Genomic DNA, 57,205 nt, shown 5'->3' on the forward strand with positions numbered 1-57,205 from the left:
CTATAAAATTGTCGCTTGTGGATAAGTCTAACAGGATGGATTGGCGTCCAGCTTCAGCGCCTAGTGACTAGCAAACTTTCGGTTTCTTCCTACAATAAGTCAACATCAGTTCGCCTTCTAGGCTCACTGTGTTTCCTTTATCTCGTCAGAACCCTAAAAAGTTTGTACGTCACTGAACAGGCGCTTGCGCTTTTGTTCCAAGAATTAAATGAGCTGAAAAATAAGTATGTAGACGATTTCGAATGGTACGTTGATGCTGAGCCCATTGCTGAAATCATGAATTACTTAGAAACATTGGTCTTGGAAGAAGATGATTTAAACAAGGTTGAACAGCTTATATTTGATGGTGGTCATGAAATTTACCATATCCTCAAACCAGATTGGGATGGAGAGGATAATTTGTTTGAAGTTGCATCGATTGAAGGGTTTCAGCATTTGAAAAATTTAAAAACAATTGTTTATGTTTCAACGTGTAGTCCAGAGGTATTGAAGCCTTTTGAAAAAGCCGGGATTGAAATTCGTTAGTAGTGCGTGTTCAAAACGAGGAACTAAAGGCACTGACCTAAGCATCTGTAAAAAAACGGTTTACCAGCCAGTACAAAAAAATGGTGATCGTACTCACAATCAAAAATGAAATAATTTCTGAAAAAAAGCCACATTTCAATTAAAGAATGCGGCTTTTGACTGTAAAGAATATTTAATTACCGACGCTTAAATGGGACATTAGCTTGTGGGGAAATAAAATTATTGATAAGGAGCTTGATCTCATCGCATGTTTGTCGCTTACATATCGCTTTATACATACAAACACGCCTTAAATAGACTTGTGAACAATCTGTGTATACTCTAAAGCAAATTCGTGAGGAGTATATTGGTGTTTATATTGAAGCCAATTGTTCACCATGCTAACGATTGTGTTTGTTAGAAAGCACTTGAAAATTTTACTTGGTCCGCTATGTTCCAGACTAGCATAAGCAGAGTCGCCAAGATAGCTAATTACCGATTCCTCTATTAAGCGAGCAAATGATTTGGTGAATACTTTTGTATCATCATGTGCAAGGAGCAATTTGTAACTCGCGGCATTTTCATTTACATGAAGCAGTATGTGATAAAAACAAGGATCAACTTTTAGTGCTTCTTTTTCATTCATAAATGTAAATGGATGTTTATTTAAAACAGTGCTAAAAAGCTCAAGCTTTCCTTTAATCAACTGGTTGAACAGATCGAATTTGTCAACATAATGACTGTAAAATGTTGAGCGGTTAATCATGGCTAAATCACAAATTGCTCTTACTGTAATATTGTCAAAGGAGTTTTCTGCTAACAATGTTAACAGTGCGTCGTTGATAAAAGCTCTCGTCTTGAGTACTCTCCGATCAATATCATACGAATATTGTTGTTCTTCCAAAAAAATCACTCTCCCCTGCATTATCCTAAAACCCATTATTCATACCAGAATATAATGAAATGAGTAATAAGTAAATAGAAAAATAGAAAAAAATAATCAAATATTAAGAAAGTGTACTGTTAATCAACAATTATCGATTTTATGTTGTTTAAACAATTGATTTTAAAATAATGATGGTACAAATGATGATGACCCGATGATAGAATAGCAACATATCCGATGTAAATAGAGGGAATTAAGGTGCTAGACAGGAGGGGAACGATTGAATAACAAGACAGGGAATTTTGGAGAACTATTTACAGAAGCAGTTAAGCAAACACCAAATAAGATTGCGGTCATTGATTATGAAGCTCGTTTAACCTACAAAGAGTTGAATGCAAGATCAAACCAAGTGGCTTCATTTTTGCAGTCTTTAGGGGTAAAAAAAGGGGATCGGGTTTCCTTACTTCTTCCAAATGATTTTCGTTTTATCGAAATTGTATATGGAACGATGAAATTAGGCGCGATACCTGTACCCATCAATATAAAATTACCACCATCAATTATTTCCTATATTCTAGAGGATAGTGAAGCGACCATCTTGTTTTGTCATCATTCGTTACTTGACGTTTTACACAATTTGGATCTAGAAAGAAAAGTGAATGTTATTCAAATTGGAGGTACACAAAGAAAGGATATTTATTACTATGATTCACTTCTAGGCGAGTATTCTACCAATTTTGAAACAAAGCCGGTTAATGATCATGATACATGCCTTTTGCTGTACACATCAGGATCAACAGGAAAGCCCAAAGGTTGTCTTCTTACTCATGGTGGGCAGTATTGGAATGCTGAAGCTCTCCGCGAGGTGCGTGAATTAAATTCAAGTGAGCGATTGCTTATTTTTGCTCCGTTGTATCATGCGAATGCGCTAGTTAATATACAAAGTACGCTGTTTGCAGGTGGATCAGTCGTTATTTTACCGAAAGTGGATGCTACGACGATTTTTGAAGCAATTGAGCGTGAGCAAGTAACTTTTATGACTGCTGTGCCAGCTATTTATAAAATGCTCTTAAGTTATTATCGCGACAATAAGGGACATAACTTATCAAGTCTTCGATTCTTATTATGCGGTTCTTCAGAACTTGCACAAGAGGTTGTGATCGAACTTGAGAAACAATTTAATGTGAGTGTTTTAGAAAGCTATGGGCTGACAGAAGGTGGTCCGGTTGTTTTTTCTTCACGAAGAACGAGTCAAACCGGGCAACGCCCATTTTTAGAGGCATTACCTGGTGTTCAGGTCCAAATCGTTGATGACGAAAAACCCCTCGCAACAAATAAAATTGGTGAACTTTGGGTGAAAAGTCCAGGTGTTGCAAAAGGCTACTGGAAATTACCAAAAGTAACAGCCGAACGTTTTACGGATGAAGGCTGGCTGAAAACCGGTGATCTCGCAAGAATCGATGAAAACGGTCATGCCTATATTGCTGGAAGGAAAGACGATATGATTAGCGTTGGCGGCGAGAATACATATCCAAAAGAGGTTGAAAATGTTTTGCTCAAGCATTCAAGTGTCCGTGATGTGATTGTGACTGCGATTCCTCATCACCTAAAAGGCCAAGTGCCTATCGCTGTTGTTGAATGTCGAACAGGTCACTCGATCACTGAGAAGGAATTACAGGATCATTTCTTTGAGCATGGGCCAGTGTACGCTTATCCAAGACATATATTCTTTCTTGAATCATTGCCTCTAGCTGGTACAGGAAAAGTCGATAAAGTTTTATTAAAACAATACGTCGATGATCAATTAAAGAAAATAAAGGAGGACTAATGAAATGTCAGATTTGAAAGCAGAGATTCAACAAAGATTAAAACATGCTCCATTTAATAAATTTCTCAATATTGAAGTGCTAGAGGTTGACGACACTTATTTAAAGGCAAAGCTCCCTTTTCAAGAAATCTTCCAAGCTGGCTCTGAAGAAAGAGGTTGGTATATTCATGGGGGAGTCATTGCTTCATTCATAGATGTTATTGGTGATTATGTCTTTGTTCCAGCCTATGGACAGCCATTGCCTACAGTTGACTTAAGGATTGATTACCTGCGAGCAGCTAAAGCAGAGGATTTATATGCCGAGGCTACACTTGTAAAAGGGGGGCGTGCTTTAGGAGTAAGTGACATTAAAGTAACTAATGATAATCAACGTGAAATAGCTATTGGTCGAGGGGTTTATAGCACACAAGGTGCAACGAAGCGTGCTGAGAAGAAATAAGATGAACTATCAATTTGATCATATCATTCATTATGTAGCCAGCCCAGAAAAAACGTTGGAGACTGCAAAAGCATTTGGACTTCACGCGGTTGAAGGTGGCCGTCATGAAACAAGAGGAACATACAATGCACTTTGCTACTTTGATTTAAGTTACATTGAATGGATTGGTATTTTTAATCAACAGCTAGTAGACGAAAAACATGTGCCGCTAAGCGTCATCTCAAGTATTAAAGAATCTGATTATACAGAAGGTATTGTAAGGCTTGCGCTACGTACGACGCAAATTGAAAAAGATGCGCAATTGTTTAGAGAAAAGGGGCTTGAAGTCATTGGGCCTATTGATGCGAAAAGGCGTCGTCCAGATGGAGAATTGATTTATTGGAAGCAACTTTATATAAATGATCCTACTATAGAAGTGCGCCTGCCCTTCCTTATTGAGTGGCAAGAGCCTGATAGGGAAAGACGTGAATCTCTACAAAGACAATCTATTATTGCTGAACATAAGCTAGGCTCATTGAAATTGCAAGAAATCCGGATTCCGGTTTCTGATTTAACTTGTGCAAAACAATGGGGAGATATATTTCATTTAAAACAGGAAACAGAAAAAAGTGAGGTTCGTCTTCGATTGGATGGTGGAGATATCGTTTTTCATCGTTCAGAAAAAAAGGAAGATGAGTCATACGAAGTTTTGTTACAGAATGCAACGGTTGATGCTAGTACCACTATTTTTGGTGCCACATATAGAAGTTTACAAAAAAATGAGAGTAGAAAGAGGGATGAAAAATGAAAGCAGCACTTATTACTGAAAATGGAAGTCTTGATAAAGTCGTGATTGGAGAGCACCCTAAACCGGAAGTTGGAGCAGATGATGTCATTGTAAAAGTAAAAGCGGTTAGCTTAAACCACTTAGATATCTTTGTTCGTAGAGGGATGCCTGGTCAAAGAAAGAAACCACCATTTCCTCATATTTCTGGAGGAGATGTGGCTGGTTTCATTGATACAATTGGTGAAAATGTTGAAGGTCTTCAAGTTGGTGATCGTGTCCTGATTGATCCGAAAATTGCTGGCTACGGGGCACTAGGTGAAGATTTACAAGGTGGGTTAGCTGAGTTTGTTAAAGTCCCAGCAGTAAATATCATTCCACTGCCTGAGAATATTTCATTTGAGGATGCAGCAGCTCTTCCTATTGCCTATGGAACTGCTTGGAAAATGTTAATCAATCGAGGAGAGTTAAAAGCCAATGAAACGGTCCTTATTTTAGGGGCAAGTGGTGGTGTAGGAAATGCACTTGTTCAAATTGCAAAAATTGCTGGTGCGAATATCATTGCTGCTGCAGGTTCAGAAGAAAAACTAGAAAAATTAAAAGAATTAGGTGCGGATCATGTCATTAATTACAATGAAGAAGACTTCTCTCGGAAGACATGGCAAATTACGAAAAAACAAGGCGCTGATGTAGTAGTTGACTACACTGGAGAGGCGACCTGGCCAAAAAGCATTCTTGCTACTAAAAAAAGAGGGCGGATTTTGACTTGTGGGGCCACGACTGGTTTTAATGCTGTGACAGATTTACGCTATGTGTGGAAACGCGAAATCTCAATTATTGGCTCAACTAGTTGGGAGAGAAGAGATTTAGAGATTCTATTAGAGCTTGTTGAAAGTGGAAAGCTTAAACCAATCATTGATCGAATCCTTCCTTTAGAAGAGGCGAGAGAAGCTCATCGTTTAATGGAAGAACGTGAAATCTTCGGAAAACTTATTTTACAGCCTTAAAGCGAGACTGCTGTCAGTGGGAGTAGGCTACAAACTACGGGCTGTAGATCATGCAGACAAGGATATACAAATGTAGCGGATTAAGTCTGTATCTTCTTCCCCACTGATGGTTAGCGGGATTTATCGGGGCGTTAACTCCACTATCCCCCACACTTAGACTTTTTGGTATTTCATGTCTTGGGGGACTACGGACGGTGGCGCTGGGATAAATGCTTCGACCGGAAGGCGGTGACTCTGCCTTCCGGTTTGTTCTATTACTAATTTTGAATCTAGATGGAAGGAGAATGTCGGTGAATGGAAAAGTATGGGGTAATCGTTTAGCACAAATTATCTTTCTCCTCATCTTACTAGGAAGCTGTGAATGGGTTGTCCGCTCTGGTCTTATTAGTACACTTTATTTAGCAGCACCTACAGAGGTCATTCGTGTGTTTGTTTCTTACTTCACCACTGAGCCTATCTTTACGGATATTTATGTGACCCTTTCTGAGTACTTTGCTGGGTTTGCAATTGCGATTGTTATTGGAGTTGGTGGAGGCGTTTTTCTTGCGATTATTCCAAAACTAGAAAGATTTAGCTCTCCTTACTTGGCGGCATTAATGGCGATACCGAACGTAACACTGATTCCACTGCTTACGTTATGGCTTGGGATTGGGCTAACACAAAAAACAATGATTGTAATACTCTTTTGTGTCTTTCCAATATTGTTTAATACATTGGCTGGTGTTAAGGAGACGGAAGAAAATCATTTAAAGGTAGCGAGAGTCTTTGAAGCTTCAAAATGGCAAATTATTACAAAGGTATTGATACCTTCAGCCATTCCGACTATTTTTGCTAGTTTCCGTCTTGCGGCGGCAAGTGGGTTAGTCGGTGCGCTGTTTGGTGAAATGCTTGCATCACGAGCAGGGATTGGAAACTTACTTACAAAAGCAGTCTCGCTATATAATACGGCAGATGTGTTTGCTTTAATTACGCTGGTCACATTAATATCCGTGTTGAATATCGCGATTATTAACCTGATCGAGAAAAAACTGTTTTTGCGTGGAAGTCATTAAGAGGTCATGGGAGGTTAGGAAGATGACTTTGAAGCAGATAATTATAGCAATTGGACTTATTTTGTTGCTATCAGGATGTGTGGGAGAAAAATCAACGGGAGAAAACAAGGACGGATCTTTACAAACCGTACGCTTTGCGGGATTTGCTGGGATCAATGGATTACCCATTCACTACGGAATTGAAAAAGGTTTTTTTGAAGATGAAGGACTAAGTATTGAGTTTGTCGATACAGAGGATCAAATAGCTGCGCTTGCTAGTAACGAAGTTGATATTGCAGAAGCATCGACAACCAATGCAATTATTGGGGCGGGAAGAGAAGTCCCATTGAAAATTATATCGTCGATGTATCGCACAAAAGGCCCTTTTTATTTAATTAGTCAACCAAATATAGAAACAGTTGAAGACCTAAAAGGAAAAACAGTCGGTATTGCTCGAAACGGAATAGGAATGGAACTCTACACACGTGAGATCTTAAAGCAGCACGGAATAGGAGAAGATGATGTAACGTTACTTGCTAACGGACGTCATCAAGATGCGTATTCAAGCCTATTAAATAAACAAGTAGATGCCACGATTATCCATGAACCGTTTGCTTCTTTAGGGGAACTTTCAGGTGAAGCAAGGCTGCTTGCGAATGGTTGGGATTATTTACCGTCTTTTCATACAGGTGTTGTGACAGCACATGTTGATTTTATTGACTCTGATCCAGAGGTGATCACAAAGTTTTTGCGGGCATATTTTAAATCAAATGAATATGCAAAAGAAAACCTAGACGAATATTTAGAATATGTCGGTGAAAATGTCGATATTGAAGCAGATGTACTTCAAATGGTATTCGAACGAGAAGAGCCGATTTGGGAGAACGAACCGCAGCTTGATTTAGATGCACTACAATACACCCAAGAAATTCAGCTTGAATATGGCTTTCAAGACGAAATTTATGATGTTGAAAAATTCATCGATTCACGTTTTATATCTGATCTAGACGAAGAAAAGGAGGAGTAACCATGTCGGTTTTCTCTATTGAACATCTATCAAAGACATATCAATCAGGTGCGGAAACAACGACAACTTTAAGAGATATTAATTTAACAATCAACAGTAATGAATTTATTTGTATAATTGGTCCTAGTGGTTGCGGCAAAAGTACGCTCCTTGAGATACTTGGTGGATTACGAACGGTTTCAGCAGGTGAGGTTCATTTTCAAGGGAAACCATTAGAGAAACCATCGAAACGAATTGGTGTTATCTTTCAAGATGCATCCTTGTACCCTTGGAGAACAATCGAACAAAATGTTGGTATTGGTCTTGAAATGAGGGGAGTAAAGAAAAAGGATAGAAGAGAAGCTATTCATTCATATTTGGATATGGTTGGGCTAAATGGTTTTGCTACAAATTATCCACACCAATTATCAGGTGGAATGAAACAGCGAGCAGGTATCGCAAGAGCACTTGTGAACGATCCTGATGTCCTTTTAATGGATGAGCCATTTGGAGCTCTAGATCATTTAACAAGGCTTTCCATGCAGGATGACCTGCTGCAAATTTGGTCAAAGGAAAAAAAGACAGTTGTTTTTGTCACTCATGATGTAGCGGAAGCTGTTTTCCTAGCAGACCGTGTCGTACTTATGAGTCCTCGACCAGGAAAGGTCAAAGAAATTTTTTCGATTAAACAGCAACGACCAAGAAATCGTGATGATGAGCAATTACTTAAATTACAATCCAAAATTTATGAAAGTATAAATCGAGCAAAAGAAAAAATAATGCCTGAGTATTCAATTTGATCCATGTATCCCCGGAAGGGATGGAGAATCACTGGAGTATGTTAGGAGCACATCTTGAACTATCTCCTTTTGCTAGACAAAAAACAATGAAGTTTCGGACTGGATCCAGTATGGGTTTCGGTCTTTTTTTAAAAAGTAAACTAAAAGAAACTATAAAATTGTCGCTTGTGGATAAGTGTTTACCTTGCGGTTGGTGTCTAGCTCCAGGCGCCATCGGCTCGAGGTCAAATAACCTGAGCCAATGAAAGGCAAAGAACGCCTTTCTTTGTCTCAGAACATTTGCTTGTCGCCGATAGGCGGGCGCCTTGCGCTTTTCTTGTTTTTTTCTTCAACGATAAGAGGAAGATGAATGACGGTTCGCAAAGCCAAAGAGTTTGACTGTCGGAACTAACGTTCTATAATGTAATTAGATTTAGTTATGGAAGTATGAAAAGGATTTTGTTAAGGAGGAGCATATGAACTGTGCAGCTGCATTACATCAAATTGAGATAGCAGTGGAAACCATCATTCAAATCATCGGCACTTTAGCAGAAGAAGATGTACAGAAAAGACCTACAGCCGATAAGCATTCAATTGGAGAGTTATTAGAACATTTAGCTGTCATTTGTGAAGCTGATCGGCGGATAGCACAGGAAGTAACACAAGCAGAAATGGAAGAATTTTATACAGGCGTTTCTTATAAAACATTAACCTCTATTAAGGCAGGTTTGCTTACAAATTTTAAAGCATTAAAAAATGAGTATCTGAATTTATCTGAGGAAGAACTCAAGCAAGAAACAACTTCTTATTGGGGTGTGACGTACACTCGATATGAATGGCTGCTAGAGATATTAGCCCATATTTATCACCATCGAGGCCAATTACATGCCATGCTTGTTCACTGTTACCAACAAGATCCGAACATCATGCTGTTTGAATAAAGTAATTTATTTTAAAGTGAAAAATATTCACCTATCAAATGTAATCTCTTTTTTCCCTTCTTTCTTTGCTCTTGCATATAACGTTACGTCATACGTTATAGTAAAGTTGAAAGGAGGAGAAAAATGAAACGGAAAAAAACATGGATAACTTGTATTGGTATTCTAGTGATGTTGATCTTAGCCTTTTTTCTCTTTAAGGATGATGGTTCGATGAGTCATTTTGTTAGTATTGAGGGGCATAAAGAATTTGCTAAAGCTTATGATGAAGCAATGGAAGATCTGCCAGAACCAATCGAATCCAAAAAGATCAGTACTGACTTTGGTGAGGTACAGCTTTATAAATTTCAAGAAAATGACACAGGCGGTAAAACGCCAGTGATGCTACTCCCTGGAAAGGGCTCTTCTACACCAATGTGGGAACCAAATTTACGCTATTTTCTAGAATACCGTCCTGTTTACACGCTTGATTTACTTGGAGAACCAGGATTAAGCACAGAAACAAAACGCATAGAATCGGCAGAGGACCAAGCTATCTGGTTAAAACAAGTACTAGAGCAGTTGCCGGAATCAGACATCCACTTATTGGGTTTATCATTTGGTGGATGGAGTGCAACTAATGTAGCGCTCAAGTATCCAAATAAAATTCAGTCACTGATCTTAGTAGACCCCGTATATGTGTTTGGACCCATCCCGTTCAAAATGATCGTCGCATCTATCCCTGCCAGTGTGCCTCTTGTACCGAAACCGATTAGGGAGACTATGCTTAGCTATATCTCAGGTGGGGTAGATGTTGATCAGAGTGATCCGACTGCTAATTTAATTGAAACGGGTATGCGGACATACAAAAGTAAATTGCCAATGCCAGAAAAAATCAATCCGGAACAATTAGCAGAATTAGAGATGCCTGTACTCGGTATTTTGGCAGGAGAATCCACTATGCATCACAGTGAAAAATCGTATCAAAGGGGTGTCGATTCTTTAAAAGACCCTGACAGTGAGATGGTGGTATTTGCAGATGCCTCTCATGCGATTAATGGAGAATATCCTGTAGAATTGGTAAAAACAATTGAAAAATTTTTAGGGCAACTCAAATAAAAAGGATGAGTTTATGGGAAAGAAATATTCTGTTAAAGAAATGAGCGAACTGTCAGGCGTCACTCCTCGAACAATCCAGTATTATGATAATGAGGGGATTTTAAAAGCAAAAAGAAACGAACGAGGACATAGGGTCTATACTGAAAAACAACTCTATTTACTTGGACAGATTACATTTTTTAAAGCGATTGGTTTTTCTTTAAGTGAGATTAAAGAACAGTTGGTTACTGATGTAGAGGATAAAGATATAAAAGGGATTCTCGATTATCAGGAGTCAGTGCTTTACTCACAAAAAGAAAGGACTCAGGCCAAACTGGATGGAGTAGCGGTAGTAAAAGAATTAATAAATAAAGGATACGAAACACCATGGGAATTGTTAGCTTATTTGATGAGGTCTTTGAATGAAGTAGAGATGCTTACTTGGAAAAAATACAAATTTACGGAGGAGGAATCGAAGTTATTTCAACAAGTATTCTCATCTGAAAAAGTGATTTTAGATTTTTACAATACCTTTAGAAAATTATCATTGCAAGCAGCTGCTTATAAGGCCTCAAAGGTCCCAATTGAGTCGACTTTAGCCGAGTCATTAGCGAATGAATGGCAAGAAATGGTTCGAAAAGCGACAAATGATGATGAACAAATTCTCAATGCATTTCAATCTGTTGATCAAAATAGAGAACAATGGAATGCAGGGGAACGTCTTCTCATTAAGAAAGCAGAAGATTATTTAGAAGCAGTTTTAGAGTACTACCAGATTAATTAGCGGAAAAGAAAGATGAAGGAGGTATACTATTTGGATGCAAAATGTATTAAATTCTATGAATTTGGTAGACCTGAAGATGTGTTTAAAGTTGAATATCAAAGTATCGCACTCCCGAAAGATAATGAGGTTCGTGTACGTATGTTGTCAAGACCCATTAATCCCTCTGATTTAATTCCTATCACTGGAGCTTATTCTCACAGAATTGTTTTACCAAATATCCCTGGTTATGAAGGAATCGGAATTGTTGAAGCGGTAGGTTCTTTCGTTTCTAAAAGTTTGATTGGTCAACGTGTTTTACCCCTGCGTGGTGAAGGAACATGGCAAGAATTTGTGAAAACATCAGCCCAATTTGCTGTCCCCATTCCAGATTCAATTGATGATATAACAGCAGCCCAACTATATATTAATCCAGTCACTGCATGGGTGATTTGTAAGGAGGTTTTAAACCTAAGAACGAATGATTGTTTAGTGATGAACGCTGGTGGTTCTGCGATCGGGCGTATTTTCGCCCAATTAGCGAGGATTTCCGGTTTTCGATTTATCGCGGTTATGAGGAATGATACATATACAGAGGAATTACTTAAACTTGGTGCTTCTGATGTGATCGATACTGCGAAAATGCCACTCTATGAAACCATCATGGATTTAACCAATGGAATGGGAGCAACAGCTGCGATTGATTCGATCGGAGGGACGGCCGGGAATGATTTGGCCTTCTGCGTACGTCCGAATGGGAATTTTCTTACCATCGGTCTTTTATCCGGGATCCAAGTCAATTGGGGAGATATTGTCAACAAAGCAAAAGTGAATGCGAACATGTTTCATTTACGTCATTGGAATCATAAAGTTTCAGTTGATCAATGGCAAAGAACGTTGAGAAGTGTAATAAAACTAGTAGAAAATCAGCAATTACGCTTGATGAAGGCTGATGCACAGTATGATTTATTTGACGTGAAAAAAGCAGTTGAAGCTGTAAATAGTAGTAAAGGGAAAGTGTTTCTTTCGAGTCGTTTTTAGCAAGGAAATTAGAGCGATCTTTACTGAAGAAACTCATGGTGAAAGTAGATTTTTTAGTAACTATAAGATGTGAAGGAAAAGTCGTGTTCTGAAAATCATTATCAAAGCTATAGAGAATACGAAGTGGTTGGAGATGAGATAGTAAAGAAGAGCCCACTGATAGTAATCTTTATGTTACACTTGCATTGTCAGAATTTAATGAATGGTGATAGGAGGAGGACGAATGGGCTCAAGAATCATGCATTCGATTATTGGACATAAAATGGCGAGGGCTTTATCGATAGAAGATAAAACATCCTTTTTGCTTGGAAGTGTGGCGCCAGACGCTGTTTTTTCACACGAAGAAAAAAACGCCTCTCATTTTTTTATAGGGGATGTCAAAGATTATTCAAGACGTGTAGATGAACAAGGATTTTTACATAAGTATTGTTCACATGTGGAAAATAAAAATGATTATGTAATCGGGTATTATGCCCATTTAATTGCAGATGATATTTGGCTCAGAGGCTTTAATCTTTCGTGGTTAAAGAACAGAATGGAAGCCGATGAAGGGTTATATACATTATACCATAATGACTTTCGCTTACTAAATGGGAAATTATTAGAACACTATGGTTTTACCAGTGAATTGAAAGAAACGTTCAGTCATTTTCCAGCGATTATAGACTTGGAAGAGGTTCAGTCCGAAGATGTGGAGAGATTCATTCCTTTTGTATTGGGCGACATGGATTACAATCCGGGAGACATTCATAAAGATCTCAATGTCTTTACATTTGACCAGATCGTTGGCTATATAGAGACAGCAGTTGAAGTGGGGATAGTCAAAATAAAGCCTCTCCTAACTTAAGGAATTTTTCTTAGTCATATTCTTTATGTGTCGATAGAATGTGACAATCCAATATAAACGAGTGGAGGTCGTATCATGGAAAATACATTCAAAGCTTTAGTAATAGAGCAAGAAAATGAAGGCTTAAATTTAGAGATCAAGGAAATTAACACCTCTTATTTACCAGATGATAATGTGTTAATTAAAGTGAAATATAGTGGTGTAAACTATAAAGATGGTCTTGCCGCTCACCCCGATGGGAAAATAGTGAATCAGTATCCTTTTATTCCAGGAATCGATTTAGCTGGAGAAGTTGTTTTATCAAAAGATGGACGCTATAAAGAAGGGGACGCCGTTATTGTAACGAGCTATGAATTAGGTGTTTCTCACTTTGGCGGCTATAGTGAGTATGCAAGTGTTCCTTCAGAATGGATTGTACCACTCCCATCAGGCTTAAGCTTAAGAGAAAGTATGATAATAGGAACAGCGGGTTTTACGGCTGCGTTATCTATTCAAAGACTAGAAGAGAACGGGTTGAAACCAGAACAGGGTTCTGTTCTTGTAACTGGTGCAACGGGTGGCGTAGGTAGTATTGCGATCGCTTTGTTGAAAAAGAAAGGTTATCATGTTGTAGCAAGTACGGGAAAATCATCTGAAGAAGCCTATCTACATCAACTAGGTGCAGATGAAGTCATCGATAGAGAAGCTGTTTACAACGGCTCGTTAAAAAATCTAAGCAAACAAAAATGGGCAGGAGCCATTGATCCGGTAGGAGGAGAACCGTTAGCCTCTCTACTAAGCCAAATAAAATACCGTGGCAGTGTTGCAGTAAGTGGTCTAACAGCAGGAGTAAAAGTCCCAACAACCGTGTTTCCATTTATATTACGAGGTGTCTCGTTACTGGGAATTGATTCAGTATATTGCCCGATGGAAGAACGGAAAAAAGTATGGGAGCGTTTAGCAACGGATTTAAAACCTGATAGGCTGAATGATTTTATTTTTAAGGAAGTTACATTAGAGGCATTGCCTAAACTGTTGCCTTCCATTCTTAAGGGGCAACATCATGGCAGGATTCTTGTAAATATAGGTGACTAATGTATAGAAGCGGTGCTGCATATATTTTCATAAACTATATGAACCGACTATGGTGAAGAGGAATGCAATTTTTTTGCATCCTCTCTTTTTATTAGGTGAGAAAATATATAACCACTTCTTTTCACTTTTCCCTCCAAAGGTTTTCAGATTCCTAGCATGATTAGCTAACTTCCTATATTATATCTACTATAATTACTTTCTGTGAAGAGGAGCAATGGGATGAAAAAGTCAGTAGTGGTAAAAAAATCTGGACTTTTAAATAGATATCGAACAATCCAACAAGGAATAGCTGCTGTTGAAGATGGTGGTATTGTTTATATCGAAAGTGGACAATATCAGGAGAACCTGTCAGTAGATAGCAGAAAAATCACCCTGATAGGACAAGGTAATGTTCTTATTACTGGAACAGAGAATTATCCTTTATTGAAGACTGTGGATGCAATCGTTAAGCTGCATGGGATTACTTTTCATCAGAATGGGCATGCAAATGCCATTTACGTGAAAGAAACATCAGTGATTGAAATAGAAGAGTGTACCATCGAAGGGGAGAATTATCCTGATGTCAAGACTCTAATCCAGCCCTTTGGATTGGATTAGAGTCTACGGTGAAGGTAAAAAATAGTACGCTGATCGGCCATACCTCCAATAGTGTATACATCCAAGAATCCGATGTCACACTAGAAAATTGCAATATAAAAGGATTTGGAATCTATGCTGGTTTAGAGAGCAAATTGACCACAGCAAAGATTAATATTAAAAATCCAAGTAGTTATGGTATCTATGCAAAAGCAGCCCGACTTCATTTGGAAACAACCAATATGACGGGCGGCGGTGTAGTTGTAATAATGGAAAATAGCCAAGGGTATATTCAAAATCTAACCAGCAATCATACATATCGTGATGTTTTTCGTATTGACAAAAGTGAGGTGACTATTGAAAAAGGAGAAATCAAGCACTTTTGTGAAATGAAAAGTGAGGATAATAAAGCTAGTTATCCAGGCATTTCGATTAAAAATAACTCATCTGTTAAAATTAAAGATTTCGATATTCATGATTCTCCTTTTGATGGGATTCAAGTTTACCAATCTCACTTAGAACTTTCCGATTCTACTATATCAAAGACCTTTATGGGCATATATATTCGCGAACAATCCACTGTAGAAATAGACAATTTAGAAGTCAATAAGACGGAATATAATGCGATAAGTATTGCAAATCAGTCAAAAGTTTCCATTCAAAATAGTACTTTTCATCAATGTGTGGAGAAACATGAAAAAAACTACCCTGTTATTTTTATGAAGGAGCAAGGCAGCCTTGCTATTGGGAAAACGGTGATCAAAGAATCTTCAAATGATGCCATCTATATCGCTGAACTACAGGATGCATATTTTCAAGACATTACCTTTGATGCTGTGAATACCGGTATTTACGCTCATAAATCAGTAGTAAACGCTGAGCAATTGACGATTAAGAATTGCTTAAAAAACGCACTTATTCTTTTTGATTGTCAAGCCGCCATTAGCAATAGTTATATCGAGAATAATAATATAGATAGTACCCCCACATATGAGCCAAACTCAGACGTACCAAAAGCAGTTGATGCGGCACTAGCAATTGCCAATTCAAAAGTGACGCTGAATAGTCTTGATATTATAGATAAAACGGCCTCGATTTCTTTACGTGAACGAAGCAAAGTCGAAGGAACATCACTTCGACTTTCAGGAGGCGTCTTCTCGCTAAATAGTGATTTAGAGGTATCCTTCTTATCATTTACAAACCTGGAAAAAGAGGCTATTCATTTCAAATTATTGATGGAATCCTCTGCAAAAGTGCAGTTTGATGATCCAGATATATCCATACTTCTGGCAAAGGATATTAATAGCTTTATGGAAACAAATTTAATACACCCGCCACACACGATTGTTCAGCATGATTTTGCTAGTAAGACTAGTCCGATGATGCCAACAAAAGAACCTATCCAAGTAGAGATGAACAATACTGAGCCTCAGCCGCCGGAAAAGCATCAGGTAGACAAATTGATTGGACCTATTGCTTACAAAGAAAGCATGCAGCAACTATTAAAAGAGATTTCGTTAGTGAAAATTCGCGCTACACTGGGGATCAAGTTACCACATCGTTGGTTGATGTTCTGGATACAAAAAGGAATGGACGACCTGCAACCATTTATCGAGCAGACCCATCATTTGCTTCAGCAAGTAGACTTATTTGGAGAAGAGGAGTATTATCGTTTGTCAACAATGGCAACATTTCAGGAATTAACTCAAATCAAAAAAGGGTTACTATGGATTGATCAAATGGAAAACTTGCAAAATGACCCAGACCTTGTAGAATTACTACGAAAAAAAGCAATGGACCCAGATGATGAAATCGTAATGATCTTTTCTGGAACAGAAGATAAAATCAACCAATTGCAGACCTACGCTCCTGAATTATGGGAGAAAATAAACGATCAGGTAACATTTAGTATTTATACTACAGAAGAAGTGGCAGAGATTGTCCGACAGAAACTTGTCACCCATCAATTTGTGTTTGATACATCCTTCTTGCGACAAGCAATTGAGGAAAATTATCCCAATCATACTGATGAAAGAATTAACAATTGGCCAGAAAAAATAGTAGAAGCTATTATTCAAGCACAATCCGAGCGCTTGTTAGAGGAAGGAAATCAACAACTTACGAAAGAGCAAATCGTGAGTTTAACACAAATGGATCTATTTAAAGGAGTAGTAGCAGCAGTTCTATAGGAGTAAAGGGAACTGGCGGTCAGTTACATTTTCGGACAATTTATATTGATATTTGATACCTATACGAATTTTTGATATTATTAGAAGAAGAACAAAAGTTCGATAACGCTGAGGTGTGCAAGGCGTTAGTAGCTTGTTAAAGTATATCAATGTAGTTATGGAGGGAATGTCAATGTATGTAACGATTGCAGACTTTGTTAGAGAATGGAATTGGGAGGCAACGCTAACTCAGAAGGTTCTGGAAGGTTTAACTGATGATTCATTGAATCAAAAAGTTTACCCAGAAGGTCGTACATTGGGAAGAATTGTTTGGCATTTTACAACAAATATTCCAGAGTATTTAGCACATTTCGGACTGAAAACAGATGAAATAGAAAATGCAAAAGATGTCCCTACCTCAGCTAAAGAAATTGCTGAAACATTTAAACATGTAAGTGCTTCTGCAATCAAAGCCATTGAAGAACAATGGAAGGACGAGTCTTTGAAGGAAGTGCAAACTGCATTTGGCAGAGAAGAAACAAATGCACAAATTTTTATGGGGCTAATTAAGCACATTATTCATCATCGTGGACAAGTTACAATTCTTATGCGTCAAGCAGGAATCAAACCTTTTGGAGTGTATGGACCACCAAAAGAAGATTGGATTCAGTTAGGTGTGGAAAATCCACCCATTTAATAGTATTACGAACAAACTCGTTAGGAATTCGAATGGGAAATCCAATAGATATAGGGTTTCCCTTAATTTTGGCCTTTTATCTACACTAAAGTTAATAGAGATGTTTGGTATTGTTACATGAACCTTTGTATCCGTTTGTGGAACCGCATCCATGGGAATTAGAACTTTTTAATACTGCGAGGAAATGGAGAAGGGATACTCAATCAGTGTGTGGAAAATCTACATTAAAGTAACTCTATGTAATGGAGATATGTTAACGAGTATAAATGTAGAGGCAAAAAATATGGTGAATTATTTATCTACTTTAGTGTTTGATTTAGAAGTCTGTATCCAAAAGGTGTAATATAGTTTTCAACCTAATCAAGAGCATCCATATCTATAATTGAAAAAATGAAATCTCTTAACCATGGAGGAAAAAGATAAAATGAACTTCGAAATAGATGAGACCATCGCTTATATTCATCAACACATGGATGAACCGCTTTCTCTTTCCAGGTTAGCGGATCATGCGGCATATAGCCCCTATCATTTTTCGCGTATTTTTAAAGAAAAAATGGGTCTTACACCACATTACTATGTGGCTTCATTAAGAATTCAGAGGGCTAAAGATTTATTATTGCATACAGATTTAACGGTTCGCGATATAGGAATGGAAATTGGACAACAAAGCTTAGGTACCTTTACAACTCGGTTCACTGAAAGGGTGGGCATGACGCCAACTCAATTTAGAAAATCCCCCATGCAAGTCAGCACATATTTACAATCATTAAAAAACCTGAACGCCTGGCCACACAAGTCTATTCTTGAATCTCAATATAATAGAGTGAAAGGAACGATAGAAGCGGAGAGTTCATTTCAGGGTGTGATTTTAGTTGGTTTATTCACAAAACCGATACCCGAAGGATTACCTCAATATGGAACAGTACTAACTTCATTATCCTCTTTCAGCTTTACAGACGTCCGACCAGGCACTTATTATTTAATGGCAACTGCCTTGTCTTGGGAGATGAAATCAAGTGAAATTCTCGTGCCACATCAAACCTTACGTGCAAAAATAGAACACCCGATTATAGTTGGGGCTAATAAGGCTATACCTCATCAACGACTTATACTCCGTGGACCCCGCCTCGATGATCCACCGATTCTTATTTCTTTACCGCTTTTAATGGAAAACTTTTTAAAACAAAGGGAATAGCAAAATATAAGAAATTATCCTCTTTCTATCGTGCTAGAATGCAAACAAGATATTTAAATCATAGCATTTTTAAATGGAGGGACAAGTGTATGGAAGAGATTGAACTATCGAATCTAGTACAGAAATATTTTAAAGCCTATGAAACAAAAGAAAGAGAAATGGTCGAGGAATTGTTAAGTCCAGAATTCATGTTTAGTAGCCCGGTCGATGAAAAAATTAGTCGTGAGACTTATTTTGAGAAATGTTGGCCAAGCTGCATAGATATTCGTGAATATCGTATTCAAAATCTTTTTAAAGATAAGAATGAAGTGATTATTCGCTATGAATGTATACGAAAGTCGGGAGCTGTTTTTCAAAATATGGAACACTTTCGATTTACTGGCAATCAAATTCAAGAAATTATTGTCTACTTTGGCTTTGATCTAAGGAATGAGTTACTTGCTGATGAGACAGTGCTAAAATTCAATAATGCATTTGCCACAGGTGATGCGGATTTTGTGATTGACAATGTCATTGAAAACGTTCAGTGGCATCTCGTAGGTGCAGCTGAATTGCAAGGAAGAGAAGCTGTTAAGAATATGCTTGAACCGATGCGCGGTGTAGCGTCAAATGAATATCAAACAAATAATATTATTACACAAGGAAATAAAGCGGTTATTGAGGGGACAATGAGAATGCCGAAAGCAAATGGTCAAGAAAAGTTATATGCTTTTTGCGATATTTATACTTTTGACGGCGCTAACAATAACAAAATTCAAGATTTAACAGCGTATTTAATCGAATTGTCGAGTCAAGAAGAAATGAATAGAGAGGAATGACTTTAGAGGTTGTTGATGGAATTCGGAAATCAAATGTCATGTCCATAAATTCTTTAATAAGATGATTATAACGATAGAAAGAAGGTTGAAATTTGAAAACAACTAAGTCGAAAGACGGGACAATATTAGCATATGATATTTTCGGAGACGGCCCTCCGCTTATATTCATAACAGGTGCCACTTGTTTTCGCTCGTTTGAACCGGTTTTATATGATGCAACCGTATTTGCGGAACAATTTACTGTCTATAATTATGATAGACGCGGACGCGGAGACAGTGGTGATACACTGCCTTATTCAATAGATCGCGAAATTGAAGACATTGAAGCGATGATTGATGTTGCTGGTAGTCAGGCAAATCTATATGGTCATTCCTCGGGGGCCATACTTGCTCTTGAAGCCGCCATGCAATTGGATAAGAAAGTTAGCAAACTTGTCTTGTATGATCCGCCCTATGCAGATAATAAAGCAAACCTAGCTGAATTCCAAGAATTGAGTCAAGACCTACGTAAACTGCTTGATAATGAAAAAAACGACAAAGCTCTGAGACGTTTCTTAGAAGGGATTGGAACTCCTGGGGAGGTCATTGATTATATGTTCCGACAATCGCCTCAGTGGACAACAATGACGGCTCTTGCTCCAACACTTGTTTACGATACGATCATAGCAGGCGATTTACCACCTATTTCAAAAGTTGCTCTACTTACGACACCGACACAGATCATAGTTGGAGAAAAAAATCCTGGTTCTATACAGGAGGTAGGGAAGCAATTGAGCAACGCAATCCCAGATGCAGTATACATACAACTTGAGCAACAAAACCATATGCCTGACCCTAAAGTGCTGCTACCATTCCTTACAAGCTTTTTAAAATAGTGTTCTCTACTAAGTATTCTTTAATGAAAAGGCAAAATAAGACTATATAACAGAGTGGATGTATGGAACAAATTATCAGAAATTTAGGCAAAGTCGGTAAAGGCATTCGATTATTCGATCAAATCGGAACAGAATCTATAAAATTAGAAAGTAATAAGATTATAGACGGTTTTGATGTCACGCATCTTAAATATAAACTCCTACACTAAAATCTATTGGAATGTGCTAGACAAGAATCCTATTTATATGGGGTTCTTTTTTTATTGTTGAGGAAACTATAAAATTCTTGGCCTGTGGATAACTGTTTACGTTGCGGCTTGACATCCAGCTCCAGCGCCCAGCGACTAGCAAACTTTCGGTTTCTTCCTACGATAAGTCAACATCCATTCGCTTTCCAAGCTCATGGTGTTTCCTTTATCTCGTCAGAACCCTAAAAAGTTTGTACGTCGCTAAACGGGCGCTTGCGCTTTTGTTCTTAAATAAAATTAATCATGGTCCCAATCAGCCTCCTGTCAAATTCACCAATTGATTAGAAAAGGCTTTACAAATGGATAAAAGAAGTATACACTATATACGATCTAAAAATACAGATCGATTTAATAAAATAGATCGAACTATTAAATTAGAATAAGGTAATCCTAACAATTAAGGAAGGAGAAAAACAAGATGAAAAAAAGAAATAATCAGCCTTTACCACTCTCTGTTGAACAATCGAAATTATTAGGCAGCACATTACGAGTTAAAATTCTAGGCGTACTACTTGACACTCCTAAGACGACAAAGCAGGTTGCAGTACAAATCGGAGAAACCCCAGGTAATGTTCACTACCACATGCAAAAGTTACATCAAGGAAAGTTAATCGACTTAGTGGAGGAAAAACGAGCTGGAGGTGTGATTGAAAAGTATTATATCGCACGTGCTAAATCGTTTGAGAGTGAAGATGGAGTTTATCCCGAACTGAATCCAAATTATAAGTCTGCTTCAAGACGAAGCATGAATATTGCATTACAACTAAAGGAAGAAGACAAAGAACAGTTATTTGAAGAAGTGCATGAATTGATGGAAAAATGGATTGTCAAAACAACTGCAGCTGATTATATCAACGAAGAAGAATTTGTTATGGACTTTACTTTAGTTTCCAGAAAAGAGAAAACAGAGGAAGAAAAATAAGAAGAAATCTCAATTATCGAGGTTCATACTGGCCATTAATGTAGGATAAAATCTGATGAAGTGAGTGGATATAAAAATGGGAATTTTTAAATATCGGAATTTTAGCTTAATGTTTTTTGGAAGAATTGTTTCGAATATAGGTGACAGTTTATATAGTGTAGCAGCCATGTTATTAATTTTTCAACTTGGCGGATCCACTTTTTATACAGGGCTAGCAGGATTTTTATCGATTTTGCCACGAATTGTTGAATTTAGTTCAGGTCCACTTATCGATCGAATTCCCATTCGTTCTTTACTTATCCGAACTCAACTGATTCAGTCTGGACTATTGCTAGTCATTCCACTTGCTTATTATTTAGACTTTCTTTCTGTTACACTCGTACTCGCCTTAACGCCGATTATCTCTACTTTCAATGTGTTAATTTTCCCAGCTCAACTGGCAGCACTACCGAAAGTCCTTCCCGAAGAAAAGCTTACAAAAGGAAACTCTCTTTTTACCATTGCGTATCAAGGAGTGGATATTACCTTTAATGGTTTGGCAGGGATCTTGTTTGTTATGATCGGTCCTTTTGCTTTATATACTGTAAACTCGATTGCCTTTTTAATAGGTGCAATGATCTTTTCTTTTATTCGCCTTCCAAATAGATCTGTGGTTGAAAAAGACATAGAAGAGGTTGGTCATAAGAAGGAATTTAAAACGACTGTACAGAATTATATACATGACTTGCAAGAGGGACTAATGATTATGTTTAAAAGCTTTATCGCTAAATTACTGTATGGCGCTATTATCCTGAATCTTGTCAGTGCTGCAACATTAGCAGTGTTTCCTGCATTTGGTGAAGTAATTGGTGGAACACAATATGTTGGTTTTTTGTTAATGGCCTCCGCTTTTGGTAGCTTATCCGGTGCACTTATTGCTCCATTATTAAAATTGGAACAATTTCCAATTGGGAAATTATATGCATTTGGTTATTTAATCTCGGGATCATTATGGACGCTTTCTGCTTTGATGCCAGGTGCATGGCTTACATTAGTACTCTATATGCTTTCCTGGATTCCGGCAGGAGCATTGAACGTGCTTGTCTTTACAGTGCTACAAAAAATTGCTCCCAAACATTTAATTGGACGCATTTTTACTGCAGCAACTAGTCTTTCGGCTATGGCAGCTCCTGTTGGTTCCTTACTAGGTGGCAGTGTTGGTGCATGGATCGGAAGCGTCCTCGTCGTGACTTGTTCAGGGATTATTGTTTTAATTGTCGCCATATGTTGGCTGTTAAATACGGAGGTTAGAAAGCTTCCTCCTACAAAATCTTTAGATGAAAATAGTCTAGTCATTCAAGGGGAAGGATAACCTATTTTTCTATATAAGCGCTGTTATAAAGGGGACTGAAAATAGCTAAATGATAGCGTGATGAAACATCCGACAATATCTTTATTCGGAGGGACTTATGGAAATAAAAGTAGAGTTAGTGAAGCAATTAATCAGAGAACAATTTCCCCAATGGAAGGAACTACATATTAAACCTGTGAAAAATGGTGGCCATGATAATCGTACGTTTCATTTAGGGGAAACGATGACGGTTCGATTACCAAGTGGGAAGGAATATGAGCCACAAGTAAAGAAAGAAGCCAGATGGTTGCCTTATTTATCTAAAGGCTTAACTTTACCAATTACAGAGCCAGTGGCTATAGGAAATCCAACGAATCGTTATCCTTATGTTTGGTCGATTAATAAATGGTTACCAGGCGAAACTGTTACTCAAAGCAATGTGAAATTAGCAGCTTTTGCGAACGAATTAGCAGCTTTTTTAAAAGAATTACAAAGAATCGATGTTTCCAATGGACCAACGGCAGGCGTGCATAATTTTTACCGTGGAGGGGATCTAGCTGTTTATGATTCAGAAACGATGGCAACTCTTAAAAATTTAAATAAAGATGTTCAACTTAAAAAATGTCAAAGGATTTGGCAACGATCGCTTGCAAGTAAATGGGAAAAAGAGAGTGTATGGGTCCATGGTGATATCGCACCTGGGAATTTATTAGTGGAAAATGGGCATTTATCAGGAGTGATTGATTTCGGTATTTTGGGTGTCGGTGATCCTGCTTGCGATTTGGCGATGGCTTGGACCTTTTTTGATCGGACGAGTAGACAAGTATTTAAGGAACAGATGGATGCTGATGAGGGAACATGGAATCGCGCAAAAGGTTGGGCGCTATGGAAGGCGTTAATCACCTATAACCATGAGGAGAAGAAAATAAGAGAGCACGCACAAGCCACGATCAAAGAAATTTTAGCAGTCGAGGACGATTACGAGTAGAAGGAAAAAGGCATCCACAGAAGGCTACTTTTGAAAATAAAGCTGGCCTTCGTTTCTTGAGATGCCATTCCGTTTAATTACCTTTTTTTTGATTCCCTTCGACCAGATAAAAACCATCCAATTACGGCAATGCAGATAAGGACACCCCAAAAGACAATCGTCCAAACGGTACTATGTGGGAAAGCCTCTGGCAATATCCCCACATTTTTATGAGAAAGAGTTATGACAGCCAATTTCACTCCAACCCATGCAACGATTAGGAAAGCTACTGTTTCTAAGCCAGGGCGCTTATCTAAAAGTTGCACAAACCAGTTTGCTGCGAATTTAATTAAAATTAATCCGGCGATTGTACCAATTACAATAACGGCAAATTTCCCTCCATCCAATCCACCAATTTGCGGTAATGTTGTATCGGGTAATGTGACAGCAAGTGCAACAGCCGCAAGGACAGAGTCAATAGCAAAGGCAATGTCGGCGACACCGATTTTTGCTACGGTCGGCCAAAAATCGGGCCTGCCTTTATTAGTACGGTTATCCTTTTGTTTTGCTTCCGATTGAAAAAATTTTTTATAAATATGCTTCCCACCTATGTAGATAAGGTAGGCTGCACCGATCGCCTGAACCTGCCAAACATTTGCCATAAAGGAGATGAGGAAGATCGAAATAATCCGAAAAATAAAGGCACCCAAAATACCATAATTAATGGCTCGCTTTTTTTGTTTATCAGGTAAATGCTTTGCGATAACGGCAATCACTAGAGCGTTATCAGCAGACAGTATCCCTTCTAGACCAATTAATATTAATAATGTCCATCCGTACTCCAACCAAATTGAATTCATATAAAACCTCCTTCATAGCGATCGCTTATCATATAGTATGAGATAGTGCTTTAAAAAAATGCAGTAAGTTTTCTTAGGAGAAAATGGCAGATATTGAATCGCTGGTGCATTGTCTGGAAAGAGGCTAATTTTTCTATATGACCATTACCTGTTAATTCATGATAAAGTTTCACAGTTGCCAGTAAAAATATACGCAGAAAAAGATGTACATTAAGGGCTATAAACAATTAACTTTTTTCGATATACTTAGAAAATATTCTAGTAAGTAGAGGAAGTGGTTCGGTATGAAGGATCCTTTACGATCAGATTGTTCAAATTGTTTCGGGTTATGTTGTGTAGCGTTGCCATATGCTAAGTCGGCGGATTTTCCTTTCAATAAAGAGGGCGGAAAACCGTGTAGGAATTTATGCTCCAATCATCTCTGTTTGATTCACAGCGAGCTGAGAGAGAAGGGCTTTCGGGGTTGTGTGTCCTATGAGTGCTTTGGTGCTGGACAACATGTTTCACAGAATTTATATAAAGGAAAAGACTGGCGAGCAGATGGGGAAAATGCTCAAGAAATGTTTGCCGTATTTCCGCTTGTGCAACAACTTCATGAGATGCTTTGGTATCTGAGACAAGCTATGGCATTAAAGGAAACCGAAGTTTTGCATCCGGCTTTGGAAAAGATGTATGAGCGGACGGTTGAACGAACTATACAAACGTCAAAGGAAATTCTAAAAATGGACATGGTAGAACATCGAAGTAAAGTCAATGTACTGTTAATCGAGACGAGTAGATTGTATCGAGCAGACTTCCTTAAAAAGAGTAAAAAGAAAAGAATGAAAAAAGGTTTGGACTACTTAGGCGCAAACCTGACAGGGCAGAAATTGCAAGGGGAAGATTTTCGGGGAACCCTATTGATTGCAGCAAACCTAAGCCATAGTGATCTGAGAAAGGCCGATTTTATTGGAGCAGATCTTAGAGACGCAGAGTTAAGTGGAGCTAACTTATCTGATGCCCTCTTTCTTACCCAGGCACAAATCAACTCGACGAAAGGAAATATTCACACCAAAATACCGAGCTATTTAGATAGACCAAGTCATTGGCTGAACTGAATACATCTAAAAAATATTAGCTCATACGATGCTATCTCATATTCAATGTGCGTTGTAATAGAATTAGAATTTTGTTTACATTCCTTTTAAAGACTTTAAATAAGCCAATAGCAATTCAATGAATACGGGAAGGGAAGACGCAATATGACTGGAACGAAGATTAGTATGGAAGAAGCTCACTTAGCAGGGGTTGATGTGAATTTTGAACGGATGGGAAATGGAGAGAAGCGATTCAGATTGGTGAGTACTGATGGAAGCTCTTATTGTCGGACGATCGCTTCAGAACGAGGGGGCTGGCAAAATAGTCATTACCACAAAGTGGTATCGGAATTTTATGTTGTTCAATCTGGCTGGATTGTCTACGCGGAAATCAGTTCAAACGGAGCCTTGAATGTAAGTTTTCTCCACGAAGGAGAAAGTGTAACTGTAAAACCTTTTGTTCATCATAATATTTTTTTACCTCCTCATGCTGTGATCCATACGATTAAATATGGAGATGGAAGTACGGATATCGATTGGTTTCCTTCAAAGGAATTAGATCAACATACACAAAACCTTTCAGAGGATGATCTGCTTAAGATGGGCAAAAAAGATTGACAATCGAAGCCTCTTGTTAAACTAGAGCGCGAATCGACAGTATTCATGAAATACTTAATTTCGAGAACTTTTTCAGCCTCATAAATCCAAAAAGCATTTAAGCATTTGATCATAAATACAAGGAGAGTTTAGTGAATGGAAAATGAACGATTAAAAATTTTTGATGAAGACAGAGAGCAGATAGGTGTTGCTATTCGTGAAGAGGTCCATCGGATTGGGTATTGGCACGAAGTTTTCCATTGTTGGTTTATTAGCAATGAAATGGGGATCGATTATATCTATTTGCAACTCCGTAGTGAAACCAAGAAGGAATACCCCAATCTTTTGGATATAACCGTTGCGGGACATTTACTGGAGAATGAAACCGTTCAAGATGGTATAAGGGAGATTAAAGAAGAAGTGGGAATTGATATTTCCTTTCAAGAATTAGAGCCGTTGGGAGTAATGGATTATTGTTTAATAAGAGATGATTTTATAGATAAGGAACGAGCAAATGTATTTCTATATAGATGTGACAGTTCCTTTGACGACTTTACTCTTCAAGAAGAAGAGGTTGCAGGGATTGTCAAAGTTGAACTTAACAATTTTATGGAGCTTTGGTGTTGTGAGAGAGACACAATTGATATAAAAGGGTTTAGAATGAATAAAGAAGGAAATAAAATCCTTTTCGATGAGAGTGTAGGACGGGATCGGTTTGTTTCTTACCAAAATAAATTTTATAGGACCGTTATTCAAAAAATTAAAGACAAGATATAATAGATCTGGAGTGAACATACGATCGCTATTGTTATTTTCGAATGCTAATATTTTCTACTAAATGTCCCTTTCCTTTTTCTAAAATTAAGTCTGCTCTGTCCTTGGTTGGTAAGATATTTTCATAAAGATTCGCTTTGTTTGTTTCATGCCAAATACGATCAGCAATCAGTAATGCTTCCTCTTCTAACAGCTTAGAAAAACGCTGAAAATAGGATTTTGGATTCTGAAATGCTGTTTTTCGTAAAATTTTGAAGCGGTCTATATACCATTTTTCAATGAGGGCTTCATCGGCATCAATATATAGCGAAAAGTTGAAAAAGTCCGATATAAATACTCCAACTTCCTTATGTTTTGGTGCTTGTAACACATTCACTCCTTCAAGAATGACTACATCAGGGCGACAAATGCTCTGTTTTTGATCAGGGAGAATATCGTAGGACAAGTGGGAATACACTGGGGCCGATACTTGCCCATTTCCAGACTTTAATACAGACAGAAATCGAATTAACTTGGCCACATCATAACTTTCTGGAAATCCCTTTTTCTCCATCAATCCTAGTGCTTTTAGCTTTTTATTAGGGTAAAGGAATCCATCTGTTGTGACTAGTTCTACTTGTGGTCTATCTCCCCATTGAGAGAGCAAATACTGAAGTATTCTTGCCGTGGTACTTTTTCCGACTGCTACACTTCCTGCCATACCGATTATAAAAGGGCTCTTTTTGTCAGTCAATTTCAAAAAGTGGTTCATCTCTTTGGAAAGCTCCTTATATTGTAGGTAATGGAAGTGAATCAATTGTGACAATGGAATGTATATGTCTTCAATTTCTTTTAATGTCAAATCTACATTAATCCCTTGCAGGGAGTCTAGATCAATATTAGATAGTTCGATATCATTAGATTTTTTAAGTGCTGTCCATTGTTTTCTATTAAAAGAAATGTATGGTGAATATGCTTCTTTGTTCATATTTGACCCTCACCGATTTAAAGTTTAACTGCTTTTGTATACAAGATAACACACCTAAAGAAGATAATATAGTTCTACAAGTTATGATTTTGGTTTGCGCAAAATGATCAGTTCATAGTCTGTCAGAACTGGAAAGGATGTATGATTATGAAATCCCAAGAAGTTTATACAATAAAAAAAGTGCAAGAGGATGAATACCTCCAAGTGATCGACTTTATGATGAGCATTCGAAGTGAGGTTTTTCCTATGTTGTCAAAAGATCAACTACCTCCAGACTTACTTCATTTTCAGTCATTCTATCTTCAACGAAAAAACGCTATTGTGTATGCTGCTTATTCTCAATCTGGGCAAGTGTTGGGCACGATTGGTGTATGCCCATATGATGATAGATTTTTGCAGTTACAAACTTTTTACAGGGATTGGTCAACCGCAGAAATTGTAAAATGCTATGTCGATCCACAAGCTCGCCGTCTAGGAATTGGAACGAAGCTTTTTCAAGAGGCTTTGCAATTTTGCTGTGATGTCGGTTATCAAAAGTTGTATTTGCATACCCATCTGTTTTTACCAAGTGCGCTTTCATTTTGGAAGACGAAAGGTTTTACGGAGAGATGGGCGGAGGATGATCCAGTTTGGCAGACAGTACATCTGGATATGGTGCTATAAGCATATGTAGGGCGAAAATGTGATAGTCACTACTGTCACCTAGTCCTCTAAGGAATTTTAAAAGCGGAATATTCCCACTAATAAGATAACGGAGGACCGATAAACATGAATAAGAAAAAATTTTTAGTAACTATTCTTAGTTTAGCATTTGTTGCTGTCTTTTTTTTCTTAGTATTACGTACTGAGACTAATCCAGAAGAGGAAATCTGTGCTCTAGCTTCAAAGCAATTTGATCTTTCTAGTCAACTTCGTTTTATGGATGTATCTGCAAATATCGTTTTTTGTGAAAGTGAATCAGGTGTAATGCCAGTCCTTACTAATAAAGAGTTCACAAAAGTGAAGAATGCCTTTCATGAATTGGATTTCCAAGAATTCAACGAGGAAAAAGTGGATAGGGGATTGATCAGTTGGCAAGCCGATCAGGCCCCTAAAGAGAAGTTTGCAATGATCAGTGGATTTGCGAATGATGAGATTAAGTCAATCATCATCAATAGTGAAAATAGTGTCCAACCCAATCGTTTTTTAATCCGTGATAACTTGTGGTTTTGGTATTTTACAACTGAAAAGGAGAAAGTAAACATGCCAATAGAAGTGACCGCTTTTGATGAAGAAGGCCATGTTATTGCTGGAGAGGAAGATGAATAAATGTTTTTGCATGATGGAGCGGCATTACTAAGACCATTTCAGCTCAATTGACCGAATGGTAGCTATATAGATGGACATCCTATTACGAGGAGGATGATCAATGGCTACTACAAGAATCTTACTCATTTTACTATTATGCAGTTTATTCTTTACGATAAGTGCTTCCGCTGAGGCTCCGCTTAAGGCTGCATTTATTCGCGACAAGCAGCTATGGATAAAAGAGGGGGAGCAAGAAATACAAGTTACAAAGGGAAAAAATGTGGATTCCCAAAAGTGGTCCTATGATGGCCATTTTATTGGGTACTTGGATCAGCAGGAGAGGAAACCAGCTTTATACATTTATGACACAAAGAAAAAAGTAAACTACCAGCCTTATATAGGGATTGAAACAGCTGATTTTCAATGGTCTCCGACTAAAAATCAATTGGCGTACAATGATCATGGCGTATTAAATGTGACAAAAAAAGAGAAAGGCCGTCCGGAAGGGTTTGAAAATGTTGCATTAGGTGTGAGCGGATTTGCCTGGTTTCCGAATGGGCAGGAGTTTATCGTATCCTCTTCAGCTGTTTTGCGTCCTACGGGTTGGGGGCCAGTCCCTCTATATAGAATTTCTGCTGATGCCAATCTGAACGTTGAAAAAATCAAGCCTTTTTATACACTCCAAACAGATGAAAAGGATTTGTTTGCAATTGATGTTAGCAATTTTAAATGGAGTTCCGATGGAAAATGGATTAGTTTTTTAGCTACTCCTACGGCATCATGGGCAATGGATAGTAATACATTAGCAGTCTTATCATCACAAGGAAAAGAGTTTCAAGTGATAGGAAACATGTTGCGATTCCATGATTGGATGAAGTGGGCCCCATCAGCCAATCAATTAGCCTATATTTCGGGGGAAGGAAGATTCCTTGTTGAAAATAAAAAAACAACGATTGCGGACATTCCGATTTCTAAGCAACAAAAGGAATATACACCTAAAGGATATATTGATCTTGACTTGGAATGGTTCTCCTCAGAAAACGTAATCGTAGCACGAGCAAAAGAGAACAAGGAGTGGAAAGAAGGCCCTGTTCCGACAATGCTTACAACACTTTATGCGATTAATATAAAAACAGACAAACAAACACAAATAACCTCTCCAAGAAAGAATGAACTCGATGAAAAGCCACAAGCTGTTGGTTCTAAGCTGACATGGTTTCGCCGAAATAAAGAAAATGAACAAGGGGAAGTGTGGATCAAGGATGGTTTAAATGGGCAGGAGCATATATGGATTAAGCAAGCTGATTCAGCTCCTGTTTTTTTACGTTGAATGCTGGAACATGGAGTGACTGTAATGGGATTCGGAAGAGTGTGGGGAGCAGCCCTCGACTTTCATCACGATTGTTTTAGCCCCGATTTTAATGGGTAAAGAATTTACATTATCCTAAGAAAAGGAGAGATTTCATGAAGAACAATCACGCACCAGAGCCGAAGACACAAGAACCTCAAGAAAATTATTTGGAGCCTGATAGTCAAGTGAAAATGAGTCCACAGCCGAAGATTGAAGATGACGACTATAAGGGAAGCGATAAACTAAAGGGTAAGGTGGCCATTATTACAGGTGGTGACAGTGGAATCGGTCAGGCGGTTGCAGCTGCGTTTGCAAAGGAAGGCTCTAATATTGCAGTTGTCTATTATGAGGCTCATCAGGATGCTGAAGAAACGAAAAGGCTTGTTGAAAAACATGGTCGGACGTGTTTAACAATCGCGGGAGATGTAGGCGATGAAGATTTCTGTCAGCAAGTGATCAAACAAACCGTCGATACTTTAGGTGGTCTTGATATCGTTGTCAATAATGCGGGGGAGCAACATGTTTGTGAACGGATCGAGGATATTACGAATGAGCAATTGGATCGTACTTTCCGGACCAATATCTTTTCGATGTTCTATTTGACCAAAGCAGCACTGAAACATTTAAAGGAAGGCTCGGCAATTATTAATACAACATCCATTACAGCTTACAAAGGAAACCCTGTTCTCATGGATTATGCCTCGACAAAAGGAGCGATCGTTGCCTTTACACGGTCATTATCGCAAAATCAAGAAATTCTCGACAAAGGCATTCGAGTGAATGGTGTAGCCCCAGGGCCAATTTGGACACCACTTATCCCAGCAACTTTCCCAGAAGACAAGCTCGACTCATGGGGAACAGATGGACCGATGAAACGACCTGGCCAACCCTCTGAGTTAGCTCCAGCTTATGTCTATTTAGCTTCAAAAGATGCATCCTATGTTTCTGGACAAGTCATTCATGTAAATGGTGGACAAGTTGTGAATGGATAATGGATGTACATTTTTAGAAAAAACAAAATGAATTTTTAAAGAATGGTGGTATGATGGATATTCATACTACCTTTTTTTATTTTAGACAAGGGGGAAAGACAATGGATAGGTTAATAAGGCAAATAATTGGGTGGGCAAGCAAGGCGGATCAACGGATTGTGGTTGGCATTTCCGGGCATGGGGCTGCTGGAAAAACAACCTTTGCCAATAAGCTCATAAGTCAGCTAGATCAAAATGAAGTGAACTATATGAATACAGATCCCTATATTGTGAGTTCGGCGATACGAAAGCATAGTGCAATCGACTATACGTATCAAAATAAAAATCACCGTTATAAGATGACGGCCTGCCATCCGGCTGCTCATCATCTACCTTCCTTAGAAAGAGATGTTCAAATGATAAGTGCAGGTTTTGATTTATATACAATCGAGACGCATTATATGAAGAGTAACCTTATATCCGCGAACAAGAAGCTCACGATTGTGGAGGGGATGAGTGTTGCCTTTATCAACCAGGATTTATTTGATTTGAATATCTACTTTTATACAGATGGTGAAACAGAATTTGAGAGAAGGACGAGCCGGGATGTTATTGAAAGAGGAACCGACCTTGAATATTTAAAACAATCCCATGTAGAGCGCCGCATTCAGTATGAGGTATTTATGCACCCATACAGTCAGCAATTTAATATCATCATCAAAACGTCTATTGAAGGAAGCTATCTTGAGAAAAGTACATTTGAATTTGATTAGCATGAAAGAATTCTTACTGTTGTTTTTTTACCTACCGTTAGGTAAAATAAAGTCCATAACATCATAAAGGAGAGGACAACAATCAAGAAAAAGGAATTAACATCTGTACAAATACTTGAAGCTGCTATAAGTCTGTTTAAAATCCATGGCATTGAGAAAACGAGCCTTGTCCAGATTGCAAAAGAGGTTGGGATTACAAAGCCTTCCATTTATTATCACTTTTCGTCAAAAGAAGAGTTAGTGGAACAAGCTTTTTATTTCATTTTGCGAAATCATCCGTTTCAAGGCGACTTTCCTATGAAGGATTGGACTAAAGGAAATTTTGGAGAAAAGCTCTATCAATTTGGATTAGACAGCTTTCCAATTAAGGAAGACGATCATTATACATTATTAAAGGTCTTAAATGAATTTACATTAATCGCTAGTAGAAATCCTCTTTTTAAAGAACACTTAATAAGTGTTCAGGGTGAGTTTGCAAATGGGTTTAGAAATATTCTCTTAAAAGGCAAGGAAGAGGGAGTGATTATAGCGATAAATATTGATCATTATGCGAAAATCTTAGCACTTGTCATGGATAACATCTCGAGATCTATTATGCTGGGCTTTGAGATTGAATATAAAGCGGTTTGGAAGGAAACGGTCAATAGTGTATTAGTAGAAGAGGCAAAAATATAGACAGGAACTTTGAAAGTGGGGGATAAAAGTGAAGTACTTTATTATAACAGGAACATCACGAGGCATCGGAGAATCGCTGGTAAAGCAATTGTTACATAATCAGGATCACCATATTATGTGTATTTCTAGAAATGAGCGTAATTTTGTGGATATCGAAAAGGAATACCCTGCTCATGTTAGTTATTTTCCGTTCGATCTTAATGAAATAATCGGGATTGATCATCTTTTTCAAAAGATATTTACATTTGTGGATGAACAAAACATCGATTCTATTTATTTAATAAACAATGCAGGCATACTATCTCCCATTGGTCCGATTGAGGAAAATGAAAGCGAAGAGATCATTCGAAATTTTAATGTGAATCTACTTGCGCCATATTTGTTTACGGCAAATTTTATAAGGCACACCAATCACTTGAAGGTGGACAAACGTATACTAAATATCTCCTCTGGATCCGCTAAATATTTACTTCCTTCTCAAAGTGCCTATAGTACCGCCAAGGCAGGGGTAGATTCATTTTCAAAAAGTATTCACCTAGAACAAAAAGACAAATCCCATCCAGTGAAGATTGTTTCAGTCTATCCAGGTGTGATCGATACACAATTGCAAACTGAAATCCGATCTACTAGTACAGAGGAGTTTCCACATGTTGAACTTTTTAGACAAATACATAGCGAAGGGAATTTGCAAACACCTGACAAAACAGCGGAACAACTACTTGAATTATTATTTAGTGCTGAATACGGTGCTCAAACAATCGTTGAGGAATTAACTGTAAATGATCACTAGATTTACTTTTTGATCAGAAATATTTAAAGATTTAAAAGTTTATGGCTACATTATTATAAATATAAAAAGCCTGTCATATACAAGTGAGGCATAGAAAATTGTATATGGCAGGCTTTTAATTTTATTCACTATATCGATATTTTACTAATTAATGCATACATCACTAGAATGAATACAACTATGGTCTAATATGACTGGTTTTCCCTTATCATTTAAATTTTCAAGAATCCCTAAAAGTTGTTCATCTGTATCAATATATTTATAAGATCTAGGAGGCATGAAGTTAGGATTAATTTGATCTCTGATTTGAGAAAGTGAAATGCTTTCTAATTCTTGAAAGGACAATATTGGAATTGCATAATTCTTATTATGTTTATGAATATAATCATCTATTTTTGCTATAACTGAATTGTCTTCATTAAATCTTTTCTTTAGATCTGAAAGTAATATTTTTTCACCAAAATGAATCTTAGCTACTACTTTTTTTACAGGAGAACTTAGGTACAGGTATGCGATTGTTTCTTGATTGACAAACCGAGTACGATATTCAAATTTCTTCTCACCCTTTGGAATCGGAGAAAAATGCTCTGGATTAAAACTAAGAAGTATTTTCTTCACAATATGTCTGTCAACTACGTGACACTAACCCCCTTTGAAATATTTTTGCCATGGCTATGGTTGTTGAAAGCATAACATAATGAATAATTTCTTTAGTAGTCTACAGGTACGCCCCCGTGAAAGGCAGAAAAATAGTATTAGCAGGAACATGAATTAAAGACATTCTCCCAGTATTTTTAATACAACAACAAAATAGTTATCGCTTAACTTAAAAAGTAATTCATTTATCGAGCATTCAGTATTCTATTTGGAAATTTGCGTTAGTAATCTCTTCCTGCCAGTAATTTGAAGTGAAGAGATATTGGTAATTGGAAATATACAATATGGGGTATTATTGGTGCTGCAGAGATAATTCTAGAAGTTTTTCTTCGTGGTGAGCTACTTTACCTAGCAAAAAATTCGTGGTTTTCTGTGTATCTGTTAAATCCAAACGGACACCATCACCCTTTTTTTCTAACCGATCAAACCTCTTATCCATCTGTTCAAATCTTTTCTCCATCTGTCCAAACCTCTTATCGATTTGCTCAAATCCCTGATCAATATGTTCGGCATGGAGCTTGAACGCATGTAATATTTCTTTTAGCATGGTTTCTTGTTCCATGTTCTTCACCTCTTTATGAATAGTATAAAGGAATATGGATAAATGACAAGGAGAATTGAAGAGGTAGCACTGTCTAAAATTTAGGAAGATTAAGTGCTTCTGTTTTTTGCTATAACTCGGGGTGATTTCGTTCTTTTTTCTTCAAAATATGATATATTGCGGTTAACAACATTCGTACAATTGTCATAATGATATGTTTGTGACTTAAAGCAGTTTTGGAATAGTTTATCAAAGAAAATGGCTTTACAAAAATAGAGAAATGGGCCAACAAGAGAAAAAGTGTTTTCATGTGGAGTAAGGGGGAGCAATAAATGAGAAAGAGAAAAGTAGGGATCGTCCTATTCGATTATGTCGATGTTTTAGATTTTGCTGGGCCGGCAGAGGTGCTGTCATTAACGGCTAATAACAAAGTAGAACAAACAATTACCCTTTATAAAAAGCAATTATTGCCAACAAGGCCATTTGAAGTATTTACGGTGTCTGAGACAGGAAATGAAATAAAAACGCATTCTGGTATAAGGATAAAACCCGATTTTAGTCTGGAGACCTGTCCTGAATTGGATATTCTCATCGTTCCAGGAGGACCACTGCGAGTAGTCCAATCGATGGCTAAAAATCAGAAACTATGTAATTGGATTCTTGCACATAAGGATATTGAATATATATGTTCAGTCTGTACTGGGGCGTATATAGTAGGAGAAACTGGTTTACTAGACGGGAGGAAGGCCACCACTCATCATTTAACCTGGAAAATCCTTCAACAAAAATATCCCGATATTCAAGTGATAACGGACCGTAAAGTTGTGCATGATGGGAATCTTATTTCTTCTGGAGGCGTTTCATCTGGAATCAATATGGCCATCTATCTTGTAGAGAAAACCATGGGAAAACCGACTGCTGAAACCATTGCTGAGATGATTGAGTTTGAAGTATAAAATAGATTATGAACATACTTACTAAAAAAGGTGGCACAGTAATATATATTGTCACTGTTAACAATAATTCCCTTTCGTAACATAAATACTACTCTTTTGTCACTCAATTGTCACATTAGCCTGCTATACTATGGATACTAATATAACATAGGAGACTATTAAATTGAGAAAAGTATTATTTTCAATGATTACGGTTTGTGTGTTAATCTTTGGCTTTTCCGGTGTCTCATCAGCCGCAACTACTACATATAAAGTAAAAAAAGGCGATTCTTTATGGAAAATCGCCACAAAACACAAAGTTTCGGTTAAACAACTTAAAACTTGGAATGGCATAAAAAAAGATCTGATTAGACCAAACCAAGTGTTAAAAGTTACGAAACCCACAAAGGCAAAAACAACCGCGAAAAAAACAGTAAAGAAGAAAACTTCTACAAACAAAAAAAAGGCAGTAAGCAAAAAAACTACCTATAAAACAATGACCGTAAAGGCTACAGCCTATACTGCAAGTTGTAAAGGATGTAGTGGGATCACAGCTTCAGGCATTAATTTAAAGAAGAAACCAAATGCCAAAGTGATCTCCGTTGATCCTAAAAAGATTCCACTCGGGACAAAAGTGTATGTGGAAGGATACGGTGAAGCGATTGCCAGTGATACGGGCAGTGCCATAAAAGGAAATAAAATTGATTTGCATATGCCTACTAAAAAGAAAGCTCTTAACTGGGGAGTACGAACAGTAAAAATTAAAGTCTATCAATAAAAGATGTAAAATATGTTTAGAGAAGCACCTTACCCTTGGTGCTTCTCTTTACTTTTAAACAATAATACCGAAGAATGTGGATTCAATCCGGCAGTCCATTGAATAGACCTTTGGTTAATTGAATCAAAATTTTGAAAAAAGGAAATGCAGATGAATTCAATAATTAGGCTACATTTTAAACGCATAAAGAATTCGAAATAAAGTGAAACCTCTTTTCATACAACGATTGAGGAGAATATTCGTTATGGCAATCTTAATACAACTAGAGAAGATGTGATAGAAGCAGCTGAAAAAGCCAATATTCATACTTTTATAGAAAGTTTACCTCAAGGATATGATACAGTTGTCAATGAACGTTCGACAAACCTATCTGGTGGACAACGTCAACGAATTGCGATCGCACGTGCATTTATCAAAAATGCGCCAATTTTGCTACTTGATGAAGCCACTTCCGCACTAGACACGGAAGCGGAGAAACTTATTCAAGATGCGTTAGAAGAGTTAATGGCTCACCGTACGACACTAATCATTGCCCATCGGCTGACAACCATTGAAAAAGCAGATAAAATCTTTGTGGTCGATGAGGGGAAAATTGTCGAAGAAGGCTCACACAAGCACTTGTTAGCTGAAAAGGGACGTTATCAGAAGCTATATTTAGAGTATTAGTTTTTTGATAAAGAGAATTCTTATAAACACATTTGCGAGGTGTTATGATGTCAATCATCACCAATAAACATGGTCATCAATTAGAAAGTTTCATGTATACGGAAAGTGAAGCTCAATTCCAAGATATTGGAAGTGTGAGTGGTGGGCATGCCGTTCTGATGCATAAAAATAGGCTCATTGTTTGCTATAATAAGTATAGAAGGAATTGGGAATTGCCTGGTGGTGGAAAGGAAGAGGGGGAAAATTTATCAGACTGTGTACAGCGTGAAATTCTCGAGGAGACAGGGCGAAAACCCGACAAACTGATCTTGCTGGGTGTGTCGACTGTGTATGTACCTCGAATAGAAAAATCCATTCAGTGGGCAGTATTTTATGGAGAGATCATGAAAATATCAGAATTTACAGCGAACAATGAAATGAGTTATATGTGCGAGTGGGATATGGTATCGAATATTGGGGATGTCGATGAAGTGGATGCTCATATTGCTAAGATTATATTGAAAAAGATAAACGACTATTGGGGGAAACAGATTGACGAATGAGATGCCAGCATTCAAATGATAGAAGAATTAATCAGATCGTATTATAAGGTAGCGGTTATAAAAGAAGTAGAATATTTAGGAGAAAGTGACAATCTGACCTTTTGCATTCACACGGTGGACAACAATAAATATGTACTTAAATGTCATATGGGAGCTAAATCTAGTCGTTTCATTGAGTCTGAGCTGCGATGGCTTGAGGAATTAAAAACAAACACTAATTTAAAAATCCAAACACCCATAAGAAATAGGGACAATCAATTTATAACGAAAATAAATGATAATAAAACAGGCGCTCCTGCTTACTGGGCCTTACAGGAATGGGTTGAAGGAGAGGTATTAGATAGACAACCAACAGATCCAGAGATTAAGAAGCTGGCCCGTTTAATGGTGACTCTTCATAAAAACTCCTGCTCTTGGGGCGCTCCGGAAACAGTAGAAAGACCTTGCTATAATACTGAAAATTTAATGATTTCACTAATCCAATTAGAACTATTGCTTCGACTAAACATCATAACATCCAATGATTTTAAAATCCTTCAGGAGACGACAAGAAAAATTGAAGGGGTCATTCATTCACAAAAGAAAAATAATGATACATGGGGAATGATTCATTCAGACATACATGAAAGCAACTATGTTTTTCACAATGGTGAACCTTCCATAATTGATTTTTCATCCTGTGGTTTTGGCTATTACTTATTTGATGTTGCTGAGACATTATTACATCTCAATCCAAACAATAGAAGAAAATTTATTACATACTATCAGGACGAAAGAAAATTAGCAGGGGATTATCTGGAAGTGCTTGAGGCGTTTTTTATCTGGGCAATCATACGCAATTTCGCTTTTCTTTCTAAAAATATGGACGAACATAATGAGTTAGCGACAATGATCCCCTTTATAGTTGAAAACTATTGCAGAAAATACCTTAAAGGGGAAGCTTTTTTATAACTTTCTCTCAGCGATCTTTTTTAGCTCCTTGGCACGATCTATTATAAAACGTCTCATATATTTTTCTAAAAATAATCTATCGGCTAATTTTCCAAGAATACCGAAAGGAGCTTGATAGGAAAAGCTATCTTTCATAATTGTTCCTGTGCCACTTTCAATAAATTCATGTGTATGTGTAAAAGAGTGGAAAGCCCCCTTCACCATAACATCTGTAAAGGTATAGGGTTTTTCCATTTCGATAATCTTTGCCGTTAATTTTTGTTTTACTCCAAAATGAGTAGCTTCCCACGTAACTGTCTGGCCATTTTCCATAAGCCCCGCTGTAATACCCGCAATGGCTCTTTCTTTTGTCTTCTTCGTTGTTTCTGTATGGACTTCTACATTTCTCGCAAGATCAAAACAAACATGGATCGGTGCATGGATGAGAATGGCGTGTTTTATGATCGGCATAATCTATTACCCTTTCATGCATAGAGTTGCTTCAATTTGTATTCTACAGCAATAAGAGCGAACGTGCTTAAATAATCTCGTATTTAAAAACAAGAACATTTATTGAAAGGGTTTTATCAGCCTTACGAATAATAAATCATTGCTCATTTTTTAAGGTAAAATAGGTTTGAGGTGTTTTCAATGAAACTAGGACTAAAACGCGGTGAGGTAAGATTAGTAGCCCATACTGTAGAATGGAAAGAAGAGTTCCATAGGGTGAAACAGGTTATCTTACATTCTACCCCTATTCATGAAAGTCGAATTGAACATATTGGAAGTACAGCTATCAAAGGGATAGTTGCTAAACCAATATTAGATTTAGCTGTGGGGGTAGATGATATTGAAAAACCTGATAAGGAGATTCTTCAAGGGTTAAAAATATCGGGCTTTTTAAGGCTTCGGGTCCAACGCCCTAATGAAATCGTGCTTGCCAAGTATACTAGTGAAACCTACGAAGAAAAGACCCACATTATCCATTTAGTTGACTATAATAAAGAACTTTGGAAAAATTTAATCTTTTTCAGAAATTATTTAAATGAAAATAAAATCGCGCGAGAACAATACAGGGACTTGAAGAAGAAATTTCTAGAAGAAAATAATAGCGGAATTAATGAATATACCAACTATAAAGAACAATTCGCAAGAGGAATTGTTGAGAAAAGAGGAAAAACCTAAGAAGCACTTTAGGCAGATTTGCATCTAAATATAGAAATAAAAGGTGATCGAGCAGGTTGGCTGATTAAGAAATAATAATATTAGGAGGCCACATATGTCTAATAGCAAATGTCATAGAACTTTTGGTGTTTATGGAATTTATGAAGAAGCTGGGAAACTCTTATTTATAAGGAAAAATATGGGTCCGTATGCAAATCGCTTTGATTTACCTGGCGGAAGATTAGAAGATGGTGAAACTTTATTGGAGGCAATGAGGAGGGAGTTCCTTGAAGAAACAGGTCTTGAAATTAAAGTAGAGAAAAATATTGGCACTATTGATTTTAAACTTCCTTGGTTATGGAGTGGGTTTGCGGGTGTTCATCATATTGCGGTCTATTATTCTGTTAGAAGAATGGATGGGAAAATAAGAGTACCTGAACATTTTGCAGGACAAGACTCATTGGGAGCTGTGTGGGTGACCGAGAAAGATGTATCTTTGGATAATGCTTCACCATTAGTTTTAAAAGCATTTGAGTGGTTAAAGACTAAAAATTTAGGGCTAGATGCCGAGATATATGAGGAATGGAAAGTCATAAAATAAACGTTGATATTCAGCTAAAGGGTGGCTTGCTCAAAGGAAAATATCACACTGCGTTCAATAAATAGTGGGCATGAAAACTAAAACTAGGCTACTCGAGTTTACCTAAAAATAAAGGAGAACCATATGAAAATTGAAGTACAACTAACGAATAAGGATCAAGCATATATAATCAAAAACTTGTACCCTTTATATCTTTATGATTTATCAGGTCATTTCGACAGACTTCCCAACGTTCATGGAATTTATGAGGATAGTGATGAATTTCAAACATTGAGTGACCAGTATGAAGTACAAAATATTTGGTGGGAGAAGCAGGACGTTTTATTTCCTTTCCTAATTTTGGTTGATGGGAATCCAGCAGGCTTTATTCTAATTGCTACTCCACCCCATTGTAATAAAGGAATTGACTATTTCATCAATGAATTCTTTTTAATTCAATCATTAAGAGGTCAAGGGGTTGCTGAACAAGCGGCAAATCTAGTATTTGAACAATTTAAAGGAAATTGGGAATTATTTACGAATCCAGCCGAAAAGAATATTGTAGGCCAGAAATTTTGGCGGAAGACGATCTCTAACTATACAAAAGGCGAATACAAGGAGGAACATGGCGAAACGTTTGATGGATATAAGCTTATTTTTAGTTTTTCTAATGTGTAAATATAATGGGATCGTATGAATATCAGGAGTGGGATAAAAGCTATGGAACAAATAATACTCGAGTCACTAAACAAGATCTATCCATTAAATTTCATGAAAATCGAATCAGTGACAGATGAGATCTATCGATGTACGGCAGTACAAGGAGAATTTTACGCGCGAATAACAAATTATAAAACATATGATGAACAGTTAGAAGAGGTTCAGTATACAAACTTTTTATACAATGAAGGTTTTGGTGCAACCCCAGCTGTATCTTCCTTAAACGGTAATATCGTGGAAAAAATGTCTCTTAATGAGGAGGTTCTGACAGTCTTATATCAGGCAGCTCCAGGGATACACTTACCAAGAAGTCAATGGCAACCGAATGTCTTAAAAGAAGTAGGACGGCAAATTGGTAGGTTGCATCGTTTATCAAAGAAATTTGAAAACATAAAGCCACTTCAATATATCAATGATTGGTATGACAATGAAGAATATGCTTTTCTCAAATATATCCCTAAGGAAGAAAGCGCAATTAGGGAAATGGCACATGAAGTTTTATCGACCATAAAAGATTTGCCGAAAAGTGATTCAACATATGGTTTGCTACACGGGGATTTATGGCTAGAAAATATAGTAGTAGATCGTGATTTAAAATTGACGATGATCGATTTTCAAGATTGTGAAAAACACTTTTATATATTTGACTTAGCCGTTCCTATCTATAGTGCGATGGAGTATTCGTTTGTAGGCAATGGAAACATCGTTGACTATGGGCGTTCGATCACAAAAGCAATCATCGACGGATATCAAGAAGAAAATGATCTATCTCAAGAAATGGTTGATAAACTTCCTCTATTTATTAAGTTAAAGGAAATATTCGAGTATAGCCTGATGCATATGTATTGGAATAAAGAGAAACTAACGGAAGAACAACTACGAATAATGAATCATTTTAGAATCAGGATAGAACATAATCTATCCCTACTCAAAATGTAACAACCATGAATGAATGCGAAAAGTAAAAATAAGGTTTTTTTCCTTAAAGAACAAATATATTGTTTAACTCATAGGGGATTACTATCATCAATCCCTTTTAAAAGAAAAAGAATGGCTCGTAAATAAATAGGGAATTATTCAAGAATATTGGATTAAACGAGTTCAAGCATCCTTCTCGGGAGGTTTGAACACGCATAGACAAAGGTGATGAAAATGTCTCTAAGATTAGAGGATATAAACTCAAATAACTGGATTGACTGTATTTTTTTAACTACTGATAAAGAAGGAAAACATATATTATTTGAAGAGTTTGTTGCCTCCAATGCAGTTTCCATCGCACAATCAAAAATGGAAACTGGTTGGGAAACAAAAGCTATATACAACGAAGACCAAATGGTCGGTTTTGCCATGTATGGCTTCGCAGAAAAGGAAGGGTTCTACGAAATTTGTCGATTCATGATTGATTATCGTTTTCAACATAAAGGTTATGGAAAAAAAGCTTTGTTGATGATTATAGAAGAAATGAGAAACATTCCTGATTGCAAAGAAATCTATCTAAGTTTCGATCCTGAAAATAAAGTCGCACTTCATTTATACGAAAGTATTGGATTCAAGAATACGGGGCGAACGGTAGAAGGAAATATTACGGAGGTTTTATATCGCTTGGAACTTAATAAGTAAGTCAATAGGATCAAGTAGTCTATTATGTGATGATCTCTAAGAATAGATATTGATATTACATAACCAAGACCTTATAAATTCATAAAATCCTTTAGTGCCTCTACATTACCACTGGAAACAGTCTGTATTCATGCAAAGTAACGAGAAGGTTATCAGGGGCCAAATGTTGAATAGTGTAAGGGGCAGATAGGCGATCGTCGACGGAAAATGAGCAGTTAGCCCGCCTCGTAAGGAAAGCGTTTCCGGTTGTTCTTGATCTAAGTGGCAATAAGATCTTCGCCTCAATAAGCACGCAAAAACAAGTATGGTAAGTCGGAGAAGGAAACTTCCACTAATTAAGGTTTGCTTTATCGTAAAACGGATATGTTGATGATTTATTGAGCTAGTATTATCACAATCTAGAATACAAATTTTGGATTCTAAAATTTTAAGGAGCTGAGAGAATGGTTAAAAATCAAAAATCTATAACAATCTATCCTGTGTTTAAACAGGCGTTTTTAACTGCAGAACATGCAGAAGGGGAAATGGAATATCTCGGTGATGCATTAGGACGAGACTTTATGGTGGCCAAATTTGTGGACGGTTTTTCTAGAACGTATCTGGGAGATGGAAAAAGGAATGAAGATTGGTTTGGCTATAAAGCAGATGTTCTTGCTCCTTGTGATGCAGTCGTTGAAAAAATAAGAATCAATGAAGAAGAAAACACGCCAGGCTCGCATACAAATAAACCAGCAGGTAGTGTTATCTTTCGTTGCAAAGATGATGTTCGGCTTGTCTATGCGCATGTAACAGATATAAGAGTTGAAGAGGATGAGAAAGTCGTTGCAGGTCAAACATTTGCCAGATGTGGAAATAATGGTACTTCTTGGGCTCCACATATTCATGTCGGAGCATGGAAGGATAACGAGCCATTGCAAATTATCGTCGATTTATCTGCTTTAGGAAAAATACAACGAGAACAAGGTGACAACTATTTTCTTGAGAATGACGAAAAAACAAGACACGATTTTAAGGAAAGTTTTAAACAAAAATAACGAGGATTCAATGGGGAAAGTAAATGAAATTGGGCTAGGTCCATATGCTATATTTAGTTCGAGAAAGCATTCAACACAAGAAGTAGAACAACTATTAGATAAGCTAAGCAAATTACGTCATTTTGATATTCAAGATTTTGCTGGCGCCTGATATGATCAGGTAATCTAGAAAATAAATATCTCAACAGCAATTACTCCTTCTTCTAAAGCAAATATTCATATTTATAAACAAGCATTCAAAACTATAAGATACATAATCTAGCTTATGCATAGCTAGAACTGCTAACTGATGCTAAAATCGAATTTAGAAAAATTAAGGTAAGAGTACCTGAGATATTTGAAAGAAGGTAATTTTTTGAGACTTAGACAAATGGCAGTAGCTTTCCTTCAGAATGAAGAACAAGAAGTTTTGTTCCTGCAAAAAAGGGCGAAGAACACTTTTTTAGCTGGGCACTTGGTTCCAATTGGTGGACATATTGACGGTGATGAGATCAATGATCCTAAAAAGGCATGTATTAGAGAGATAGAAGAAGAAACCGGGATAAAAAGTGATTGTATAGAAGATTTATCACTTAGATACATTGTTCATAGAGTGAAAGACAATCAAGAAATTCGAATCCAATATGTCTTTTTTGGAAATATCTCAAAAAATTCTACTCTAATTGAAAGCGATGAAGGTACATTAGAATGGCTAAATTGTTCGGAAATACCAAATCGGAATGTTTCAGAGACTACCATTGAAATTGCAAGACATTACTTGGAATTAGGAGCAGCGACTGAAAAAACATACGTAGGTTCAATGAGCTCGTTAAATGGAAATCCACAGATTAATTGGGCACTTTTAGAAGACTGGGAACCATCCTTTTTCAATTATTAGAAAAACAAAAGGAGGGATAATGATGTCTTTTTCACATAAACCTGAAGCATACGAATGTCCATTTTGTCGGATTGTGTCAGGAAATGAACGACCAAATAAAGGAACAAAACAAAGGGACATTATCTATCAGAATAAACACGTAACGGCATTTATCGCAAGTAAATGGTGGCCGAATAACAAGGGGCATGTTCTCGTTATTCCGAATAAGCACTTTGAAAATATATATGCACTGCCAGCAGAAATGGCTGCTGAAATTCACCGTGCTGCTCAATTGACAGCACTTGCGATGAAACATACATATGGATGTGATGGAATTTCTACTCGACAACATAATGAGCCTGCTGGAAATCAAGATGTATGGCATTATCATCTTCACGTTTATCCGAGGTATGCAAACGATACACTCTATTTAACCAAAGGGTATGGGACTGAACCAGATCAACGTCATTTCTATGCAGAAAAATTACGTTCGTGGATTCAAGAAAACAATTAGTTTCTTATGACAAATAAAGAGTAGGAGGAAGTTGATTTTGCAAAAACCATTTCATCACTTAGCAAGAGGTCTGGTCGTTTGTGACGATAAAATATTACTGGCAAAAGCGAAAGGGCAGACAAATACTTTTTTACCTGGAGGCCATATCGAATTTGGAGAAAGCGCCAAAGATGCATTGAAACGAGAAATCAATGAAGAGTTGGGGATCCCTTGTACAGTGGGGCGTTTTCTCGGTGTGGTTGAACATAAATGGGAGCTAGATCAAGTCGTTCATTGCGAAATCAATCAGGTATTTGAAATCCATAGTAGCAACTTACACCTTGATGTCAATCCAACCGCAATCGAACCACATCTTGAATTTTTTTGGTGCCACGGAGGAGATTTAGATCAGCAATGTTTGCAGCCTTATCCTTTCAGACATTTAATCCAAAAGTACCTGAATGGAAATAAGGATGTTTGGTGGGAAAGCACAGTGAACTTGGATTTTGATGATTAAATATTTAAACCTTATTAAAATGTACAAATACAATCAAGGAGAAGATAAATGTATAGTTACGAACCTTTTGAAACCTTAGGTGTATTCACTTTGCTTAGACCTGTTTTTTGGACTATTTTACTTATGACTTTACTCTTGTTTTTAGGGGTAATTATCCCAAAAGTCCGAAAGAAATTGATCAACGGAGTCACGGTACTTAGCCTATCCTTCATTTTAGTTTTCGTTTCGGCCCAACTGTTATTTTTCGATGGAATTATTGTAGATGAACTTGGACTAGGTGGGGATGCTGTAAGTTCTTATCTGTTCTTAGCAATTGCAGGCTTTTCATTAGCGAATATTCTGATTTACTTTTCGTCAAGATTAAAAAGAGGTTCATAAATACAGGAGGGATTTAAATGGTCCTTATAGTCCTTATTATAATCGCTATCATCATGCTTAGCATAGAAATCCAGTTAAGAAAAGCGAATAAACAAAATGAAGAGATGATAGATTTATTGAAAAAACTGGATAGAAAATAATGACTTTCCTGGCGACGACTTTTTAAATAAAAAGCAAAAAGGTTTATCCAGTACATATTAGAGAAAAAATGGGGGAGTGTTAACCAAATGAATATTATAAACGTATTAGACAAGGGCTATGTTCGACTTGTAAATCATATGGGTTCAGATTTAACAGTAGTAAATGCTGCAAGAGTTTCTTATGCAAAAGAATCCATAGAATTGAATGAGAAAGATGTTAAGTTAATTAAATTTTTAGCTAGAGAAGGTCATACTTCTCCATTTAGACATGTAATCATTCAATTTGAAGTGTATGCACCACTCATGGTAGCCAGACAATGGTGGAAATATGTAATTGGTTCTTCTCACCAAGAAGGTACAGGAGATAGTTTAGATGCTTGGAATGAATCAAGTCGAAGGTACATAACAGAAGAGCCAACTTTTTATATTCCTTCCAGCAAAGAATGGAGAAGTAAACCAAAGAATTCTAAGCAAGGTAGCGGTGAAATAGTTACGTTGGAAATTGGCGATAAATATAGCAGTGAGCTTATGGCCTATGTTGACGAGGGATTAGGCAAATATGAAGCAGCTCTAAAAGATGGAATATGTCCAGAACAAGCGAGATTATTTCTCCCTGCATATGGAATGTATGTACGTTGGTATTGGACTGCATCCTTACAGTCGGTTTGTCATTTTCTAAATCAAAGATTAGAACATGATGCTCAAAAGGAAATTCAAGAATATGCAAAGGCTATTCTTGAATTAAGTAAACCATTATATCCAAATGCTATAGACGACCTTATAAAAAACAATGATAATACTAACTAAAAAGCTCCAATTCTATTAGAGGTAATGTTTTAGCTGCTATTAAATAATTTTAGGTTTAAAGAAAGGCTAAAAGAATGGTAAGAAGGGGGTGTAAAATACTGTCCAGAGCTGAATTAATGGGAGGATAGAGTAGAACATTATGAGTGGGTGGTGATTTGTTAAAATCATTGGTGTATTTCTTGATCGGGATGGGACGATCGGTGGTGATGGTGGAGGGGTCCATCCGTTTGAATTTACTCCCTATGATTTTTCCGCAGAAGCAATTAAACGCTTAAATGACAAAGGAATCAAAGTGTATCTCTTCACCAACCAAAGCTGGATCGGGATGGGAAAGTTTTCAGAACAAACATTTTTAGAAGGCACCAATAAATTGATTGGAGCTTTAAAAGAAAAGAATGCCTTTTTAGATGGGATTTATTTTTGTCCACACACACCAGAAGAAAATTGTGAATGCCGGAAACCTCAACCAACGTTATTGCGGCAGGCTCAGAAGGAACGTAATGTGGATTTGAAAAAATGCTATATTGTTGGTGATCGATGGAGTGATATGGCATCTGCTGCTAATGTTGGTTCAAAAAAGATATTAGTGAAAACAGGTAGAGGTTTACAGTCACTGCAAGAACAATCTAACAAACAGATAACGCTTGATCATGTTGCAGATAATGTGCTGGATGCCACTCAGTGGATACTTTCAGATTTAAATATATAGATATCTAGATGTGATTATCTTTTGAGGCAAGGTGTATAGGGCTGGTTTAATTTTGTTTGGAAAGAGGCGGAGAGAAATGGGAAGTCAAAAAGTGTTGTATGATGTAATGAAACACCAAGAATGGATACCCCCTCATAGTGAGCAATGGTATAAGCAATTAGGTACGGAGATTGGAGAATATAATTACCTTGGAAATCCCAATTTGCTGAACCAACGGCAGCGATGATATTGGCCGAAAGAATATCTAAATATGTGGGAAAGAACACCAGAATCCTTGATATTGGATGTGGACACTGTGAATTTGCATATCAATGGGCAGCAAAGGCAAAAGAAGTTGTTGGCATAGATGCTATAAATGGCTTTATTGAAACGGCAAATAAAAATAAACCTACAAATTCAATTCGATTTTTGAACATACATGCGGAGGAGAAACTACCTTTCCCTGACCATTATTTTGACTTAGTGTATACAAAAAAGGGCCATGGTTGTACGAAGAAACCTCTCGGATAACGAAATCAGGTGGTATCATTATGGGGCTTTTCACGGTGGAACTGATGGAGGGCTTCGGAGACAATTTCCCGGTTTATATCATCCGCTGCCTGTAAATCCGTTTAACCTTGAGCTTATTAAAAGTAACTATAAAATGAATGAATTAACAGACCTGGATATTGAGTTTATGAGGAAGTAGAGTATTTATCTACCCCAGAAGATGTTTTAATCAAAAAATGCTTTGAACAAAGCCAATCCTTAAAGAATCTTGCTTGGCAGAAATGTCTAAAAGATGTTGAAGAAATTTTTGATAAAAATGCAGCGACAAAGGGATTGAAGGTCATTAATTATCACCACATAATCACCGTTAGGAATAAGTAATAATCGAAATGCTCAAAGGAAATGAGGGTGAGAAAAGTGAAATATTTTATTTTGACGGGAGCTTCACGAGGGATAGGCGAATCTATATGTGAAAAATTATTATTAAAAAATCACCATGTGATATGTGTTTCAAGGAAGAGAAATGATTCACTCGTTTCACTGGCAAACGCTAAAAACGTTAAATTGGATTATTTCGAATATGATCTAAATAATTTATATGGAATAGAAGAGCTGATGGAAAAAATTATTGCGAAGGTTGATGCTTCTGTTGTTGAGTCTTTGTCTCTCATTAATAATGCAGGTTTAGTTTTTTCGCAAAAGATTGAAGAGACAGAACCAGACTCCATTATAAACCTAATGAATGTTAATTTACTTTCCCCAATGATCTTAACTTCGAGTTTTATCAAAAATGCTGAACAGTATGATGTTGAGAAAAAAATACTAAATGTTTCATCTGGTTCCTCATTTAATTTATCTCCTAGTGGAAGTTGTTATTCCACATCGAAGGCAGGGCTTGAAACTTTCACAAAAAGTATTGGAATAGAGACAAAGAATGTTAAAATCATGGCGATTCGGCCGGGCATGGTTGACACAGATATGCATAAAGATACTGTGAACAGAAAAGAGTTAAAGTCGGCTGATTATGCAGCTAAGAGAATTCTTACTTTTTTGTTTGAAAGATTTAAACATGGAAAAGTAGTAAGGGCTTGGTAACATTAAGGGAGCAGTTTAATAGCTGGTAATCATAGATTACTTGAAAAGAACTTATTTCAGTTTTATATAGTTCATTAGATCTTGAGAAGGAGACTAGTATTGAATTTTCCCTTAATCGTAGTTTTTTAAACAGAGCGGTGACATTAGATTGAACTTGATTGAAATGTCTTGACATGGAACTACTAAAAGTATGATTGGGGGATTTTTATTTAAATTGTTTTCGGTATAGAAGTACTTTTGCCCTTATGATAAGGTTATCCATACTATACTAGAAAGTGAGTGATGATTGTGAAATTGGAAAAAATATTCGAGACTTCAATTATATTAGAGGTGCGGAAGGGATAATCACGCTTCAATTGAGAACCTTTCCGTGCTTAAAACAAAACACGGAGGGACTAGCGAATGTCGTTTAGTAATTATGGAGAACTATGTACTGAAGTTTATGATTTAACGAAAAAAATCGGGCAATCGTTTAACGGAGATATAGAATACTACAAAGATAGACTAAAACCTGCCAAGGGAAGAATTCTTGAAGCAATGGTTGGTTCCGGTCGAGTTATTATTCCGCTTCTTGAATCCGGATTCATAATTGATGGGGTTGACTCTTCTCCTGAAATGTTGGTTTCTTGTCAACAACGCTGTGAAGAACGTGGATTGAAGCCAAACTTATATCAAGCAGATTTGAAAGAACTTTCTTTGCCAAACAAATATGAAGCTATTATTATCCCCGCTGGCTCATTTTTGTTGATTGAAAAGCGTGAAGATTCGATTGCAGTATTAAAGAAACTCTTTGACCATCTCCAACCAGGTGGACGTCTTATTCTAGACCTTTTTTTACCAGACAATATTAGTCCAGAGCCTATAGATAAGACTAAAATAACTCCATTCACCATGCCCAATGGCGATACTATTACCATGGAAGATAGGCTCGTTGAGGTAGATATTTTTAATCAATGCAAAGTTTCTTATCTGAAATATGAGAAATGGCGTAATGGCGAATTAATCCAAACTGAATTACAGCGGTTTGCATTGCGTTGGTATGGTGTAGAGGAATTCAAATTTGTGTTAGAGAGTGTCGGTTTTTCTGATGTTGTTATATCTGCGGATTTCGAATATGGTAAACAACCGACCAACGGTAACCAAGAATTCATTTATGAAGCTGTGAGAAAATAATAGATGGATTCTGAAATGAACAAATCAAGCCCTAACTGTTAAAGCAGTAACGGGTTTGATTTGTGTTTATGTTGAAAATAACTTACTGCCTGTTTTGTATAAATTATACTTCAAGCAAGCGGTAAGTCATCCTATTTGATAATACAATCTGAGGAGGTTTTTAGCTTGAGAATAATGGTTGATCCGGTTCAATCCCTAATTGATGAGCCAGTTAGAATCAAAGTTTTAGGACTTCAAGCAGGACAATTGGTAACGATCCAAGCACGGCGAACGTCTCAGAATAATAGCATGCATTTCTCTTCACGGGGAGAGTATATTGCGGATGAAAGCGGTGAAGTGGATCTTGGATTGCATCCATCAATTGGTGGTACTTATCAAGGAATTGATCCGATGGGACTTTTTTGGTCACTTCAAATCGAAAAAGTAGTTCAGCAGGATAATAGTGAGTCCGCTAGGCAAGGCGCCAATTTTCCCCATGAGGTTACCCTTGAAGTTCGAAACGCTGATCATGAGATCTTATGCACAAAGGACTTGAAGAGGTTATGGCTATCGGAAGATATTGTAAGAACCCCGATTCGTGAAAATGGCCTAGTAGCAACATTATTTTCTCCTAAAGATGGAATTTCACGTCCTGGCGTCATTTTTTTAAGTGGCTCTGAGGGAGGAGTAAATGAGTACATGTCTGCGATGCTTGCATCTCATGGATTCACAACCTTAGCATTGGCCTATTTTGGAATAGAAGGACTCCCTGAAAGACTTGCAAATATTCCGTTAGAGTATGTAGAAAAAGCGATTACTTGGATGGAAAGTCAAGAAGATGTCAAATCGGGTTGGCTAGGTATCCATGGAACATCCAAGGGTACCGAGGTTGCGTTACTAAGTGGGACTCTTTTTCAACAAATAAAAGCCGTCGTTGCGTTAAATGGATGGGCTGTATCTTTTGCAGGTATTGTGCCATGGTCAGATGCTGAAACGCTGCCACCATCATGGACTTATAATGGGAAACCAATCCCTTATGCTACGCCAAATAACCCAAAAGCAGTAGCATTAGAATGCTTGAGAATGTTTAAAGCGAATGAGGGAAATCCTTATGTGATGTGGTATAGACATCTTGGTTCAGATCCGGAAGTAGTGGAGAAGGCAACGATCCCAGTTGAAAAAATCAAAGGACCGATCATGTTTATTACAGGACAAGAAGATGGTGTTGTGCCAGATTTTTCGAAAACGGGCATGGAGCGCCTAAAGAAGTACAATCACCCATACGAGTATCATCATTATAATTATCAAGGCGGGACGCATTCCATCGGTATCCCGTATCTGTTCGTAGCCAATGCGGGAACCCATACAAAGGAGACAGCCCTTGCAAGTCAAGATTCATGGATAAAAACAAAGGAATTTTTTATGAGAAGCTTTCTGAATGCGACTTCCTAACGGGGAAGGAATTAATTCATGATAACTAGAAGATGTGATTTCAATGGAGTAAATAATTTTTAGCCTGGTGCAACCGACCATAAGCCTCCATTGATGGTAGCCTCATTTAATATAGAAGTCCAAGCGTTTAAGGAAGGAACGTATACATTTTATGAACACAAAACTAATTATTGTCGAGGGATTACCTGGGTTTGGAAAATCAACCACCGCAGAGCTTATTAAAGACATTCTTTCAGAGAATAATAAGGAAGTCGAACTAGTTTTAGAAGGGAACTTAGAGCACCCGGCAGATTATAATGGGGTAGCCTGGTTCACTAAAGATGAATTTGAGAGGATCTTATCCATTAGCGGAAGTTTCAAAGAGGTTTTTTTAAATAGAGTAATAGAGAAAGATCGCCATTATTTTTTGCCATATAGTAAGATAAAAAATGAATTTGGTGATCAGTTTCCGAATGAATTATTGAACGGAATTTTTAAAAAGGATATATATGAATTACCATTTGCGAAAAATGTGGAGTTAATTGATAGCAAGTGGACTGAATTTGCGAACAATGCCATTCATGATCATAAAACCTATATTTTTGAATGCTGCTTTATCCAAAATCCCTTAACGATTGGTATGATAAAATATGGTGAAGAAGAAGAGAAAATAATTGATTATGTAAAGCGACTAGAAAGGCATATAGAGCGCTTAGATCCCATTTTAGTTTATATTGAACAAGATGACCTTGCATATTCGTTTAAAAAGGCGGTCAGGGAAAGACCAAAAGCCTGGTCAGAAGGATTTATACAATACTACACAACTCTAGGCTACGGGAAGCAACAGGGATACGAAGGGATAGAAGGAACGATTAAAGTATTAGAAACAAGAAGAGAGTTAGAAATGAAAATAGTGAATAAGTTAAATATCAAAAAGCTGACAATAAATAATTCAGACTATGACAAGGAGAAATATAAATCAGGTTTAACGGAAAAATTGGAATGGTTAATATCTACTCATGAAAGGTAAACGAGGCGAATGACTCATACTTTTAAGGGGGGAGATCGTATACAAGCTACACGATCGAAATTAGAATCTTATATTAACCAATATCTCGATTTATGGGACTTTTACGGTGTGATCCAAGTGACCCAAAAAGGTGAAGTGCTCTTTGAAAGCGCCTACGGCTATGCGAATATTGAGTTTGGCATTAAAAATAATATCGATTCATGTTTTTCTCTTGCTTCCTTGTCAAAGCAGTTTACTGCCTTTGCAATTATGATTCTATACGATCAAAAACGATTAGATATCGATCAGCCTGCGCAACAATATCTGCCTGCCGACCTGCAGATTGATCAGTCGATAACTGTCCATCATTTGTTATCACATACGTCTGGATTATATAATTTTTATAATTTTGAAGATGATTTTTTTGCTGGATACAATCGGTTGGATTATTCAAAAAAAGACTTCTTCCAGCGATATATTAAGAAAAAGCCTACAAAACCACCTGGCACAGTATATGACTATAATAACTCAAACTACAATTTACTTGCATGGATCATAGAAAATGTTTCGGGAGAAAGGTATGAAGATTTTATCCGGAACAATATATTTTTACCACTGAATATGGTAAACAGTGATGTAGATGATAGCAGTAAACTAATTCAAAATAGGTCCTGCAATTATGTAATGGATTTTGAGTCAACCATTAAATCTCCCTATTATAACGAAAAATTCAGTATCGGTGCAGGTGCTATCGTTTCAAACAGCGCTGATTTATACAAATGGTATGTTTGTTTGCGCGATCGGAAAATCTTGTCAGAGAAAGCGTATAATAGATTTTTTAACGAAAATAGTAATAATTATTGTTACGGACTTGAGCATTATCAGGTTTATGAGACAGACAAATATTCTCATGGAGGAGATCATTTAGGAATCAGTACGTATATGCAGGATTTTTTTGATGAAGATATTTGTGTAATCATTCTTTCCAATAATGAAACAATCAACCAGTACAGATTGGGTGATGCAATTTCAGATATCCTCCATGAAGTTGATGTTGATCCTCCAACCAAGCATGAAGGGATTCCAATCACTGAAAACGAGCTTCAAAGATACTGTGGAGTGTACTTGAAAGATAAGATCCATGTAGAATACGTTGACGGAAAATTATATTTTACAAGATTTAATGGTAATCTTCATATTGAGATCTATCCAGTAGGTGAAGGAAAATTTGCTCGCAGACATTCTGACCAGAGTAATCCGTACAACATTACTGAAAATAAAAACGGGCAAATGACGTTTTTTGGATATAGCAAGGATGAATAGATATGAATTCTATGATTGAAAATTTATGGGGATTAAAAAAAGTAGGTGGGATATGCGATTTTAAAGCCAAAGGAAATCGGATTGTAAGATTAATTCATTCAGAAGAAGGACAATTCGTTTTATTAGGCCAACAAAAAGGTGTGAGCCCTAATAAGAGCAAGAACATCGACAGGATTGGTTAATCTTAACTAGTCCTATAATTATATATAGTTTTGGTTTAGTACCATTTCGATCTTGACAGGGAAAGGCGATTCTTTTAATATTAATTAGAATTCTAATTAATATTAAAAGAGGGTATACACATGAATAATTCTACAAACGTATCAAGCTGGAAATGGGATCAGGGGCCAATTGGCAGGATAGTCAAGACAGCTTATATTACGTTACGACGTGAAGTTGAAGAAGAATTAAAGCAGGTCGGATTGACACATACTCAGTGGACTGCTTTAGGGATTCTTCATTACTTTCCAGGAATCACTTCATCAGAATTAGAACAAATCTTAATGATTGAGCGTCCGAGTGTAACCAGTCTTATGAATGGATTAGAAAAGAAAAAGCTTATTATACGCAAAAACTATTCAAAAGACGCGCGTTACAAGCAAATTTTCCTAACAGAAAAGGGAAAGAAGATTGCAATGGAGACGCAACACTTTACACACCTAGTTGAAGATCGGATTAAAGATGGTTTATCGGCTGAAGAATTTGCAACGTTGAAAAATCTCCTTATTAAAACGGTTAATTTGTTTGAAAAAAAGTAAATCGTAATTTTTTTACTGTATTAGTTAGAATTCTAATTAAATGTGAGGAAGTGAGTGTTCATGAGTAATAAAAAACAACAGGAACAGGGGCAAAAGCATTTTATATGGCAGGGATTTCACCATATTGCTTTGGTGACTCCAAATTTAGATGAGACAATCCATTTTTATCAGACTGTGCTAGAGATGGAGGTTGGAGATGTTTATCCAGCATTTAAGCAACGAGGGAGACATTGTTTTATTAAACCTGGAAAGGTAGATACTTGGGGAATTCATTTTTTCGAAAATCCAGAGGCCAAAATCTTTCGAAGCGATCAGGAATTAAGACGTTTGGCTGAGAACCCGAGGGCGGCCGAACTGTACAGCCATTTACCAGGTGCTCTTCAGCACATTGCATTCGCGGTGGAGACTGAGGAACAAGGGCTTCTTTTGAGAGAAAAGTTAAAGAGGGAAGATATAATGATGACTGACATTTATACTCAAGGTAGTATATGTAATTTTATTTTTACGGACAACACTGGCATTCAATTAGAGGTTGCATGGCCTAAAGTGATGATGAATTGAAAGCCCTTATCTCTTTACCAAGATATTGAGCGTGATTATATACTTTTAATAGTATTTTTTTATTTGGCAAAAACATGATTCAAAGTCCACTCTAAAATGCGTATTTACTTGTAAATAATGAATAGTTTCGATTTTCAAGTTAAAAATAAAGAAAAGGTTCATTATGAAAGGAGTACGTATTCAGTGGAGCCGATTAAACCGACTAGAATAAAAACACGAAAGTCGAATGATATAGAGGAAAAATTAACAGCTGCGGAAATGGGAAAACTTTGGGCTACATACACTGGGAATACGATGGCTAGCTGTGTTCTCGAGTATTTTCTTCAACATGTGGAAGACAAAGAAATTAAGAAGGTATTAGAGAATGCTTTAACGCTAAGTAAATCTCTTGTGACTAGCATTAAAGACATATTTATTCAAGAAAACTTCCCTGTACCTATTGGATTTTCGAGTGAAGATGTGAACTTAGGTGCTCCAAGGTTATTTTCCGATGAATTCTATCTTCACTATTTAAAGTATACAAGTAAGGCGGGAATGAGTATATACTCGATCGCTGTCCCTTTAATGATCAGGAAAGATATAAAAGATTTTTTTACACACACTCTCGACTCTACCGTACAACTTGTCACACAAATAAATGAGGTGGCGCACCAAAAGGGATTTTATGTAAAGCCACCGACCCTTCCTAATCCGAAAAGCGTCGATTTTGTCAAACAGCAAAATTATTTAAGTGGTTTTTTCGGTCATATTCGTCCTCTCCATGCGCTTGAGGTGACACATTTATTTGATAATATCGAAAATAATGTGACAAGTAAGGCATTGCTTCTTGCCTTCAGCCAAGTAGCCAAAACAGAAAAAGTGAAAAAATTTATGTTACGGGGGAAGGAATTGACGGGCAAGCATATCGAAACCTGTTCACAACAACTTCATAAAAATAACTTGCCGTCACCGCCCCTTTTAGATAACCTAGTGTCCACCTCAACCTTTTCCCCATTTTCAGATAAGTTGATGCTATGGCATAAAATTGATACATTCTCGATGAAAATTAGATCTTATGCCAACGGTGCATCACTGAATGGAAGACGGGATATTGGTGCAATGTACGCTAAGTTTATAATGGATGTAAGTTTATATGTAGAAGACGGAGCCAATATTATGGTTGATCATGGATGGATGGAACAACCACCAGAAGCGATTGACCGAGAGGCATTAGCAAAGGAGAAACAATCAAATGAATGAGAGGGAAGGATTGATCTACATCGCCTAAAACTTCCGAGGAGGGAACCAAAAATTTCATGCATTCTATGCATCCTCTATCTCTGCATTAATTAATTCTTCTGAAAGAATGTTGAAAAAACGACACTAACCCTTTTGAACACCTGTATAAATTAACCAAAGGTTGTCCTGGAAATCTTAATGAGAT

The 57,205-nt window shown here is 37.1% G+C and carries 68 protein-coding genes and 2 pseudogenes; 64 read left to right on the forward strand and 6 right to left on the reverse strand.

All coding sequences use genetic code 11. The features are described 5' to 3' along the window. Window positions 1–189: 189 nt before the first annotated feature. Window positions 190–525 (forward strand): annotated as a pseudogene (locus tag IPU53_RS06750) (DUF6892 domain-containing protein); the annotation flags it as partial. A gap of 289 nt (window positions 526–814) precedes the next feature. Here IPU53_RS06750 and IPU53_RS06755 read toward each other — a convergent pair. Then, the gene (locus tag IPU53_RS06755) at window positions 815–1,408 is read right to left on the reverse strand and encodes a TetR/AcrR family transcriptional regulator (protein ID WP_207449183.1); all 594 of its coding nucleotides are present in this window, start codon (window positions 1,406–1,408) and stop codon (window positions 815–817) included. A gap of 262 nt (window positions 1,409–1,670) precedes the next feature. On the opposite strand from IPU53_RS06755, the gene IPU53_RS06760 reads away from it, so the two are divergent. The 22 genes from IPU53_RS06760 to IPU53_RS06865 all read left to right on the forward strand — a co-directional run bounded on the left by IPU53_RS06760 (window position 1,671) and on the right by IPU53_RS06865 (window position 23,797). Continuing rightward, window positions 1,671–3,218: a class I adenylate-forming enzyme family protein gene (locus tag IPU53_RS06760; protein WP_207449185.1), complete on the forward strand. Its 1,548-nt coding sequence runs from the start codon at window positions 1,671–1,673 to the stop codon at window positions 3,216–3,218. 4 nt (window positions 3,219–3,222) lie between these two features. After that, window positions 3,223–3,657 carry a PaaI family thioesterase gene (locus IPU53_RS06765; protein WP_207449187.1) on the forward strand — a complete coding sequence of 145 codons (435 nt, stop codon included), beginning with the start codon at window positions 3,223–3,225 and terminating at the stop codon, window positions 3,655–3,657. A 1-nt stretch (window position 3,658) separates the two neighbouring features. After that, window positions 3,659–4,444, forward strand: coding sequence for a VOC family protein (locus IPU53_RS06770; protein ID WP_207449189.1), 786 nt, complete (start codon window positions 3,659–3,661; stop codon window positions 4,442–4,444). Next, window positions 4,441–5,427: a zinc-binding dehydrogenase gene (locus IPU53_RS06775; protein ID WP_207449191.1), complete on the forward strand. Its 987-nt coding sequence runs from the start codon at window positions 4,441–4,443 to the stop codon at window positions 5,425–5,427. Before IPU53_RS06770 ends, IPU53_RS06775 begins: the two co-directional genes overlap by 4 nt. Window positions 5,428–5,711: 284 nt before the next feature. Further along, window positions 5,712–6,479, forward strand: a complete 768-nt coding sequence (locus IPU53_RS06780) for an ABC transporter permease (protein ID WP_207449549.1) — start codon at window positions 5,712–5,714, stop codon at window positions 6,477–6,479. A gap of 22 nt (window positions 6,480–6,501) precedes the next feature. Further along, the gene (locus tag IPU53_RS06785; RefSeq protein ID WP_207449193.1) at window positions 6,502–7,485 is read left to right on the forward strand and encodes an ABC transporter substrate-binding protein; all 984 of its coding nucleotides are present in this window, start codon (window positions 6,502–6,504) and stop codon (window positions 7,483–7,485) included. Between the two features lie 2 nt (window positions 7,486–7,487). Further along, window positions 7,488–8,264: an ABC transporter ATP-binding protein gene (locus tag IPU53_RS06790; protein WP_207449195.1), complete on the forward strand. Its 777-nt coding sequence runs from the start codon at window positions 7,488–7,490 to the stop codon at window positions 8,262–8,264. Between the two features lie 455 nt (window positions 8,265–8,719). After that, window positions 8,720–9,184: a DinB family protein gene (locus tag IPU53_RS06795; RefSeq protein WP_207449197.1), complete on the forward strand. Its 465-nt coding sequence runs from the start codon at window positions 8,720–8,722 to the stop codon at window positions 9,182–9,184. Window positions 9,185–9,307: 123 nt separating this feature from the next. Beyond that, on the forward strand, window positions 9,308–10,279 hold the full coding sequence (locus IPU53_RS06800) for an alpha/beta fold hydrolase (RefSeq protein WP_207449199.1): 972 nt from the start codon (window positions 9,308–9,310) through the stop codon (window positions 10,277–10,279). 13 nt (window positions 10,280–10,292) lie between these two features. Then, window positions 10,293–11,042, forward strand: a complete 750-nt coding sequence (locus IPU53_RS06805) for a MerR family transcriptional regulator (protein WP_207449201.1) — start codon at window positions 10,293–10,295, stop codon at window positions 11,040–11,042. A 30-nt stretch (window positions 11,043–11,072) separates the two neighbouring features. Beyond that, window positions 11,073–12,059: a zinc-dependent alcohol dehydrogenase family protein gene (locus IPU53_RS06810; RefSeq protein ID WP_207449203.1), complete on the forward strand. Its 987-nt coding sequence runs from the start codon at window positions 11,073–11,075 to the stop codon at window positions 12,057–12,059. 223 nt (window positions 12,060–12,282) lie between these two features. Then, entirely contained in the window at window positions 12,283–12,906 is a 624-nt protein-coding gene (locus IPU53_RS06815; protein WP_207449205.1) for a hydrolase, read from the forward strand. 75 nt (window positions 12,907–12,981) lie between these two features. Continuing rightward, window positions 12,982–13,980 carry an NADPH:quinone oxidoreductase family protein gene (locus IPU53_RS06820; protein ID WP_207449207.1) on the forward strand — a complete coding sequence of 333 codons (999 nt, stop codon included), beginning with the start codon at window positions 12,982–12,984 and terminating at the stop codon, window positions 13,978–13,980. A 219-nt stretch (window positions 13,981–14,199) separates the two neighbouring features. After that, window positions 14,200–14,577, forward strand: a complete 378-nt coding sequence (locus IPU53_RS06825; protein WP_207449209.1) for a hypothetical protein — start codon at window positions 14,200–14,202, stop codon at window positions 14,575–14,577. Window positions 14,578–14,585: 8 nt separating this feature from the next. Further along, window positions 14,586–16,745: a right-handed parallel beta-helix repeat-containing protein gene (locus IPU53_RS06830; RefSeq protein WP_207449211.1), complete on the forward strand. Its 2,160-nt coding sequence runs from the start codon at window positions 14,586–14,588 to the stop codon at window positions 16,743–16,745. A 172-nt stretch (window positions 16,746–16,917) separates the two neighbouring features. Next, entirely contained in the window at window positions 16,918–17,421 is a 504-nt protein-coding gene (locus IPU53_RS06835) for a DinB family protein (RefSeq protein WP_207449213.1), read from the forward strand. Between the two features lie 424 nt (window positions 17,422–17,845). Next, window positions 17,846–18,616: an AraC family transcriptional regulator gene (locus IPU53_RS06840; RefSeq protein WP_207449215.1), complete on the forward strand. Its 771-nt coding sequence runs from the start codon at window positions 17,846–17,848 to the stop codon at window positions 18,614–18,616. An 89-nt stretch (window positions 18,617–18,705) separates the two neighbouring features. Next, window positions 18,706–19,434, forward strand: coding sequence for a nuclear transport factor 2 family protein (locus IPU53_RS06845; protein WP_207449217.1), 729 nt, complete (start codon window positions 18,706–18,708; stop codon window positions 19,432–19,434). Window positions 19,435–19,526: 92 nt separating this feature from the next. Continuing rightward, a complete protein-coding gene (locus tag IPU53_RS06850) occupies window positions 19,527–20,309 on the forward strand; it encodes an alpha/beta fold hydrolase (protein ID WP_207449219.1) in 783 nt (260 codons plus the stop codon). 666 nt (window positions 20,310–20,975) lie between these two features. Then, entirely contained in the window at window positions 20,976–21,479 is a 504-nt protein-coding gene (locus IPU53_RS06855; RefSeq protein WP_207449221.1) for a winged helix-turn-helix domain-containing protein, read from the forward strand. Between the two features lie 76 nt (window positions 21,480–21,555). Next, window positions 21,556–22,830: an MFS transporter gene (locus IPU53_RS06860; protein WP_207449223.1), complete on the forward strand. Its 1,275-nt coding sequence runs from the start codon at window positions 21,556–21,558 to the stop codon at window positions 22,828–22,830. Window positions 22,831–22,927: 97 nt separating this feature from the next. Next, window positions 22,928–23,797 (forward strand): aminoglycoside phosphotransferase family protein, encoded by an 870-nt coding sequence (locus IPU53_RS06865; protein ID WP_207449225.1) that lies wholly within the window; start codon window positions 22,928–22,930, stop codon window positions 23,795–23,797. 77 nt (window positions 23,798–23,874) lie between these two features. Here the strand turns inward: IPU53_RS06865 and IPU53_RS06870 are convergent, their stop codons facing one another. Beyond that, window positions 23,875–24,636 (reverse strand): TerC family protein, encoded by a 762-nt coding sequence (locus tag IPU53_RS06870; RefSeq protein ID WP_207449227.1) that lies wholly within the window; start codon window positions 24,634–24,636, stop codon window positions 23,875–23,877. Window positions 24,637–24,920: 284 nt separating this feature from the next. On the opposite strand from IPU53_RS06870, the gene IPU53_RS06875 reads away from it, so the two are divergent. The 3 genes from IPU53_RS06875 (at window position 24,921) to IPU53_RS06885 (ending at window position 27,086) form a co-directional block, all read left to right on the forward strand. Further along, window positions 24,921–25,733 carry a pentapeptide repeat-containing protein gene (locus tag IPU53_RS06875; protein ID WP_207449229.1) on the forward strand — a complete coding sequence of 271 codons (813 nt, stop codon included), beginning with the start codon at window positions 24,921–24,923 and terminating at the stop codon, window positions 25,731–25,733. 144 nt (window positions 25,734–25,877) lie between these two features. Further along, window positions 25,878–26,330 carry a hypothetical protein gene (locus tag IPU53_RS06880; protein ID WP_207449231.1) on the forward strand — a complete coding sequence of 151 codons (453 nt, stop codon included), beginning with the start codon at window positions 25,878–25,880 and terminating at the stop codon, window positions 26,328–26,330. 135 nt (window positions 26,331–26,465) lie between these two features. Further along, entirely contained in the window at window positions 26,466–27,086 is a 621-nt protein-coding gene (locus tag IPU53_RS06885; RefSeq protein WP_207449233.1) for an NUDIX hydrolase, read from the forward strand. Between the two features lie 31 nt (window positions 27,087–27,117). Here IPU53_RS06885 and coaA read toward each other — a convergent pair whose 3' ends face one another. Then, the gene (gene coaA, locus IPU53_RS06890; RefSeq protein WP_207449235.1) at window positions 27,118–28,050 is read right to left on the reverse strand and encodes a type I pantothenate kinase; all 933 of its coding nucleotides are present in this window, start codon (window positions 28,048–28,050) and stop codon (window positions 27,118–27,120) included. 147 nt (window positions 28,051–28,197) lie between these two features. On the opposite strand from coaA, the gene IPU53_RS06895 reads away from it, so the two are divergent. The 8 genes and pseudogenes from IPU53_RS06895 (at window position 28,198) to IPU53_RS06925 (ending at window position 33,897) form a co-directional block, all read left to right on the forward strand. Continuing rightward, complete coding sequence (locus tag IPU53_RS06895) at window positions 28,198–28,713, forward strand: GNAT family N-acetyltransferase (protein WP_207449237.1); 516 nt, start codon at window positions 28,198–28,200, stop codon at window positions 28,711–28,713. A 105-nt stretch (window positions 28,714–28,818) separates the two neighbouring features. Beyond that, a complete protein-coding gene (locus tag IPU53_RS06900; RefSeq protein ID WP_207449239.1) occupies window positions 28,819–29,358 on the forward strand; it encodes a hypothetical protein in 540 nt (179 codons plus the stop codon). 100 nt (window positions 29,359–29,458) lie between these two features. Continuing rightward, entirely contained in the window at window positions 29,459–30,667 is a 1,209-nt protein-coding gene (locus tag IPU53_RS06905; RefSeq protein WP_207449241.1) for a translocation protein TolB, read from the forward strand. A gap of 134 nt (window positions 30,668–30,801) precedes the next feature. Next, window positions 30,802–31,680 (forward strand): SDR family oxidoreductase, encoded by an 879-nt coding sequence (locus IPU53_RS06910; protein ID WP_207449243.1) that lies wholly within the window; start codon window positions 30,802–30,804, stop codon window positions 31,678–31,680. Between the two features lie 101 nt (window positions 31,681–31,781). After that, on the forward strand, window positions 31,782–32,432 hold the full coding sequence (locus IPU53_RS06915; RefSeq protein ID WP_207449245.1) for a uridine kinase family protein: 651 nt from the start codon (window positions 31,782–31,784) through the stop codon (window positions 32,430–32,432). Window positions 32,433–32,543: 111 nt separating this feature from the next. Beyond that, window positions 32,544–32,669, forward strand: a pseudogene (locus IPU53_RS25590) (TetR/AcrR family transcriptional regulator); the annotation flags it as partial. 60 nt (window positions 32,670–32,729) lie between these two features. Further along, window positions 32,730–33,107, forward strand: coding sequence for a hypothetical protein (locus tag IPU53_RS24850; RefSeq protein ID WP_242698117.1), 378 nt, complete (start codon window positions 32,730–32,732; stop codon window positions 33,105–33,107). A 28-nt stretch (window positions 33,108–33,135) separates the two neighbouring features. Continuing rightward, window positions 33,136–33,897, forward strand: a complete 762-nt coding sequence (locus tag IPU53_RS06925) for a (S)-benzoin forming benzil reductase (RefSeq protein ID WP_207449247.1) — start codon at window positions 33,136–33,138, stop codon at window positions 33,895–33,897. A 144-nt stretch (window positions 33,898–34,041) separates the two neighbouring features. Here IPU53_RS06925 and IPU53_RS06930 read toward each other — a convergent pair whose 3' ends face one another. Together IPU53_RS06930 and IPU53_RS06935 are read right to left on the reverse strand one after the other, a co-directional pair. Then, on the reverse strand, window positions 34,042–34,515 hold the full coding sequence (locus IPU53_RS06930) for a hypothetical protein (RefSeq protein ID WP_207449249.1): 474 nt from the start codon (window positions 34,513–34,515) through the stop codon (window positions 34,042–34,044). Window positions 34,516–34,846: 331 nt separating this feature from the next. After that, complete coding sequence (locus tag IPU53_RS06935; protein ID WP_207449251.1) at window positions 34,847–35,116, reverse strand: hypothetical protein; 270 nt, start codon at window positions 35,114–35,116, stop codon at window positions 34,847–34,849. Between the two features lie 311 nt (window positions 35,117–35,427). Here IPU53_RS06935 and IPU53_RS06940 point away from each other — a divergent pair, with 311 nt between their 5' ends. From IPU53_RS06940 to IPU53_RS06960, 5 genes are all read left to right on the forward strand, one after another. Further along, complete coding sequence (locus IPU53_RS06940) at window positions 35,428–36,051, forward strand: DJ-1/PfpI family protein (protein WP_207449253.1); 624 nt, start codon at window positions 35,428–35,430, stop codon at window positions 36,049–36,051. A 163-nt stretch (window positions 36,052–36,214) separates the two neighbouring features. Beyond that, complete coding sequence (locus tag IPU53_RS06945; RefSeq protein ID WP_207449255.1) at window positions 36,215–36,808, forward strand: 3D domain-containing protein; 594 nt, start codon at window positions 36,215–36,217, stop codon at window positions 36,806–36,808. 273 nt (window positions 36,809–37,081) lie between these two features. Further along, entirely contained in the window at window positions 37,082–37,474 is a 393-nt protein-coding gene (locus IPU53_RS06950; protein WP_396019915.1) for an ATP-binding cassette domain-containing protein, read from the forward strand. Window positions 37,475–37,518: 44 nt separating this feature from the next. Then, window positions 37,519–38,016: an NUDIX hydrolase gene (locus tag IPU53_RS06955; protein WP_207449258.1), complete on the forward strand. Its 498-nt coding sequence runs from the start codon at window positions 37,519–37,521 to the stop codon at window positions 38,014–38,016. A 15-nt stretch (window positions 38,017–38,031) separates the two neighbouring features. Continuing rightward, window positions 38,032–38,967, forward strand: a complete 936-nt coding sequence (locus IPU53_RS06960) for a phosphotransferase enzyme family protein (protein ID WP_207449260.1) — start codon at window positions 38,032–38,034, stop codon at window positions 38,965–38,967. Here the strand turns inward: IPU53_RS06960 and IPU53_RS06965 are convergent. Continuing rightward, window positions 38,962–39,417, reverse strand: a complete 456-nt coding sequence (locus IPU53_RS06965; protein WP_207449262.1) for an SRPBCC family protein — start codon at window positions 39,415–39,417, stop codon at window positions 38,962–38,964. The two genes, IPU53_RS06960 and IPU53_RS06965, sit on opposite strands and share 6 nt — an antisense overlap. 180 nt (window positions 39,418–39,597) lie before the next feature. Here IPU53_RS06965 and IPU53_RS06970 point away from each other — a divergent pair, with 180 nt between their 5' ends. The 25 genes from IPU53_RS06970 to IPU53_RS07085 all read left to right on the forward strand — a co-directional run bounded on the left by IPU53_RS06970 (window position 39,598) and on the right by IPU53_RS07085 (window position 57,021). Continuing rightward, on the forward strand, window positions 39,598–40,131 hold the full coding sequence (locus IPU53_RS06970; RefSeq protein ID WP_207449265.1) for a GrpB family protein: 534 nt from the start codon (window positions 39,598–39,600) through the stop codon (window positions 40,129–40,131). A 94-nt stretch (window positions 40,132–40,225) separates the two neighbouring features. Next, entirely contained in the window at window positions 40,226–40,711 is a 486-nt protein-coding gene (locus IPU53_RS06975) for an NUDIX hydrolase (protein ID WP_207449267.1), read from the forward strand. 123 nt (window positions 40,712–40,834) lie between these two features. Beyond that, window positions 40,835–41,368, forward strand: coding sequence for a GNAT family N-acetyltransferase (locus IPU53_RS06980; RefSeq protein WP_207449269.1), 534 nt, complete (start codon window positions 40,835–40,837; stop codon window positions 41,366–41,368). Between the two features lie 42 nt (window positions 41,369–41,410). After that, entirely contained in the window at window positions 41,411–42,349 is a 939-nt protein-coding gene (locus tag IPU53_RS06985) for a phosphotransferase enzyme family protein (RefSeq protein WP_207449271.1), read from the forward strand. Between the two features lie 213 nt (window positions 42,350–42,562). Beyond that, the gene (locus IPU53_RS06990; protein WP_207449273.1) at window positions 42,563–43,030 is read left to right on the forward strand and encodes a GNAT family N-acetyltransferase; all 468 of its coding nucleotides are present in this window, start codon (window positions 42,563–42,565) and stop codon (window positions 43,028–43,030) included. Between the two features lie 443 nt (window positions 43,031–43,473). Further along, window positions 43,474–44,064, forward strand: a complete 591-nt coding sequence (locus IPU53_RS06995) for a M23 family metallopeptidase (RefSeq protein ID WP_207449275.1) — start codon at window positions 43,474–43,476, stop codon at window positions 44,062–44,064. 10 nt (window positions 44,065–44,074) lie between these two features. After that, window positions 44,075–44,215 carry a hypothetical protein gene (locus IPU53_RS07000; protein WP_207449277.1) on the forward strand — a complete coding sequence of 47 codons (141 nt, stop codon included), beginning with the start codon at window positions 44,075–44,077 and terminating at the stop codon, window positions 44,213–44,215. 204 nt (window positions 44,216–44,419) lie between these two features. Continuing rightward, window positions 44,420–44,941 carry an NUDIX domain-containing protein gene (locus tag IPU53_RS07005; protein WP_207449279.1) on the forward strand — a complete coding sequence of 174 codons (522 nt, stop codon included), beginning with the start codon at window positions 44,420–44,422 and terminating at the stop codon, window positions 44,939–44,941. Between the two features lie 19 nt (window positions 44,942–44,960). After that, entirely contained in the window at window positions 44,961–45,434 is a 474-nt protein-coding gene (locus tag IPU53_RS07010; RefSeq protein WP_207449281.1) for an HIT family protein, read from the forward strand. Between the two features lie 37 nt (window positions 45,435–45,471). Further along, entirely contained in the window at window positions 45,472–45,930 is a 459-nt protein-coding gene (locus IPU53_RS07015; RefSeq protein ID WP_207449282.1) for an NUDIX domain-containing protein, read from the forward strand. A 48-nt stretch (window positions 45,931–45,978) separates the two neighbouring features. Further along, window positions 45,979–46,308 (forward strand): hypothetical protein, encoded by a 330-nt coding sequence (locus IPU53_RS07020; protein WP_207449284.1) that lies wholly within the window; start codon window positions 45,979–45,981, stop codon window positions 46,306–46,308. A gap of 17 nt (window positions 46,309–46,325) precedes the next feature. Then, window positions 46,326–46,448, forward strand: a complete 123-nt coding sequence (locus IPU53_RS25250) for a hypothetical protein (protein WP_278253251.1) — start codon at window positions 46,326–46,328, stop codon at window positions 46,446–46,448. Between the two features lie 87 nt (window positions 46,449–46,535). Beyond that, on the forward strand, window positions 46,536–47,255 hold the full coding sequence (gene thyX / locus IPU53_RS07025; protein ID WP_207449286.1) for an FAD-dependent thymidylate synthase: 720 nt from the start codon (window positions 46,536–46,538) through the stop codon (window positions 47,253–47,255). Window positions 47,256–47,421: 166 nt separating this feature from the next. Next, window positions 47,422–47,964, forward strand: coding sequence for a D-glycero-alpha-D-manno-heptose-1,7-bisphosphate 7-phosphatase (locus IPU53_RS07030; protein WP_313886458.1), 543 nt, complete (start codon window positions 47,422–47,424; stop codon window positions 47,962–47,964). 76 nt (window positions 47,965–48,040) lie between these two features. After that, a complete protein-coding gene (locus IPU53_RS07035; protein WP_207449288.1) occupies window positions 48,041–48,190 on the forward strand; it encodes a hypothetical protein in 150 nt (49 codons plus the stop codon). A 2-nt stretch (window positions 48,191–48,192) separates the two neighbouring features. Continuing rightward, a complete protein-coding gene (locus tag IPU53_RS07040; RefSeq protein WP_207449290.1) occupies window positions 48,193–48,474 on the forward strand; it encodes a class I SAM-dependent methyltransferase in 282 nt (93 codons plus the stop codon). A 396-nt stretch (window positions 48,475–48,870) separates the two neighbouring features. Then, entirely contained in the window at window positions 48,871–49,548 is a 678-nt protein-coding gene (locus IPU53_RS07045) for an SDR family NAD(P)-dependent oxidoreductase (protein WP_207449292.1), read from the forward strand. Window positions 49,549–49,950: 402 nt separating this feature from the next. Further along, window positions 49,951–50,721: a class I SAM-dependent methyltransferase gene (locus IPU53_RS07050; protein ID WP_207449293.1), complete on the forward strand. Its 771-nt coding sequence runs from the start codon at window positions 49,951–49,953 to the stop codon at window positions 50,719–50,721. Between the two features lie 174 nt (window positions 50,722–50,895). Further along, window positions 50,896–52,152 carry an acyl-CoA thioesterase/bile acid-CoA:amino acid N-acyltransferase family protein gene (locus IPU53_RS07055; protein ID WP_242698135.1) on the forward strand — a complete coding sequence of 419 codons (1,257 nt, stop codon included), beginning with the start codon at window positions 50,896–50,898 and terminating at the stop codon, window positions 52,150–52,152. A 151-nt stretch (window positions 52,153–52,303) separates the two neighbouring features. Continuing rightward, window positions 52,304–53,161, forward strand: a complete 858-nt coding sequence (locus tag IPU53_RS07060) for a hypothetical protein (protein WP_207449297.1) — start codon at window positions 52,304–52,306, stop codon at window positions 53,159–53,161. A gap of 9 nt (window positions 53,162–53,170) precedes the next feature. Continuing rightward, on the forward strand, window positions 53,171–54,463 hold the full coding sequence (locus IPU53_RS07065) for a serine hydrolase domain-containing protein (protein ID WP_242698119.1): 1,293 nt from the start codon (window positions 53,171–53,173) through the stop codon (window positions 54,461–54,463). Between the two features lie 2 nt (window positions 54,464–54,465). Further along, window positions 54,466–54,645: a hypothetical protein gene (locus IPU53_RS07070; protein ID WP_207449299.1), complete on the forward strand. Its 180-nt coding sequence runs from the start codon at window positions 54,466–54,468 to the stop codon at window positions 54,643–54,645. Window positions 54,646–54,765: 120 nt separating this feature from the next. After that, window positions 54,766–55,221, forward strand: coding sequence for a MarR family winged helix-turn-helix transcriptional regulator (locus tag IPU53_RS07075; protein ID WP_207449301.1), 456 nt, complete (start codon window positions 54,766–54,768; stop codon window positions 55,219–55,221). Between the two features lie 60 nt (window positions 55,222–55,281). Then, the gene (locus IPU53_RS07080; protein WP_207449303.1) at window positions 55,282–55,782 is read left to right on the forward strand and encodes a VOC family protein; all 501 of its coding nucleotides are present in this window, start codon (window positions 55,282–55,284) and stop codon (window positions 55,780–55,782) included. 183 nt (window positions 55,783–55,965) lie between these two features. After that, window positions 55,966–57,021 (forward strand): DUF3231 family protein, encoded by a 1,056-nt coding sequence (locus IPU53_RS07085; protein WP_207449305.1) that lies wholly within the window; start codon window positions 55,966–55,968, stop codon window positions 57,019–57,021. The last annotated feature ends 184 nt before the right edge of the window (window positions 57,022–57,205 follow it).

It is taken from the genome of Bacillus sp. SD088 (assembly GCF_017355205.1).
Taxonomy (GTDB): domain Bacteria; phylum Bacillota; class Bacilli; order Bacillales; family Bacillaceae_C; genus Lederbergia.

What these genes read in the sequence shown, in the direction of transcription:
- IPU53_RS06765 (WP_207449187.1), top strand. Translation starts at nt 3,223, where the DNA reads ATGTCAGATTTGAAAGCAGAGATTCAACAAAGATTAAAACATGCTCCA.
- IPU53_RS06770 (WP_207449189.1), top strand. Translation starts at nt 3,659, where the DNA reads ATGAACTATCAATTTGATCATATCATTCATTATGTAGCCAGCCCAGAA.
- IPU53_RS06775 (WP_207449191.1), top strand. Translation starts at nt 4,441, where the DNA reads ATGAAAGCAGCACTTATTACTGAAAATGGAAGTCTTGATAAAGTCGTG.
- IPU53_RS06780 (WP_207449549.1), top strand. Translation starts at nt 5,712, where the DNA reads ATGTCGGTGAATGGAAAAGTATGGGGTAATCGTTTAGCACAAATTATC.
- IPU53_RS06785 (WP_207449193.1), top strand. Translation starts at nt 6,502, where the DNA reads ATGACTTTGAAGCAGATAATTATAGCAATTGGACTTATTTTGTTGCTA.
- IPU53_RS06790 (WP_207449195.1), top strand. Translation starts at nt 7,488, where the DNA reads ATGTCGGTTTTCTCTATTGAACATCTATCAAAGACATATCAATCAGGT.
- IPU53_RS06795 (WP_207449197.1), top strand. Translation starts at nt 8,720, where the DNA reads ATGAACTGTGCAGCTGCATTACATCAAATTGAGATAGCAGTGGAAACC.
- IPU53_RS06800 (WP_207449199.1), top strand. Translation starts at nt 9,308, where the DNA reads ATGAAACGGAAAAAAACATGGATAACTTGTATTGGTATTCTAGTGATG.
- IPU53_RS06805 (WP_207449201.1), top strand. Translation starts at nt 10,293, where the DNA reads ATGGGAAAGAAATATTCTGTTAAAGAAATGAGCGAACTGTCAGGCGTC.
- IPU53_RS06815 (WP_207449205.1), top strand. Translation starts at nt 12,283, where the DNA reads ATGGGCTCAAGAATCATGCATTCGATTATTGGACATAAAATGGCGAGG.
- IPU53_RS06820 (WP_207449207.1), top strand. Translation starts at nt 12,982, where the DNA reads ATGGAAAATACATTCAAAGCTTTAGTAATAGAGCAAGAAAATGAAGGC.
- IPU53_RS06825 (WP_207449209.1), top strand. Translation starts at nt 14,200, where the DNA reads ATGAAAAAGTCAGTAGTGGTAAAAAAATCTGGACTTTTAAATAGATAT.
- IPU53_RS06835 (WP_207449213.1), top strand. Translation starts at nt 16,918, where the DNA reads ATGTATGTAACGATTGCAGACTTTGTTAGAGAATGGAATTGGGAGGCA.
- IPU53_RS06840 (WP_207449215.1), top strand. Translation starts at nt 17,846, where the DNA reads ATGAACTTCGAAATAGATGAGACCATCGCTTATATTCATCAACACATG.
- IPU53_RS06845 (WP_207449217.1), top strand. Translation starts at nt 18,706, where the DNA reads ATGGAAGAGATTGAACTATCGAATCTAGTACAGAAATATTTTAAAGCC.
- IPU53_RS06855 (WP_207449221.1), top strand. Translation starts at nt 20,976, where the DNA reads ATGAAAAAAAGAAATAATCAGCCTTTACCACTCTCTGTTGAACAATCG.
- IPU53_RS06860 (WP_207449223.1), top strand. Translation starts at nt 21,556, where the DNA reads ATGGGAATTTTTAAATATCGGAATTTTAGCTTAATGTTTTTTGGAAGA.
- IPU53_RS06865 (WP_207449225.1), top strand. Translation starts at nt 22,928, where the DNA reads ATGGAAATAAAAGTAGAGTTAGTGAAGCAATTAATCAGAGAACAATTT.
- IPU53_RS06870 (WP_207449227.1), bottom strand. Translation starts at nt 24,636, where the DNA reads ATGAATTCAATTTGGTTGGAGTACGGATGGACATTATTAATATTAATT.
- IPU53_RS06875 (WP_207449229.1), top strand. Translation starts at nt 24,921, where the DNA reads ATGAAGGATCCTTTACGATCAGATTGTTCAAATTGTTTCGGGTTATGT.
- IPU53_RS06880 (WP_207449231.1), top strand. Translation starts at nt 25,878, where the DNA reads ATGACTGGAACGAAGATTAGTATGGAAGAAGCTCACTTAGCAGGGGTT.
- IPU53_RS06885 (WP_207449233.1), top strand. Translation starts at nt 26,466, where the DNA reads ATGGAAAATGAACGATTAAAAATTTTTGATGAAGACAGAGAGCAGATA.
- coaA (WP_207449235.1), bottom strand. Translation starts at nt 28,050, where the DNA reads ATGAACAAAGAAGCATATTCACCATACATTTCTTTTAATAGAAAACAA.
- IPU53_RS06895 (WP_207449237.1), top strand. Translation starts at nt 28,198, where the DNA reads ATGAAATCCCAAGAAGTTTATACAATAAAAAAAGTGCAAGAGGATGAA.
- IPU53_RS06900 (WP_207449239.1), top strand. Translation starts at nt 28,819, where the DNA reads ATGAATAAGAAAAAATTTTTAGTAACTATTCTTAGTTTAGCATTTGTT.
- IPU53_RS06905 (WP_207449241.1), top strand. Translation starts at nt 29,459, where the DNA reads ATGGCTACTACAAGAATCTTACTCATTTTACTATTATGCAGTTTATTC.
- IPU53_RS06910 (WP_207449243.1), top strand. Translation starts at nt 30,802, where the DNA reads ATGAAGAACAATCACGCACCAGAGCCGAAGACACAAGAACCTCAAGAA.
- IPU53_RS06915 (WP_207449245.1), top strand. Translation starts at nt 31,782, where the DNA reads ATGGATAGGTTAATAAGGCAAATAATTGGGTGGGCAAGCAAGGCGGAT.
- IPU53_RS24850 (WP_242698117.1), top strand. Translation starts at nt 32,730, where the DNA reads ATGAAGGATTGGACTAAAGGAAATTTTGGAGAAAAGCTCTATCAATTT.
- IPU53_RS06935 (WP_207449251.1), bottom strand. Translation starts at nt 35,116, where the DNA reads ATGGAACAAGAAACCATGCTAAAAGAAATATTACATGCGTTCAAGCTC.
- IPU53_RS06940 (WP_207449253.1), top strand. Translation starts at nt 35,428, where the DNA reads ATGAGAAAGAGAAAAGTAGGGATCGTCCTATTCGATTATGTCGATGTT.
- IPU53_RS06955 (WP_207449258.1), top strand. Translation starts at nt 37,519, where the DNA reads ATGATGTCAATCATCACCAATAAACATGGTCATCAATTAGAAAGTTTC.
- IPU53_RS06960 (WP_207449260.1), top strand. Translation starts at nt 38,032, where the DNA reads ATGATAGAAGAATTAATCAGATCGTATTATAAGGTAGCGGTTATAAAA.
- IPU53_RS06965 (WP_207449262.1), bottom strand. Translation starts at nt 39,417, where the DNA reads ATGCCGATCATAAAACACGCCATTCTCATCCATGCACCGATCCATGTT.
- IPU53_RS06970 (WP_207449265.1), top strand. Translation starts at nt 39,598, where the DNA reads ATGAAACTAGGACTAAAACGCGGTGAGGTAAGATTAGTAGCCCATACT.
- IPU53_RS06975 (WP_207449267.1), top strand. Translation starts at nt 40,226, where the DNA reads ATGTCTAATAGCAAATGTCATAGAACTTTTGGTGTTTATGGAATTTAT.
- IPU53_RS06980 (WP_207449269.1), top strand. Translation starts at nt 40,835, where the DNA reads ATGAAAATTGAAGTACAACTAACGAATAAGGATCAAGCATATATAATC.
- IPU53_RS06985 (WP_207449271.1), top strand. Translation starts at nt 41,411, where the DNA reads ATGGAACAAATAATACTCGAGTCACTAAACAAGATCTATCCATTAAAT.
- IPU53_RS06990 (WP_207449273.1), top strand. Translation starts at nt 42,563, where the DNA reads ATGTCTCTAAGATTAGAGGATATAAACTCAAATAACTGGATTGACTGT.
- IPU53_RS06995 (WP_207449275.1), top strand. Translation starts at nt 43,474, where the DNA reads ATGGTTAAAAATCAAAAATCTATAACAATCTATCCTGTGTTTAAACAG.
- IPU53_RS07000 (WP_207449277.1), top strand. Translation starts at nt 44,075, where the DNA reads ATGGGGAAAGTAAATGAAATTGGGCTAGGTCCATATGCTATATTTAGT.
- IPU53_RS07010 (WP_207449281.1), top strand. Translation starts at nt 44,961, where the DNA reads ATGATGTCTTTTTCACATAAACCTGAAGCATACGAATGTCCATTTTGT.
- IPU53_RS07020 (WP_207449284.1), top strand. Translation starts at nt 45,979, where the DNA reads ATGTATAGTTACGAACCTTTTGAAACCTTAGGTGTATTCACTTTGCTT.
- IPU53_RS25250 (WP_278253251.1), top strand. Translation starts at nt 46,326, where the DNA reads ATGGTCCTTATAGTCCTTATTATAATCGCTATCATCATGCTTAGCATA.
- thyX (WP_207449286.1), top strand. Translation starts at nt 46,536, where the DNA reads ATGAATATTATAAACGTATTAGACAAGGGCTATGTTCGACTTGTAAAT.
- IPU53_RS07035 (WP_207449288.1), top strand. Translation starts at nt 48,041, where the DNA reads ATGGGAAGTCAAAAAGTGTTGTATGATGTAATGAAACACCAAGAATGG.
- IPU53_RS07050 (WP_207449293.1), top strand. Translation starts at nt 49,951, where the DNA reads ATGTCGTTTAGTAATTATGGAGAACTATGTACTGAAGTTTATGATTTA.
- IPU53_RS07055 (WP_242698135.1), top strand. Translation starts at nt 50,896, where the DNA reads ATGGTTGATCCGGTTCAATCCCTAATTGATGAGCCAGTTAGAATCAAA.
- IPU53_RS07060 (WP_207449297.1), top strand. Translation starts at nt 52,304, where the DNA reads ATGAACACAAAACTAATTATTGTCGAGGGATTACCTGGGTTTGGAAAA.
- IPU53_RS07065 (WP_242698119.1), top strand. Translation starts at nt 53,171, where the DNA reads ATGACTCATACTTTTAAGGGGGGAGATCGTATACAAGCTACACGATCG.
- IPU53_RS07070 (WP_207449299.1), top strand. Translation starts at nt 54,466, where the DNA reads ATGAATTCTATGATTGAAAATTTATGGGGATTAAAAAAAGTAGGTGGG.
- IPU53_RS07075 (WP_207449301.1), top strand. Translation starts at nt 54,766, where the DNA reads ATGAATAATTCTACAAACGTATCAAGCTGGAAATGGGATCAGGGGCCA.
- IPU53_RS07080 (WP_207449303.1), top strand. Translation starts at nt 55,282, where the DNA reads ATGAGTAATAAAAAACAACAGGAACAGGGGCAAAAGCATTTTATATGG.